Raw genomic sequence first — 57671 nt, forward strand, 5'->3', positions numbered from 1 at the left:
GGAAATATTGTTAGTTTAAGTAAAATTTATAATAATCTATTTCTGAGATGTAAGAATTCAAAACTTTTGTTAGTCTTTAAATTAAAGGATTAGAATAAAGAATCAAACAAACTTCTGACATTGAACTTATTTCTGAATACAAGGGAAGAAGTTTGTTTTATTGAATAGTATTGAGCTGAAGGGGAGACAAACAAGGCTGAAAGCAAGGCAGTGTAAAGAATATGACGATTTATGGTAGAAAAAGATAGGTCAAGTATTGTCAATAAGACCTATCTAATGAAAATGATACCAACATTTTATCAAAACCATCTCAGAAGTCAATTAAGAGACTGTTTGTAAAGATATGCGAAGGAGGAAAAAGGGGTAGCTAGGATCGAGATGGCGGAGAAAAAATGGGGGATGGAAAGATGAAGCGCAAGACATATCCATCAGATATCAGCGATGCGGAATGGGAAATCATCAAACCATTATTACCAGAACCAGAGCATATAGGACGACCGCGAAAAGTAGAGATACGGGAAATCATTAATGCGATTTTTTACATATTACATGAAGGATGTACTTGGAGAGGATTGCCACATGATTTTCCACCATGGCAAACAGTTTATACCTATTTTCGCCATTGGCAGCGTCTAGGAATTTGGAAAGAAATTCATCATCAGTTGCGGACACAGGTACGAAAATCCGTAAATAAAAACGAGAAAGCGGCAGCAGGTATTATCGATAGCCAAACAGTGAAAACAGCAGAGCAATCGGGAGAAGTGAATGGTTATGATGGTGGGAAGCAAATTAAAGGCAGAAAGCGGTTTATTCTTGTTGACACACTAGGATTACTAGTTTCCGTCATCGTTACAGAAGCCAATTTTGCTGAGAGATTAGGAGGGGTAGCTTTGATGATGGAAGCTGTGGAAAATAATGAAAATATCGTCATTGTCTGGGTAGATCAAGGGTATAGTGGTGCAAATTTTCAACGAGTGATTGAGCAATTATCCAAAACAGAAGTGGATGTAGTACGACGTACAGAGAAAGGGTTTAAAGTATTACCCAAACGCTGGATTGTAGAACGTACATTTGCGTGGTGGAATAAATATCGTCGCCTGAGTAAGGATTATGAATTGTTACCAGAAATCAGTGAATCTATAATCTACACAGTCATGATTCGACTTATGTTAAGAAGGTTAACAAAATCTCAATTTATTGCTTCTTAATCCTTTACAAACAGTCTCTAAGTCTAGGAGAATACCTGTTGCTAAAAATCCTGCTCCAGATTTTACAATCAATCAAACAGGTGAGTTTAGAAAGTTTAGCGAATGGGCTACCAATACCCATAAAATTTGAGAGCAGACGCAAAAAAATACAAAGATTTTTATCATCACCAAAATTAACAATAAAGAAAATATGGTTGCCAATAATTGAAGTTTGGTTAGAGACATACTTTGAAGAGAAAGAAACAATATATCTAGTAATAGACCGTACTAAATGGTCATGTATAAATTTATTAATGATAAGCATAGTGTGGGAGAAACGAGCAATACCGATATATTTTGAATTATTGAAGCAAAAAGGAAATAGTAATCTCAAACAACAAACAGAAGCTTTGACCGATATTTTGGCGATAGTAAAAAAATATAAAATATGTGTGTTAGGAGATAGAGAATTTTGTTCGGTCAAATTAGCAAACTGGTTGAAGCAGCAAGGTTTAAGCTTTTGTTTAAGGTTAAGAAAAAATGAATTTGTCAAAAAAGAATCGGAGATTTGGTTAGAGTTGAAAGATTTGGGGTTAGCGCCAGGATTATCATTATTTTTACCAGGAGTTAAAGTCACAAAAATTAAAGGTTTTGGATATTTTAATTTAGCCTGTAAATGGAAACGTAAGCTCAAGGGTATAGCACCAAAAGAAGGATGGTTTATTCTCACAGATTTACCAGAGTTAGGAGCAGCCATTACAGCTTATAAACAACGCTTTGATATTGAAGAAATGTTTAGAGATTTTAAAACAGGAGGCTATAATTTAGAAGATACAAAAGTCCCGGGAGAACGGTTGATTTCACTAATTTTGTTAATAGCTATTGCCTACACATCAGCAACGATTCAAGGACAACAGATTAAACGCAAGGGTGTACAAGAATATGTCGGAAGAGTTAAAGAAAAGAGCCGTAGTACCAGACGACATAGCAGTTTTTATATTGGTTTATATGGTTATACTTGGGTCAGTTTTATGGATAATTGTCAATCTTTGGTAGCCCAATTAATGAGACTTAATCCTAATAAGCGTAAGTATTATCAACAAGGTGTAAGAGCTATGAACCTTATACAGTCAGTCTTTTAGTTGATTTTGTCCCCCCTTCAGAGTATTGAGTTTAAATATTTACACAAAATATAGCTACACTTATAGGTGTTTCTGCATTGCTGATAACAAGATAAATCCCCATCACATTTTCTGTTCATACCCTCAATTCAATTGATTTAAACCACATTTTCTTGAGCAAGCGGACAAGGAAAACTTGGATCGCCTATTTCTATCTGAATTGTAGTGTGTTCGATACCAAAATGGTCGTGAAGTTGTTGATTTACCTGAACTAAAAAAGCATCACTAGGATTTCCAGAAGGCATAATTAAGTGAGCAGTGAGAGCTGTTTCTGTGGTACTCATCGCCCAGATGTGCAAGTCATGAACACTAGATACACCAGGAAGTTCAGCTAAGAATGTACGGACTGCAAGTGGTTCAATACCTGCTGGTACTGCATCTGTGACTAAGTTCAAAGATTCTTGGAACAATTGCCAAGTACTCACAATAATCACGACAACGATCATCAAACTTACAACTGGGTCAAACCATAGCCAACCAGTGGTAACAATCGCAATACCAGCCAGGACTGCACCCAAAGACACCGCCGCGTCAGCAACTAAGTGAATAAAAGCTCCCCTAATATTCAAGTCTCTTTCACGACCAGATAAGAACATTAAGGCACTTCCCATATTAATGGCAATACCTACCGCAGCCACGCCGATAATTGTACTACCTGATACTGGACTAGGTTGAGCAAAACGCTGTATGGCTTCCCAGGCAACTGCGCCAGAAGCTACGAGTACGAGGACAGCGTTCAAAAGAGCTGCCAAAATAGAGGAGCGACGTAACCCGTAAGTGCGGCGTGGTGTTGGTTGGCGACGACCGAGGAAGCTTGCTCCCCAGGCAAGTAACAAACCTAGAACATCACTCAAATTGTGACCAGCATCGGCAAGTAGAGCAAGGGAATTGGCAGCTAACCCATAAACTACTTCAATGACAACAAAACCAGTGTTGAGAGCAACGCTAATAATGAAGGCACGGTTGTAATTAGTCGGTTCGTGGCTGTGTCCGTGACTGTGATTGTGAGACATGAATACTGCCCTTAAGGTGATTTCTGAAAAGAATTTTACTAATGACAAGGGCGCAAGCTTTGCGCCCCTACGGTGAATTTTTAAACACCTGGTAATTTTAATTCTGGAAATCACCTAAAGCGTTACCAACGGTGACAGAATTTCTAGGTTTTGACAAGTGACAAACTTATCTTTAAGCATATCTTTGACCAAGGAAAAAAATTCGGTTATTGCACTTTCACTATCAATAACTGTAATAACAAGTGGTAGCACAGAAGACTCAATAGATGGATCTAGCTCGTTCATAGTGCGAAAAATACCATGTTTGCCATATCCAGAAATTGCTCGCATCACCGTCATCCCTGTTATTCCCTGTTGTCGAGCGATTCCCAATAGAGTTTGGTGAAGTGGTTGGTGCTGCCAACCATCAGACTCACTGATATAGATTGTTAGCTACTTCCATTTAATTGGTTCGTGATTGTACTGTTGAACCATAACTGTTATCCTGTCGCTACCACTTGCTATTAATTATCGCTTGAAGGTAAAGCGTCCATTAAATTTTTCACCATTGACATCAGAAAGAATAGCAACTTTATACTCACCTGCTGCTTTTTCAGAAAATACAGCATGGTAATGTTGTTCTTTAGCTTCATAAGTGAGGGGAAGCGATTTTTGACTACCATCAGGTAGCTGAACTTGAGCAGTTACTTTTGCATCCGACACTGTAGTATGTTTTTCTCCTTTCTTTAAATAGAAATCTAAATGAGTTTCATTATCCTTTGCTTCAGTAACAAACTCCAAATGATACTGCCCAGACTCTATAACTTGACCGCCATGTGAATGTTCACCTTTACCGTCTTCGGAATGCTCTTGAGCATTATTTTTATTATGAGAATGACCATCATTTTCCGAGTGATTATCTTTCGCTGCGGTTTCAATTTTGGCAGCCGTCTCTGTTGTTGATGCCGATTTATTCTCTGAATTTACAGCTTGATTACTGCCACTACAAGCACCTAAGAAAAGCAAGCTTACACTACCTAAAACTACGAAGCTGGTCTTCAGAAATTTCATTGATTTACACTCCTCAATATTTGGTCAATTAACAACTAAAAACTTGCCTCTCCTGCAATTTCTGTCTGAACAATTGGTTCAGCCTTTCTCGGCACTAAAAATCTACCAAACTGTACATACAAAGCCGGAAGTACTAACAGGGTTAAAGCAGTTGAGGTAAACAATCCCCCTAACACCACAACAGCTAGTGGCTGGAGGATTTCTTTTCCGGCTCCACTACCAATTACCAAGGGTGCCATACCCAAAGCTGATGATAATGCCGTCATTAAGATAGCAGCCAACCTTTCTACCGACCCTTCCATCAAAGCCTGCCGCAGAGGTTGTCCTTCTGCCATCCTAGAATTGTAGTTCTCAACTAGTAATAGTCCATTACGTGTAGCAACGCCGAATAAGGTAATAAATCCTACCATTGAAGCTACAGAGAGAATACCACCAGTCAAGGCTATGGAAATGACTCCACCCACTAACGCCAAGGGCAAGTTTATCAAGATCATGATGGTGGCAGGAATCGACTTGACAGCAAAGTAAATCAGAACTGCGATCGCAACAAGTGCTAATCCCCCAGCCGAAAGTAAAGTTTTCGTCGCTCCTTCTTGGGCTTCAAATTGACCACCGTATTCAATAAAATATCCAGCGGGTAATTGCACCTGTTGCTTAACTCTGTCCCGAATATCCTTAATTACAGAACTTAAATCTCGTCCACCCACGTTGCTGGATACGACAATATAGCGGGAGACGTTTTCGCGGTTGATGGTATTGGGGCCTGTACCATAGTTGATTTTTGCGACTTGGGCTAAGGGAATTTTTTGTCCGTTGGGTGTATCAACTAACAAATTACCGATAATTTCAATATTGTTACGGTATTTTTCTTGCAACCAAACCACCATATCAAAGGTCTGTTGTTGCTCCAATACTTGGGAAACGACTCGCCCATTCAGTGCAGTTTCTACTATCTCTGATAATTCGCCAATAGTTAAACCATAGCGGGCTGCTGCATTGCGGTCGAATTGAATTTGTACCTGTTTAATCGGTACTTGCGGTTCTAGTTGCAAATCTACTAGACCCGAAACCCCGCCCATAGCTGATTGTACTTGTTGACCAAGGGTGCGGAGTTCTTCCAAATCGGGGCCAAAAATTTTCACAGCGATCGCACTTCGTACCCCAGAAAGCACTTCATCCATCCGGTGCGAAATAAAACCACCGATATTGGGAACGACTCCGGGAATTTTATCAAATTCTTTACGAATCATTTCAATTGTTTTTTCTCGGTCTTTTGCCCCCTCGTCGCTGAGTTGGACATCTATTTCCGCCCCATTTACACCAGCTACCTCAGTATCCCCCTGAGCGCGTCCAGAGCGCAATTGAGCCGTTTCAACCCCAGGATTTTTTTTCAGGGCTTCTTCGATTGCTATCCCTACTTGATTAGTCGCATTCAGAGATTGGCCAGGCATTAAAACTGCGGCGATTACCAAAGAGCGGTCTTGGAATTCTGGTAAAAAAACTTGCCCTAACGAGAGTAGAATCATCGTTGAAGCCACAAAGGCAGCGATCGCACCTGTCAAAATAATCTTGGGGCGACGAATAGAAAATTTCAAAAGTGGACGATACAAACGATGGGAAAATCGTTCAACCCAAGTTTCTGTACTTGGTAAACGCCGATTTACTAGCAAAAGGGCGCACAGTGCTGGAGTCAATGTCAGTGCTACTAAGGTAGAAGCGCCAATTGACAGCAAATAAGCTACAGCCATCGGTGTAAAAATCCGACCTTCTACACCAGAAAGAGCAAAAATTGGTGCAAAGACGACTGCAATAATGATTGTCGAGAACAGTACGCTTACCCGCACCTCCACTGAGCCATTAAAAACAACTTGCAGTGGTGGTACAGGATTGCCTGCTATTTGGTTTTCTCGCAAACGGCGGTAGACATTCTCCATATCGACAATTGCATCATCCACCACCGAACCAATCGCAACAACAAGTCCGCCCAAAGTCATTGTATTGATACCTTGTCCCGTCCAATTCAGGATCATCATTCCCAACAACAAAGACACGGGAATCGCACTCAAACTAATAATCACCGTGCGCCAGTTCATCAGAAATAAAATCAAGATGACACAAACGATGATTGTGCCATCGCGCAAAGCTTCTTCAACGTTTTTGAGCGAGGCTTCGATAAAATCTTCCTGACGGAAAGTAGTTGTAATTTTGACATCTTTGGGCAGACCGGCTTGAATTTCCTCCATTGCTTTTTCAGCTGCCTTCGTTACTTTTGGCGTATCTGCTGCTGGCTGTTTGTTGACTGTCAAAATTACCGCTTTTTTACCCGCAAAACTGCCATCACCGCGTTTGAGTGCTGCACCAATTTGTACATCCGCCACTTGTTCCAACAGGATTGGCGTGCCATTTTTGGCTTTAATTACTGATTTCTTTAGCTGTTCAATAGATTCAATCCGTCCAACCCCTCGCACCAATGTCTCTTGGTCAGGAGTAATTAAAAATCCCCCTGGTGCATTAGCGTTGGCTGCTTGTGCTGCTTTGGTGACATCATCAAGGGAAACATTAAACGCTTTCAGCTTATCGGGGTTAACCAACACTTGATACTGACGCTCATCCCCACCAAATATGACGACATTACTTACGCCAGGGACAGCAAGCAGGCGGTTTTTCACTTGCCAGTTGACAATCCGCCAGACCTCCATCATCGGAGTGGTTTCAGAAGTAAAGGCATATTTGACAGTCCATCCCAAGGGTGAACTAACAGGCAGAACCTCTGGGTTTTCCACACCTTGCGGTAGTTGACTGCGTGCTTGTTGCAACCGTTCCGTTACCAATTGGCGGGCGCGATAAATTTCTGTATCCAAGCTAAAAGTCGCTCTCACAGACGAAAGACCGACAGCTGAGGCAGAACGCAATGTTTCTAGTCCGGGAGTGCCGTTAATCACACTTTCTATCGGCCGAGTCACTAGGGATTCAACCTCCTCTGGTGCAAGTCCTGGGGCTTCGGTCATAATTTCCACTTGCGGTGGAGCAAAGTTGGGAAATACATCCAGTGGCATTTGCGTCAGGACGAGAAACCCCCAAACAGATATGAGAATGGAAGCAATAACTACTAGCCAGCGTTGAGCGATCGACCATTTAACAATAGAATTAAGCATTAGTGAGAAAGATAAAGTTTTACTGAGGATGAGTCAGCATTAACTTTCTCTAGGATGACAGACTAGAATGAAATTCAGGTGAAATTTGTACAAGGAAGAGTGTGAGCGATGAGATACGCTCCATCGTAGGCGCGATTCCTTTACTCCTTTTTTAAAATCCATAACTAATTATCATTGGGCTATTGAACATCAATGAGTTGCTGTAAATGAGTCAGCTAAACGTTAAAATAATGAGGCTATTTGTGTAATTCTCATATTTTTTGGATTAGGTTGAGCAGCAGAGGTAAGTAATGGCAAAAGCAAAACGTAGCGGGGGAAAAGGGTTTGGTAAACCACCTAAGCCACCATATCTCAATAGCTCATTAGATTTTGAAGAATTAGTTAATGGCAATCAAATTTTGTTAGTGAACATAATCACCGACGATACTAAAGGGATTGGAGATGCCTTTACATTTATAAAATATAACGATCTTGCTAAAGAGTCATCAGATTTTAGGTCAGCTATTGCCACCGCATTTGACTCCTCATTGATTAGACTGGCGAAGCGGCGACGAAATGAAGAGGGTAAGGGTTTACTAACTCTAACTCCAAAACATTATCGTCAAGAATGGGGACTTAGTGATAGCTCTGACGGTGAAATAGTTTTTAATTGGTGGACTTTACCAGAGTTGAAAGTTGCTCAAGAACGAAGCTACATATTAATTCTTGCCAGATTAATAGAACCTCTAATTATGTATTCTCAAGAAAGGTTTCCGGTTATCTATCATGCTGTTCCATATACAAGTGGAAATGACCAAGTAAATTATGTGCATCTCATGTTTACTGTTTCACTCAATTCGAGCAAAGCACAGGAAATTCTTAGTATCAACATAATTGAACGTGAAACCACACCTTTAACAGAACTTTTACCTCCTAGTTCCTAAAAAGTCATTTAAAAACAAAAACACTATGTCTAAAATCCGCATTGGCAATACTGTAGTTAAAAGTAATGAAAAATTAAGACAAATACAATCACAAGTTTTTACTAGTTATGGCTATCAAAAAGTAAACGATTTTTTGCTCAATGATAGCAGAGATTTTAGAGTTGTATTTGATATGTTATGGGAAAAATATCAGAATCAGCCCCCAAAATTTTATGATTCTACTCTGATAAAGGTACTAGAGAAATCGAAATCATTTAAAAAGTTTATATTAGCTGTTAATATGCAAACAATTTCTCAGATGAAAATCCCTTTTGATAAATTTTATATACCGTGTTTAAAACAATGTTATCAAGATTATGAAACTCATAAAGAAACGGGTGCGAGGGGTTGGGTAGTCGGTGTTATTCCTTTTCTCGGTGCTACTTACCCTGAACATCGAAAATTTTTATCAAATTTGATTGACTCTTTAGATATTACAGAAAATATTAATTCAGGAAGAATTATCTATTTAGATAAGCATCTAGCTCTAACTTATAAACAAGATGATGCGAAAAACCAAGCATTAGGAGAACTGTTGTTTGCGGCAAGACATTCCGAAGATTTATGGTCTTTTAACCAAACAGATGTTTTTGTACCCGTAAGATCCTTTCGTCAAGCTAAAATTGCTTTAGCTAATTACCACGGTAAGCCCCGAAAAGGACAATTAGTAGGAAACGACTCTGCACGTTTTTCTAGATTTTTAGGCTTAGATATTAAAGATAATTATGCCTATATGTCTGGATATGAAGAATTAGTTAATTATAGAGGAAAAGGATTCCAAAAATGATAATCGGCGTTCTTGAATCAAGAGTCATGTAGGTAGAGTGGGTATCCTGAAGCCTGGAAATAAAACACGTTATCAGAGTACATCAAAATATTACAAACTAAAACCACCTAATTAATAAGTGTTGGGTTGAGCATAGCTCAACCCAAAATTCTATTTTAGAAAGTGAAAGTTGTTCTCAATGTACCAATCACAGCATCATTGTTATTGTTAGCAGATTGACCAGGATTAGTTAACCAAATTACACCAGGAGTAATAGAAATGTTGTCACTAATGCGATATCTATAAAAGCCTTCAATGTGATAGGGTTTATCTCCGTTGTTACTACCTAAATATGGTTGCGCTCCTGCAAAAATCCCTAAAAGATTGCCCTTCTTGCCAAAGTCGGGTAAAGCTACACCCAATCCATAGCTCCAAACTTCATCGTTATCGTTAGCTCCAAAGCCTGTAATATTACTGTGGAGTGCAAACCCACTAATTGACAGTTTATCGCTAGGTCTGAAAGCTGCTTCAAAGCCATAAGAATTACTTACAAATGGATTGCCACCACCGACAAAATTAGCTTGTGAAGTCCCAACTACAGCAGCACTTACCGAACCAGCATCAAATAAAGCACTATTTGCACCATGATAACCGTGAACGTAGGTTGCAGCCAAGGTCAGGCGATCGCCAACGTTAAGATTCAACTGTGCTAAAGCTGCATAGTTACCGTCTAATAAACCTGAGCCTGGACTGGGATTATTTGCTTCAGATCCTAAATAACCCAAAGTTAATGAAGGTTTGAAGTTACCACTACCAAATGGGACATTAACACCAATTCCTGCACCGCCACCGATGCGATAGATAGGACTTTCGGAAGCAAAGGTAGATAAAGCACCGTTACCACCATCAAAGTCTTCAAAATAAGGGTTAACGGTGGGAACATAATCGCTTTGAATACCTCCAGTAGCAGCTACATAAACTTGAGAGTTGCCAACAGGGAAGTAATACGCTAACCAATCTATAAAAGCACTATTATTACTACCAAGAAACAAGTTAAAAGTTTGAGTGCCTTCAGCAGTGCCATTGGGTAAAGATAATGGAGTAGCATTACCGGCTGCAATCCGAGTGTGCAGGGTATCTTTACCCGTAAAACTAGTTTGCAAGTCTAAACGCACCCGGTTTTGGAAAACGGTATTGTTATTATCATTGTTGCCAAAACTATCCGTAACCGCAAAAACCGCTTCACCTACTAGCTTTGTGGTGGTCGAAAACTGATTAGCTTCCAACTCAGCCGTGCGTGCTTCCAACGCATCTACTCGACCTCTGAGTGTTGCAAGTTCCGCAGAAAATTCTTCTTGTAAACGCTGTAGGGTAGCTAAATCCTCTTTCGTCACCAAATCAGTAGTTGCTGTAGCAATCAGTTCATTAACTCTATCCAAACAAGCATTCAAACCTGCCGCAAATTCATAACGAGTTAAGGCACGATTACCCCGGTAAGTACCGTTGGGATAACCTGCAATACAACCATATCGCTCAACAAGAGATTGCAAGGCTTGAAAAGCCCAGTCTGTTGGTTGTACATCCGAAAATTGGGAAACTGATGTAACTTGAGATAGTGAAGTTTGATTATTGGCTTCAAGATTGTATTGGTTTATTTGTGAAAAAACGTTTTCGTCAGCGTTTGTTTGAGCAAGTAACGGCTGATGAGTTTGTGATGGCTGTTGTTGGCTGTCAGCAGCAATGGCACTAGCTGAGATAGCAAAAGTTACTCCCAAAAATGCTGGGCTGAATATCAGTGTTTTCCACAATAGATTCGACATATTATTTTTCCTCACACCCTCTTGTAATGATGACGTGAATGCTAATACCAAAACGTATTATTTGCTACTTTAACGCCATTTTAATTTTATAATCAATACCTTCACCAATTTGCAAAATATAGGGCTGAAAGCCAATAAAATCGTTACGAGATGAATAGGGTTTCAGGATTTTGGCACAGGTATTGATAATGTATCGTGTCAATCTAGCTTAGAAGTAAGTTATTTTGCTGATAAATTCTAATTTAGTTCACTAACTTAAAAATTTGTAACTATTTATCTGGGTTTACCAGCACTTGATACTGACGCTCATCCTCACCAAATATGGCAATATTACTTACACTAGGAACAGCCAACAGGTGGTTTCTCACTTGCCAGTTGACACTACAAGCTTTCAAAATTAAGGAGTATCAGTCAGCTAGATAGCTGCGTGAGTTAAACCCATATCTTCGTAGAAGCGTGAGAGCTTGTTTTTCCAGTTGTCGCACTCGTTCTCGACAAATACCTATCCGTTGACTAATCTGTACTAGGGTCAGTTCGCATCCACCTGCTAAACCAAAGCGCAAGATTAATACTTCCTTTTGCTGGGGAGTCAGCTTTGCTAATAGTTTGTGAACATCTTGATAGAGCAATTCTCGCTCCGTGTAGCGTTCGGGAGACATTCCATCATCCTTCAGCATATCCTGCAATTGAGTACCCTGCTCAGATCCAATTCCCATATCTAAGGAAACAGGTTGACGAGCAAACTGCAAACATTCTCGAATCTGTCTGGGTTCTAGATTAAGCGCTTGGGCAATTTCAGTCACGTCGGCAGTGTGACCAAGCTTTTGAGATAACTCTCGCTGAACACGTTTAATTTTGTTCAGCTTATCAGCCATGTGAATGGGTAAACGAATAGTGCGGGATTGTTGTGCGATCGCTCGTGTAATTCCCTGACGAATCCACCAGTAAGCATAAGTAGAAAACTTGTATCCAAGAGTTGGATCAAATTTCTCTACCCCTCGTTCTAGCCCCAATGCACCTTCTTGAATTAAGTCTAGAAACTCAATATTGCGTTTCTGGTATTTTTTAGCAATAGACACCACTAACCGCAGATTAGCCTGAATCATCTTCTGCTTGGCAATTTGTCCTTGACTTAGTTGTTGCAGCAGCATATCTTCTTCCAACTGCATCTTGTCAGCCCATTCTTGCCGAGTGGGTTCACGCTGTAATTTTTCAGATAGTTCTTCCTTCGCAGTTAGCATCACCATCATTTGCTGAACTTGTTTAGCAAAAAAAATTTCTTGCTCATGAGTTAAAAGAGGTATACGTCCAATTTTATGAAGATAGATACGGACTGCATCTGCTGTAGATGAAAATTCGTTATTCTTGCTCTTCACTTTAGTTGGTTGGGATGCTGAATTAGGCATGAATAGATTATCCTCCATTGAATAAATTTAAATGTTTATAAAATCATAAATAAACACAGATTAATCGAGATGATAAATTTCTACATTTTGGTAAATTCAGGTAATTTACTAATGAAATTTTCAGCGCAAATTCAAATCTCTGAATTGTTTTTATGGCAACTTTGGTTTTGTTTTTTTATTAATGCTATTTTTGTGATTAATTCTGCATCTAACAACTGAGTAAAATTTGTAAAATACTCAATTAATAGGCTCAAAACGTCCTAAAAAAGTAGGTCGGGGACGGGTAATGTCAACTTCCCACAAAGCCTTGACATTCGCTAACATTTCCCTCACTAAATCGGGAATCATTCCTCGTAATCCATAAATTTCTATATCTGGAGTTCCTAAACCAACTGTCTTTAGTCCTAATTGACGACAGGTGTAAACAGTGCGGGGAAGATGATAATTTTGAGTTATGACAACAGCTTTATGTACACCAAAAACCTTATGAGCGCGATAACAACTCTCATAAGTGCTGAAACCTGCATAGTCTAAGGTAATGTTCTTCATCGGTACACCCAATTCATGGGCATATTTTTGCATAGACCTGACTTCATTATAGGAAACTTTGCTGTTATCTCCTGTCATCAAAAGTTTACTAATCTTTCCCATTTTATAAAGTTTGACAGCAGCTTCTACACGGTCTGACAACATGGGTGTGGGATTACCATTGGGAAGAATTCCTGCACCGAATACTATTGCAACCTGTTCTTTTGGGACTGATTCTGGTTGAATGTAGCGGGAGCCATTCGTCATTAAACCTATATAAGTTGTTGCTATTAAAGGTTTTGCTAATACACTAATTACTAAACCTAACAAAATCCATCGCAGGTGATGGAACAACTTGAAATATTTTTTCCCTACAATTTTTTCAAAAAATCTCATATAAGTGATGTTTTACAGAGTATTTCTTTTGAGCAGCAACACACACTGTCGAAAGTTTATGTGTATCCTAAATTACTTCTTGTAGAGGAGTCTACTTTGATTTATAAACTTATTTGCGTAGGTAAGTTACAGGTGACAGGAAACAGGGAAAAAACGATGACAAGTATACTGATTTATTTTAAATCAAATACGAGTCTTATACTATCAGCCAGTAAAACAAATCACTGGCTGTACTTTAGCAAAATTACTGTCACATCTGTGCTTAACTTAGTGATGCTAATTAATTCTCCAACACCACCCCAGCTACCTTTCCATTTTCTACAACAACCGCACTTCTCTTAGGTAACAAATACTTACCAAACTTAGAATATAAAGCAGGTAAAACTAGCAAAGTTAACGCGGTAGAAGTAAATAAACCACCCAAAACCACTATCGAAAGTGGTTGTAAAACTTCCTTACCTGGACCCACTGCAATTACTAACGGTACTAATCCCAAAGCTGATGTAAAGGATGTCATCAAAATAGCATTGAGTCGTTCCATTGACCCGGTTATAATAATTTCTTGTAACGACATTCCGCTAGAAAATTTAGTAGTGTAATTGTCTACTAAAAGTAGTCCGTTGCGAGTAGCTACACCAAATAAAGTCACAAAACCTACCAAAGAAGCGACTGAAACAACGCCCCCTGTTAGTGCCACAGCAATTACACCTCCGACTAAAGCGATGGGCAAGTTAATCATAATCATTGCTGTAGAAGCAATGGATTTGACAGAAAGATACATTAATACCGTAATCACTACGAAGGAAATAGCACTGAAAATTAAAATATTTTGTGAGGCTCTTTCTTCGGCTTCAAATTGACCGCCATACTGAATAAAGTATCCAGAGGGCAATTGCACTTGTGCCTTGACTTTGTTTTTAATTTCATTGACTACTGATCGCAAATCTTTGCCTTTAGCATTAGCAGATACTACAATTAGACGGGAGACATTTTCCCTGTTAATAGTATTTGGTCCAGTGCCATAGACAACTTTAGCCACGTTAGCTAAAGGAATTTTATTTTCCCCTTCATTTCCACCTTGGGAAGAGGTATCAACTAACAAATTTTCAATCGTTTGTAAATTATTACGGTATTCTGGCTGTAACCAGACAATTAAATCAAAACTTTGTTGCTTATCCAAAACTTGCGATACTACTTTACCATTGAGCGCAGTTTCGACAAGTTCAGATAGTTGCCCAACTGTTAAACCATAACGTGATGCGGCAACACGGTCAAATTTTATTTGAATTTGTTCGATAGGAACTTGCGGTTCTAATTGTAAATCTACAAGCCCAGACACAGATGACATTGCACTTTCAACTTGTTGACCAATTTGGCGGAGTTCTTCTAAATCTGCTCCAAATATTTTCACAGCAATTTGACTTCTGACTCCAGATAATATTTCATCAATTCTGTGAGAAATAAATCCACCAATATTTGCAGCAGCACCAGGTACTTTATTAAATTCTTCCCGCAACCATTCTACTGTTTCTTTACGCTTTTCCATTCCTTTGTCACTCAGACCAATATCAAGATGACCAAGATTTACGGGTGCTGCATCTGGATCACTAGGGGCGCGTCCTGCCCGTAACTGCACATATTTTAACCTGGGATCATCTTTGAGTTTATTCTCCAGCACAAAGGCAGCACTGTTAGTAGCTTCTAAAGATGAACCTGGATAAAGAGCTAAAGTATTGACCAAAGTTGATTCTTGAAATTCTGGTAAAAAAGCCCGTCCCAAAGCTGGAAAAATCACCATTGCCGCTATCATCCCCGCCACAGCCACGGAGATAATGATCATGGGACTGTGGATAGCAAAATTTAAACAAGGATAATACAACCGCTTGAAAATTCGGGGTATTAATGGTTCCTTTAAGGGCATTTTTCCGTGTGGAAGTAAGATTGCACACAAAGCCGGACTCAATAGTAATGATTCTAAACTAGAAACCATAACCACCACTAAATAAGTCATTCCCATTGGTCCAAAAATTCGGCCTTCTACACCTGCGAGGGCAAATATTGGAGAAAAGACGACAATAGTAATTAAAGTTGCACCAAGGAGAGATTCTCGGACTTCTTGTCCCCCTTCAAAAATGACTTCTAGTACCGGACGCGGATTGGCAGAATGTTTATTTTGGCGGAGGTTGCGATAAGTATTTTCTGCATAGACAATGGCATCATCAATTGCTGTCCCAATGGCGATCGCTAATCCGCCTAAAGTCATAGTGTTTAGCCCCAAGCCTAGCCAGGATAATATTTGTAAGGAGAACACAAAAGTCAAAACAAAATCTAACAAGCAAAGTGATAGAGTCCGCCAATTCATCAAAAAGGGAATGAGGATAAGTGCGGCAATAATACTACCTTCCACCAAAGCTGATCTAACATTTTCTACTGAAGCATCAATATAATCAGCTTGACGGAAGGTTGCATTTACTTTAATTCCTTTCGGTAAACCTGCTTCTAGCTCAGATATTGCGGCTTCAATCGCACGGGTGACGGTGGGAGTATCAGCTAGAGGTTGCTTATTCACCATCACTACTACAGCATCTTTGCCATTTAAGCTGCCATCGCCTATCTTAATCGCACCGCCAATTTGAATTTCGGCAACATCTCCCAAGCGCACAGGCGTTCCTTGACGGGCAAAAATTACAGATTGTTTTAAATCATCCAAGGATTCAATTCGGCCAATTCCCCGAATCAGAGTTTGCTTGTCAGGGCTGATTAAAAAGCCACCAGGAGCATTGACATTTGCTCCCTGTACTGCCTCAGATACTTGCTGTAAGGATACATTAAAAGCTCTAAGTTTATTCGGATCTACTAATACTTGATACTGACGTACATCACCGCCATACACTAGCACTTGACTAACGCCAGGAACTGCTAAAAGGCGATTTGTAACTTGCCAATCAACGATTCGGCGTACTTCCATCAAGTCGATTTTGGATGTTGGGTTTTGGGTGGATGTTTCTCCTTTCTGCCCCTCCTCTTCCACTGTGAAAGCATATTTTAATACAGTGCCGATAGGTGAACTGATAGGAGCGAGTTTTGGTGTTTCAATTCCTTGAGGTAGCTTACTCACTACTTGTTGCAGTCGTTCTTGTACTAACTGGCGGGCTTGATAGATATCTGTTCCCCAGCCAAAAACGACTCTGACTACAGAAAGTCCTGCTGAGGAGGAAGAACGAACTGCGCTGATTCCTGGGGTGCCGTTGATTGAGCTTTCAATTGGTAATGTCACCAGAGACTCTATTTCTTCAGGAGCGAGTCCGGGAGCTTCTGTTTCAATTTCGACTTGGGGAGGTGCAAAGTTGGGGAAAACATCCAACGGCATTTGCGGGATGGTATTAAATAATATGATTATTGTGGAAATAAGTGCCGCAATTACTACTAACCAGCGTCGAGAAATTACCCATTTAGCAACTGTACTAATCATTATCTATTTAGTTGTTAATTGTTATTGGTTGGTTATTAGTTGTTAATTATTTCAAATCCCCAAGTTTAGGAGGGATAATTTCAAATTCCGCATTACTAATTTTTTTGGCGTTGCTGATAGCTTGCGTGGCGTAGCCATATTGAAGTATGAAGTAATTAGGACTTACGCAAAAAAACCTCAAACTATTATTTCTCTGTGTCCTCTGCGGTATGCCTTACGGGAGCCGTAAGGCATACGATATTCCATGACTTGTGCGTAAGTCCTGATAATAAAAGAATCAAGGATTTCAAACTCCTACTCTCTGCGCCTCTGCGTGTTAGCGTTAGGGGGGCGTAGCCCGATGAATTCATATTTTTAATCAGCACCGCAAATTTTTTATTATTAATTAGAATGAGGATGCTTGTCATTTTCCTCAACAGAAGTGGTGGGGGTTGGTTGTTTGTGGTTGTCGATATAAACCTCGGTTTCATAATTAAAACCGTCACTTACTGGTATTAGACGGGAACGGTTACGACGGTTAGACCAGAAACTACCTGCTACAAAAGCCAAAGTAGCAAGGGTCACTCCTCCTGCTCCAAATAACCACAGAGGTACTGGTAAGCTGTTAGTCTTAGTGTCCTCTGAATGTGCTTGTTCTTGTTCTTTTCCTTCTGGTTCGTTGGATTCACCACCACCCTTCAATGATTGTGCATAAAGTTGTGGCGCACGTTGGGTAACGACTGAATCTCCCTCGAATAAACCACTTTTAATCTCAATTAAATCTCCAGAGGTTTGTCCTAACTCAACTTCAACAGATTGGAAGGCATTGCCGTTTTGGACATAGATCAATTTCTTATTATTTGCATCCACTACAGCAGACTGGGGAATTGCCAAAGTAGCTGTAGATGTCTGGTCGGTTACAACTTCAAATTCGGCAAACATTCCAGGTTTAAGCTGCCCTCTAGCATTATTGACTTCGGCTTGTACTGGTACTACTCGCGTTTCTCCTTCTACCACTGAGCCAATTCGTGTAATCCTTCCTGTAAAGGTTTGATTAGGTACACTAGCAACTTTCATCCTGACCTGTTGACCTGTCCTCACTTTATCTAAATCTTTTTCATAAATATTTGCTGTGGCAAAAACCCGACTATCATTCACAATCGTCATTAATTTACCACCCGCGTCCTGAAATGATTGACCGATAGTAACTTCCCTGTCAGTAACCTTACCGGAAATTGGAGCAGTTACTATTATTAGTCCCTTAGCATTAGCGCGGTTTCCTAGTTGTAGCAGCCGCGTTTCATAAATAGCGCTGCTGCGATTAATATTGGATTTTGCTAGTTGAACTGATACTTGAGCGCGTTTGAGTTGATTTTCAGCCTGGATAACATCGCGGTGACTATTAGCTGTGGTTAGTTTAGCTTTAGCTTCTGCAAGTTGGGTTTGAGATTCAAGGGCGTTACGACGTGCCAAAGCACCTTCAGTTGCTAACACTTGATCTTTCTGATACTTTTCTTGAGCAAATGCTACTTGGCTTTGGGCTTGGGCGATTTCGGCGGCGGCTATTTGTTGATAGCGATCATAATTTTGTTGAGCCAGCCTCAAGTCAGCTTGAGCTTGTTGTAAATCAGCTTGACCTTGTGCTAATTTGTCCTGAGATTCCACGCGCAATGTCACTAAACCTGGACTGGTTACAACGGCGACAGGTTGACCTTTCTTTACTGATGCACCGGGTTCCACCAATAGTTCAACTACTTTTACCCCTTCAATTGGGGTTGTGACTTCCACTTTCTGGCTAGGTAAGATTTCAATTTGTCCAGTGGTTTTAATGCCGACGGCTAATCGTTGGCGCTGCACTGGTTCGACCTTAACTCCTAGCAGTTTTGCGGTTTCGGTATCAACTTCGACAGAACCAGTTGTTTTGCTTTCACCACCCTGAAATGAACTTGCACCAGTATGGTCGTGTCCAGCACCAGCCAAAACAGTAGTAGGAGTATTTAGTAGTAACAAACTCAACATTGTCAACGAAATATAACGCAGTGGCGCAGAACATTGAAACAAATTAGAGATTCCCATCGCTTGTTGTATCCTAAGTTAGTGAGAAAGCAGAATCGCCTTTGGATGTTGGCATTTAATGTGCAAATTTGGACTAAAGCTTTTTTTAGCTAGTTACATTGCTTTCGTGAGAAGTTTAAGGAGTTTTAATAGTACTCTTCTTCTAGTGTTTCATATCAACATGAAATTTGGGTGAAATTTTTAGTGGCGATTGTTATTAGGAACAACTATTGTATTTAGGCTATATTCATGGTTTTCACAAAATTTAGTTACTTTGCTCAAACTAGGCTTCTAATCACCTAGTTTAAAGTAATCTAGTAATCTATCTCTTGAATCTTCCCTTACTAGGGCTACCACTATACAGTTTTTGAGTTTGTTTATTTTTCATTGATTTTCACATCTTTATCCTTACTAATAATCATTGAAGTGATGCTGCGGTATGATTACAATAGGTAACTGTGGTTAATTTGTAGAGTTAGATACAGTTATCAAACTAATTTTTTATAATCTTAATCAATCTTTCCAAGTTCTTGACTTTTTATATTTAAAGTAAAACTGTAGCAACTCAAAAACAGGTGTGAATAACACAAATAATCATAATTATTTTGGATTGCTCAACAAACAAAAATTATGGAGATTGACACACATGAAAACTTCAACAAAAATCGCTTTAACAACTGCTTTAATGAGTATTTTAGGTGTTGGTGCAGTGGTAAAAACCGTAAGTGCCTCCCCTTTTCAAAACAGTATACAAGTAGCTCAGACTAGTGACGGAGATGGCGAAGCTAATGACGCTACAGAAGCTCCTGAAATTAAGAATAATGGTGTTCATAACACTAAAATAGCTCAAGCAAGTGACGGTGAAACTAATGATGATCAACAAGAACAGCAAGAGGACAAAAAATTACAAGCTTTAGCTAAAATTACAGCAGAACAAGCTAAACAAGCTGCTGAAACCTCTGTCGGTACTAAAGCTAGTAGTGTAAAACTCGAAAATGAGGATGGTAACTTAGTTTATGCTGTAGAAATTGCTCAGAAAGAAGTGAAAGTTGACGCTGGTAATGGTAAGGTTCTCTACACTGAGAATGCTAACCAGGAAAGTGATGAAAATGAAGCTTCTCGTCCCAAGAGTAGCATTCAAGTTACAGAGAATAATAACGAACAGGAAACAAATGAAGGCAGTAAATAGAGCAATTTATCACTAGTTTTAAGTGATGTTTAGATATAAATAACTAAATTCGAGATTGTTGAATGATCTATTTTCAACAATCTCCTTTATTTATATTCCTCAAACGATGGAGTAACAAGTAAGGAAAGTTAAATGATTAAGAAGCATCCTCCAGGATTAATAGCAATTGTTATTTATAAAGGCTTTGTTGCTTTACTGCTTACAGCTACATCTATTGTTCTACTGTTAGCTTTAAAAAAACATGATACTCTTGTGGTCTTTTCCGAATCTTACATACTGGAAGGGAAACGCGAAGTTATTGAGTGGTTACTGGAAAAAATTATTAATATCAAACCACAAACTTTAAAATTTAGTGGAATTGCCACTGCAATATATGCAGTTGTCACAGCTATTGAAGCTATCGGTTTATGGTATGAAAAAACTTGGGCAAAGATATTAGTGATTGGATTAGTTGGTATTAGTATACCTCCCGAAATCTATGAGTTAATTAAAGGGGTAACGATTTTCAAATTTTTAGTCTTTATGGTTAATCTAGCTGTACTATCGTACTTGGTTAAACACTTTTATAAACATTAATTAAGAGAACTTGCTGGTAAACGCACTGTAAAACAACTTCCAATTCCCAATTGACTTGTGACGGTAATTAATCCACCGTGATTTTGAGCAATAGCTTGAGCAATAGCCAATCCTAAACCAGAACCACCAGAATTATAAGAACGTGATTTATCTGCTCGCCAAAAACGTTCAAAAATATTTCCTAAATCTTTTGGTGCAATTCCTACACCTGTATCTTGAACATTAACTACTATGTCTGAAGCAGAACGATTAGCCGTGATTTCTACTATCCCTTCTGACGGTGTGTAATGTATAGCATTTTGAATTAAATTAGTAAATAATCGTGTTATTTGATTTGTATCACCTAATAGATAAAGCTTTTCCGTTAATTGGCTTTTCAGATTAATTTGTTTAGCGATCGCTTGCGGTTGATACAGTTGTACTAAGTTATTTAAAATTGAACTGACATTAACAGTTTCTTTACTGCGGTTAGGAATATTATCATGACGAGCTAAAAATAGTAAATCTTCAGTGAGGCGAGTCATTTGGTTCGTAGCACTAGAAATAGCCTGAAATTTTTCTGCATCAGTTTCTCGCATTCCTTCTGGATACTTTAGTGCTACCCCTGCATTACTTTTAATCGCCGTTAAAGGACTGCGGAGTTCATGGGAAGCATCAGCAGTAAACTGTTTTAACCGTTCAAAGCTTTCTTCAATTGGTTGCATCGCTTGACGAGTCAGCCAAACTCCACCAACACTACTAAAAATCAAAGCTACAACTATTCCACCACCTAATCCCAAATCTAATTTATTTAAAGTTTCATCAAATTCTTCTAAAGATTGACTGGCTCTTACATACCCAATGAATTGTTTATCGTCACTACTAATAATTGGTAAAGTGACAGACTGGACACGATTTCTACCAACTGTATTAATTTGTTCTCCTTCTGTTACATGAACAGGTAAACTTAAAATATCTCGTCCCTGTTTTTCGATTAGATTACCTTTAGTATCAAACCAGTTTAATCCTTGATGATTTTCAAATAATTTATCTTGAGGTAAGTCATTTTCAATTTTAATTCTCCCGTTATCAAACTCTGCATTAGCAGCAGCAACTTGTGCTAATGCAGCAAGTTTCTCTGTTTGTTGTTTATGGAGGCTATGGGTAAAGACAATCCGAACAGCAACGGCAAATCCACCTAAGATTAGTGACAATACGATTAAATAAGACAACAGTAAACGACGGCGAATTTTTTCAAACATAAGTTAAATTTGCCTTCACTTAGGACACAGACGATAACCAACACCGTAGACAGTTTCGATAAAATCTTCTGAACTTCCTATCGCTCTGAGTTTCTTTCTTAAATTTGTAATGTGAGTTTTAACGGTTTCCTCTCCAGATAATTTATCAAACTCCCACAATTTATCTAAAATTGCCGAGCGAGTCAAAATTTGAGTAGGATTTTTCAAAAAACATTCCAATATCATGTATTCTTTATGTGTTAATGATAAAGGCTTATCTGCATAGGTGACATGACAATTACTAGGATCTAGTTGTAGCTCACCATGAATTAAAATTAATTGGCGAGTTTCTGGACTCCTTCGAGATAAAGCTCGAATTCGTGCTGCTAATTCTTCTAGTTCAAATGGTTTAACTAAATAATCATCTGCACCAGCATCAAGTCCAATTATTTTATCTGGGGTTGTATCTCGTGCTGTCAACATCAAAATAAAAGCGTTGCAATTAGAAGCACGTAGCCGTTTACAGAGAGTGATTCCATCTAAGCGCGGCAACATTAAATCTAATAAAATTAAATCATAATTACCTGCTTGGGCGTATTCCCAACCTTCAATTCCATCACCAGCAATATCAACAGCATGATGCTGATGTTTTAAATCTTCGGCTAAGGGTTTAGCAATGCGATCGTCATCTTCAACTATTAAAATTCTCATATTTCTGTACTATTTATTTTGTATTTAACAAAAAATAGTCATCTATCTGCTTAAACGCATCACTCAATTGGGTAACGCACTTTTTTCTCCTTTCGCACGGAAAAGAATAGGACAATCGCCAGCAGGATAAAGGCGATCGCTGAAGCATAGCCCCTTGGCAGTGATAAACCGCCATTTTTTATCGGTTTGGTAAGAAAATCCCCGAAGGTAGCTCCAAAAGGTCGCGTGAAGATGAACGCGAGCCAGAATAGGAGAACATCGTTCAACTTTGTTACGTAGTGAAGGGCAATGACAACACCAATGACGCTGGCTGTTACCAATGCGCCCTGGATATAGCTCAGTCCTAAGTTGCTTGTCAGAAAATCACCAAAGGCCGTTCCCAAACTGTTGGAGAACACAATCGCCAGCCAATACGTTGTCTCTGCGTCTTTCCTCACGATTGGATAAACGCTCAAATCTCGATCCCGGTAATACCAGATGGCAAGAACGCTCAACAGACAGGCTACCAGGATAAGCGATCCCATTGCGTAGCCCAGCCCCAAAGATCGATCCATCAGGTCTGAAACTTCAGTTCCGGCTGTGGTTGTTGCAATGATGGCCAACCAGTAAAGGGCTGGACGATATCTGTCGGATTGAATTTGAAAAAACAGGAGAATAGCCAGAATGGCAAAAGTTATGGCAAAGGCTACGTAATACCCCAGCCCAAGAGACATTGAGATGAAGTCACCTGCCGTCTCGCCGAGCGTCGTGGCAATGATCTTCATAATCCAAAAGAAAATTGTGACTTTTGCAACTTTGTTCATTATTGCTCCTATTTGCTGCTGGACTACCAACACGTTATCTGAACTTGCAGGTTCATCGTAGAGAGAAAAAGTCAAGAACTTGGAAAGAGATAGCTGGCAATGAAGATTTTTACTCTTTACCTACTGATTTTCGTCTTCCGGCCTCAAATACCAGCAGTAATATGATCGCACTCAAAGCGAAAATACTTCCAGTGATGAAAGTTGCTTTTGGACTGATTGTTTGCCACAAAACACCTCCCAACAAACTAGCTGGTAAGAGTGCTACACCAGTAGCTAAATTAATTAACCCAAAAGCAGTACCCCGCAGATGGGACGGAACTCTATCTGCTACCAGTGCTAATAATATGCCCTGACTCATCCCCTGATGCAGCCCATACAGCGCAAATAGTCCCCACACCTGCCAAGGAGCATTAACAAATGCAAAACCTAAATATGCCAACGCATATACACAAAATCCACCCACTAGTAGCCCCAATCTACCAATGCGGTCAGATAGCAATCCTACTGGATAGGCACTGAGGGAGTAAGCTATATTCATTACAACTAGAGTAAGTGGTACTAGTGAGGCGGATACTCCAGCTTGCTGCGCTTGCAGCAATAAAAAAGCATCGCTAGAGTTACCGAGATTAAATAGTAGTGCAACCGCAACTAGCACCCAGTAGCTTTTACCCAAACTTTGCAAAGCAGACCAATGTAAAGGATTATTCTGCCTTCGATTATTTCTATTGTCAGGTTCGCGCACGCCAGTTGCCAAAAGGGCTACTGCTAAAATACCGGGAAGCACCGCTAACCAGAAAACTAGACGAAAGTTCTGTCCTGAAAAAGACATCAAGATGAATGCAACTAGTGGCCCAGTGAATGCGCCGATGGTGTCTAAAGATTGCCGCAAACCATAGGCAGCTCCACGATTAACGCTATCGGTAACATCTGCTACGATTGCATCGCGGGGAGCTACACGAATTCCCTTACCAACGCGATCGCCAAAACGAGCCATCAATACCCAAGCAGGACTAGTTGCCAATGCGAACAGAGGTTTAACTAAGGTAGATAATCCATAACCAACAACAGCTAATTTCTTACGCTGTCCTAAATAATCACTTAAGGCTCCTGAAAAAACTTTCAGTACAGAAGCAGTTGATTCTGCAATTCCCTCAATCCACCCAACTGTTAGCAAATTTGCTCCTAATGCCGAAATTAAAAATAACGGCAACACCGAATGAATCATCTCGGAACTAATATCAGTTAACAAGCTGACAAATCCCAAAACCCAGACATTACGGGGGATGGTTTGAAAAGTTTTTGTTGTCACTGCTGTTACCTTTGAGTTGATGACTGGCAATTCGGTGCTAAGAGAAAGCTGTAATTGTCAAATCACATTTAATTGCATTTATCATCATCACACTTGACGATGAAATTGGAATGAAATTCTATCGACCCCAAGAAATCTCAATTTGGAGCAATTTTTACGGTTGGCGTAGTGCTTGTAGTTGTTCTAATTGTTGTGTTTGTTCTTGCAGCCGAATAGCAAGGCGATACCTTTGGTGGGCTATGCCTACGCACACTGTTAAAAAATTGCTAAACAGACAATATGCCAATGCGTTAAGCTATTATGCCTTTTTAGCTTCAGGGTTTCTTTCGCAAGCATGAAGACAAATATCGCACATAGCTTTATTTTTAAGCAATAACAGTAATTTATTAATCTTATCAATAGGCAAATCAAAAATTTTGATTTGTGGCTAAGTGGATGTTTGCGAGGGTAATTTAATTGTGAGGCTAAGAACCAGGACAGTAATCACAAATCGCTTGAGCAAACTAGCACAGACTCGCACAATTTGGGTATTTTTACTCACCATTTTGGTTGTGATATCAATAACTATACCCAATTCAGTGAGAGCGCAAGATGAACGAGTAACAGTACGTCTAGATGGTCGTGCATTGTTCCGAGTAAGTGCAGTGGATAACACCAAGGCATCAGATCGAGCAAGGCAAATCGAACGACGCATGAATCGGTTATTAGAAAATCCAACAGCAATTTCTCCACCTCAGATTGAAACTTCCCAAGATAAGCAAAAGCGTGTTATTACTAGTGCGGGAGTACCAATTGTTACTCTAACTACAACAGATGCTCAAGACAATTTAACAACCGTTGACGCGCTAGCTATCCAATGGTCACAGGCAATTGATGCTGCTCTTAAACGAGCAAGTCAACGCCGCCTTTCGCCTTGGGGGCGATTTGTAGCAGAAGTACAAGCATCAGTAGAGACTGCTTTTGGGCGACTGATAGAATCTGCCATCACAATTATTCCGCGTGCGATCGCTGCTATTTTAGTAATTGGTCTTTTCTGGGCAATAGCCACATTCATACGCTGGCTGATGCGAGTTATCTTCCGCCACATCGTTGAAGATTTGACTGTTGAAAATCTAATTAAGCAGGTTGCATATTACGCCGTTTGGACACTCGGCTTGATAGTTGCCCTCGATGCTTTTGGTTTTGATCCCCAGGCTGTGGCTACTGGATTAGGATTAACTAGCCTTGCCTTGGGATTTGCCCTCAAGGATATCATCTCCAACTTTATTAGTGGTATGCTAATTCTTGTCTTACGTCCTTTTGAGTTAGGCGATCAAATTGTTGTTGGCGAAACCGAAGGTAACGTTGAACGTATAGAATTGCGTGCTACCCAACTTCGTACATACGATGGTCGCGTGGTACTAATTCCTAATGCTGAAGTGTTTACTTCTCGGATCATTAACAACACAGCTGCACCTATCCGTCGTAGCAGTGTCGAACTATTCATTGGTTACGATAGCGACCTGCAACAAGTGGTTACTATTTTAAAAAATGCAGCCCAGGCAACACAAGAGGTACTTGATGAGCCGGGGGTTTCTGTGCGGATACGAGATTTAGGACAAGATGACGTTGTAGTTGAAACCCGCTTTTGGACAGATTCGCGGCGTTCTGATTTTGTAGCTACGACATCAGCAGTTAGACAGGCGATAGTTGCTGCGTTGAAAGAAGCGAATATTGGATTACCAGACCCCGATGTAAGAATTTTAGTGCCGCGTCATCCGCAAAGGTGGCAAGCAGCATTGGGTTTAAAGGATAGTGACAGTGCTTCATCTTAACATCTTAACCCTCTGATAAGTTTTAACCAATATCCGATCGCAATATTATCAACAACAGTTCAATGACTGTGGCGATGGTGAATGTCCCTCTTGTGAGGATGGTTGTGATAGATAATCATCGTGTGTTCGTGAAGATGTTTGTGAGGTTCGGCTACAGCCATCCCCTGATTATGCTCATGCTGATGGTGTTCATCGTGGATGTGTTTGTGTTCATGCTCACTGAGATAGTGAAGATGTTCGTGTTCATGCGGTTGAGGTGAGAGGGTAATTTGCACTACAACCAGCAGCATGAAGCCAATTAAACTACCGTAAAGAAACTCACGTTCAGCAAAGTTACTTCCCAACCAACCGGCAAGAGGGTAGGAGATTGCCCACCAAAGATGACTCCAGGCAAAGTGTGCGCCATAAACTCGTCCTTGTACACCAGCTGGGATGCGGTCTGCAATTAATGTCTGGGTGGGTAAGTTCACTAAACTTTGCCCTGCACCCGCCACAAACCATAACAGCATCAGTGGTGCTAAATTTGCGTAGTTAGCGGGCAACAAAGCCAATGTGATCAAAATTGCACCAATCAAAACAAACGTTGTACGTGGCAAACTTCTATTGAACGTACCAAAAATCACTGCACAGAGAGTTGCACCAATCCCAAAAGCCGCCATCACCCATCCATACTGCACTTCTCCCAATTTGAGTGTACCTTGAACATATCCAACAGTATTTACTAAGATTTGCGCTCCGGCAATTGATGCGACTAACTGCATCGCTAGCGCGTAACGGATAGGTGCATCTGTAAGCAGGCGAGTTGTACCGTCTTTAATGTCTCCCCATGTTCGGCGTGTTGTCCTGGAAGGCTGTTGATTTTGTGCAACGACGAGCTGACCTGGTAGGGTGAAGATTAGGATTGCCGCGATCGCAAAGCTGAGAGCATCCAAAAAGAAAACTTGTCTCGCACCAATGAAGGCGGCGACACTCCCAGCGATACCAGGGCCAAGTACACCAAGTAATTGAAAAGTAGCAGCCGAAAGAGCGATCGCGCCTGCATAGTCATTCTCACTCGTGACTAATGGAATCGTGGCTTGGTAAGTTGGGGTGAAGAAAGCATTAAAGACGTTCAGCGCAAATATTAATACGTAAACTTGCCAAATCTGCGTCACAAAAGGCAACATACCCACAATTAGCATTCTGAATATATGGGTAACAACCATGATTTTCTTACGATCAAGGCGGTCTGCGATCGCACCTGCAAGGGGAGACAGCAACACAAAAGCAGTGACACGCAGAGTCAAAGCTACTGAAAGCACAACCGCAGCATTTTTTCCAGCTAACTCAAAGGCCAGAAGGGCTAAACCCACCCAAGTAAGTGCATCGCCCAATAAACTAGTGGTCTGAGCAGTGTACAGCCTTGCAAATACCGGATTTCTCAAGCTGCGGAAAAATGTCAAGGTATTCATTTATCAGGGGGGCATAGTTACACAAGTCTTTTATATCAAGATTTTAACAGAAATGGGGGGAGGGGGCATATTTACAAAACTTAGAAAATTGCCTTGCCAAGACAATTTTCACCACTCTGCTGTTTTCTCGAAGGAGTGTAGTGTTTTTTAGTTATAGCTGTGATGTTCCTGTAGCAACCATCATTGCTCAAAAACTGCTTTTGGTACTTTGCTATTTAAAACTGAGAAACTAGCTTTCTTTGACATCCAGAATTCTCAATTGCATCGGCAAACTTTGCACCCATTTCTCAATATACATTGAAACTTTAAACTACTACTTGTTATACCAAGCTTTGCGCCACTGTTTCATTTGATTAATCTCTAATTCTTGGGCTTTGATAATTTCTTGAGCCAAGTTTTTGATTTCAGGACGCTGAGACTTTTGCAAGGCATCTTTCGCCATAACTACAGCTGATTCATGGTGAGGAATCATCGCGTTAATAAAACGCAGGTCAAATTCTGCATCAGCTGCACCCAAGTCCATGTTCATCATCATGGCTTGCATTTGATCAGGTGACATTTCCATCATGTGACCCATTTTGGTATCATAAGCCATTGGTTTATCTCCTGCTTTGGGATACCAGGTTGTACGCCACTGTTTCATCTGCGTAATTTCTTGGTTTTGTGCTTTGATAATTTCGTCTGCTAGCTTTTTGATCTGTGGGCGTTTCGATTTTTGCTGTGCAACATTCGCCATTACCGTTGCTCCCTGATGGTGCGGAATCATCGCATCAATAAAGCGCAAATCATAGTTAGCATCGGCTGGGCCCAAATCCATTGCCATGCTGTGGTTCATCATGCCACTACCCTGATTCATCATGCCGTCATGGTTCATCGGTTGCTTATCGCTAGTATCGATAGCAGTGTTAGTAGGGTTTGGTGCTTGGCTTTGGTTTTGGGAAGTGGGTGTAGAACAGGCTGTCAAAACGCTGCTGGAAAAAGAAGCGATCGCTACTAAAGCAAATGTCAAAAAGCTGTTTTTCAGAGTAAGGAGTTGCATAGGGATGATCTAAGATAATTTCCTGATTCCATTCTAAAATCTCTAGTTAGCTGGAGAGTCAATCATTTAGGTGATCTATCTTTTGCTTGGGTAATAAAGTCGCCCAGATAACTGGTTATTCACAAAGCGACTGTTGCACTTACTAGATAGTTTGACAGCCAAAAATGAAATCAGGATGAAATCAAGGGTTGGTGCTAGTCGTACAGATATACGAATGCACATAAATATGAAATCTGCATGAAATCTTTATGTCTCAGTAGGTAGAAATTTTTATTACCTCATTGGGATGACGCGATACCTTCTCTACGAGAGGCTCCGCCAACGGTGAGCTTCTCTACGAGACGCTCCGCGAACGCTAACGCACCCGCAAATCTTTAAGGTGAGTCCAAAGGCAATCACGCCTTTAGTAAACCTAAAAAATTTTAAGAGGGTGAAAAAATGTAGTATTTGCCTTTATTTCGCTGCTGGTATTGATAGCAATTTGAGCCACATATTCGACCATCTACCTCCCTAAGTGTAAGCACTACTATCGCTGTATCTAATATGCGCTTGAAAAGATTTTCACAATGACCCTTGACTCTCCAGTGTACTGGAGCATTCAAGATGAAATTAGTTAGGTATTAGTTAGCGCCATTTAGTCATTGGAGTAGTCAGATGGAAAATACCACACTCAAACTGCGCGGCATGAGTTGTGCCTCTTGTGCCAGCAGCATTGAAGACGCGATTAATTCTGTCCCCGGTGTCAATGAATGTATCGTGAATTTTGGAGCAGAACAGGCAACAGTTAAATATCCCTCTTCTGTCACTTTCCGAGAATAAAGAATATAATGGTTAGAAGAAAAAACTCTACAAGGTAGGTAGAGCAATGGATGTAGAATTACAAATCCTCAAACATTTACGTCGAGATGCCCACCCGACAGTGGGAGTCATAGATGAATATTGTGAGGAGTACAGAGACATATTCAAAGAAGTAAGAAATTATGAGTGCTTCAAATATTTACATTTAGGAATAATCTCAACACTCAAAAGAAAATCATTACCAGAGATAGCAAGAGTAGTAAGCATAAACTCAGCCCAATCATTACACCATTTTATCGCCAATTCAGAGTGGTCAGTAGAGAAATTCAGAAGTCGAAGATTAAAGAAAATCAAAAGAGCATTAGATGGAAAAGCAATTACCGTAGTCATTGATGAAACAGGAGATAGGAAAAAAGGTAAAAAAACTGATTATGTAGCCAGACAATATTTAGGAAGTGTGGGGAAAATAGATAACGGGATAGTTTCAGTCAATGCCTACGGAGTTTACGATAACATAACATTTCCGCTACTATTCAAAGTATTCAAACCGCAAGGAACGCTAAAAGCAGAGGACAAATATAAGACCAAGATAGAATTAGCGACAGAAATAATTACAGAATTAATGGAGTTGGGCTTGAATATTGAATTAGTATTGGCAGACAGTTTATATGGCGAGAGTAGTCAATTTATAAGAAAATTAGCAGCATATAACTTAGCTTATGTGGTAGCGATTAGAAGTAATCATGCAGTCTGGTTGCCAGACAATCAGAGGGTTAGGGCGAATAAGTGGTGTAAATTTACCAGAACATTTAGCAACCAAAAATCAGAGACTAGATATATCCGCGAAATAGTTTATGGTAAGAGAAGGGATATAACTTATTGGGAATTAACCACAGACCCAGACACAATGCCGGAAAATTCTACTTCCTTTGTCATGACCAATCTCAAAGGTAAGCTCAAGAAAACTGTGGGTGACCTCTATGGCTTGAGAACATGGGTAGAATATGGTTTTCGTCAGTGTAAACAGGAATTAGGTTGGACAGATTATCGATTTACCAGTTTCCAGCATATTGAGAGATGGTGGGAAATTATTTTTTGTGTTTACACCATGATTAGTTTACACTCTCCAACCTTTTTATCCGTCAATCAATCTCATCAACTTCCACCTGACATATCAGAAAACAGTTCAGTTGATTTCACTGTGCATCAACAATGGAATCATCAAACTGGATGGAAGAATACTCTCAATAATTTGCGCTTAATTGTCCAACCACTTTTACTCTTTTGGTTGATTTATCCCTGGCTTGATGTTTTTCCCAATTCCAATTTGTTGTTCGGATTTAACCAACTTATTAGCGCTATGAATGGCTTCAAACCCTTTTATTCCTCTGCATAATTTACTATATTTACTGCTTGTTTATTTCGGAAAGTGACAGAAGAGGGATATAGCTATAGCCATAAAGATTAGGACGTAAACTATAAGAGTTACCAGATAGCATCTACCTCATTTAAATGGCTAAACCCTATAGTGATGATTTCCGGAAAAAGGTAATGCAAGCGATAGAGTTGGACGGTCTCAAGAAGTGTGAGGCAAGCCTTCTGTTCAATATTAGTCGCAACACAATTAACTTGTGGTGTCAGCGCAAAGCCGAAACGGGAGATGTCAAACCCAAACAGAGGAAAGCATCGCCGCAGAAGGGAAAAATCAGGGATTGGGAGAAGTTTCGCACCTTTGTCAAAGAGCAAGGGGATAAAACCCAAAGTGAAATGGCACAGCTATGGGACGGACAGATTAGCCAACGCACAATTTCCAGGGCATTGAAAAACATAGAACATACTCGTAAAAAAAAACATACGGATATAGTCAACGAGATGAAGCCAAGCGGGCAGCATTCTTAATGCAACTGGAAAACCCCAAAGCGCCTCACCTAGTATATGTTGATGAGTCTGGCATGGATGAACGCGATAATTACGGTTACGGATACTCAAGAGCTGGAGAACGCTTTTACGACCTCAAATCAGGTTGTCGCAAGGGTCGCATCAATATGATTGCTGGCTATCGAGATGGGCAACTAATTGCGCCATTTACGATTGAGGGGGCGTGTAACCGTACCGTGTTTGAGACCTGGTTAGAAACTTGCTTGATTCCGATGCTACGTCCCGGTGAGTGGGTGATTCTTGATAATGCTACCTTTCATCGTGGCGGTCGGATTGCTCAATTAATTGAAGACGCAGGGTGTCAGTTAGTTTACCTACCGCCTTATTCACCTGATCTCAATCGGATTGAAAAGTGTTGGGCAACTTTAAAAAGCAGGGTTCGTAAACTTTTTTCCACATCGGATAATTTACGTGATGTAATGGAAATCGTTCTCAAGCAAGCAGCGTCCTAATTAATCTGGCTACGGCTATATCCCTCTTCTGTCACTTTCCGAAATAAACAAGCAGTAAATATAGTAAATTATGCAGAGGAATAAAAGGGTTTGAAGCCATTCATAGCGCTAATAAGTTGGTTAAATCCGAACAACAAATTGGAATTGGGAAAAACATCAAGCCAGGGATAAATCAACCAAAAGAGTAAAAGTGGTTGGACAATTAAGCGCAAATTATTGAGAGTATTCTTCCATCCAGTTTGATGATTCCATTGTTGATGCACAGTGAAATCAACTGAACTGTTTTCTGATATGTCAGGTGGAAGTTGATGAGATTGATTGACGGATAAAAAGGTTGGAGAGTGTAAACTAATCATGGTGTAAACACAAAAAATAATTTCCCACCATCTCTCAATATGCTGGAAACTGGTAAATCGATAATCTGTCCAACCTAATTCCTGTTTACACTGACGAAAACCATATTCTACCCATGTTCTCAAGCCATAGAGGTCACCCACAGTTTTCTTGAGCTTACCTTTGAGATTGGTCATGACAAAGGAAGTAGAATTTTCCGGCATTGTGTCTGGGTCTGTGGTTAATTCCCAATAAGTTATATCCCTTCTCTTACCATAAACTATTTCGCGGATATATCTAGTCTCTGATTTTTGGTTGCTAAATGTTCTGGTAAATTTACACCACTTATTCGCCCTAACCCTCTGATTGTCTGGCAACCAGACTGCATGATTACTTCTAATCGCTACCACATAAGCTAAGTTATATGCTGCTAATTTTCTTATAAATTGACTACTCTCGCCATATAAACTGTCTGCCAATACTAATTCAATATTCAAGCCCAACTCCATTAATTCTGTAATTATTTCTGTCGCTAATTCTATCTTGGTCTTATATTTGTCCTCTGCTTTTAGCGTTCCTTGCGGTTTGAATACTTTGAATAGTAGCGGAAATGTTATGTTATCGTAAACTCCGTAGGCATTGACTGAAACTATCCCGTTATCTATTTTCCCCACACTTCCTAAATATTGTCTGGCTACATAATCAGTTTTTTTACCTTTTTTCCTATCTCCTGTTTCATCAATGACTACGGTAATTGCTTTTCCATCTAATGCTCTTTTGATTTTCTTTAATCTTCGACTTCTGAATTTCTCTACTGACCACTCTGAATTGGCGATAAAATGGTGTAATGATTGGGCTGAGTTTATGCTTACTACTCTTGCTATCTCTGGTAATGATTTTCTTTTGAGTGTTGAGATTATTCCTAAATGTAAATATTTGAAGCACTCATAATTTCTTACTTCTTTGAATATGTCTCTGTACTCCTCACAATATTCATCTATGACTCCCACTGTCGGGTGGGCATCTCGACGTAAATGTTTGAGGATTTGTAATTCTACATCCATTGCTCTACCTACCTTGTAGAGTTTTTTCTTCTAACCATTATATTCTTTATTCTCGGAAAGTGACAGAAGAGGGATATGACCCTAGAAGAACTGATTTAGAAGCCATTCAAGAAGCGGTAGATGCAGCAGGTTATTCTGCCTACCCACTCCAAAAACAAAACCTGATGACGGGAGAAGATGATGTGGAGAAAAGACATCGCTTAAGAGAATCCCGCGATTTAATGCGAAAGGTGGCGGTGGGAGGCATCATTAGCACTGTGTTGGTTATAGGTTCACTGCCTATGATGACAGGATTGCACTTACCCTTTATCCCAGTATGGCTACATAATCCTTGGGTACAGTTGATACTTACTACCCCAGTACAATTCTGGTGTGGTTACTCCTTCTACACTAATGGATGGAAAGCTTTAAAACGTTATGCTGCCACAATGGATACCCTAATCGCTTTGGGTACAAGTGCAGCATATTTTTATTCGCTATTTCCCACATTATTTCCTAGCTTTTTCATCAATCAGGGGTTAACACCAGATGTATATTATGAAACTGCTGCTGTTGTCATTACCCTGATTTTACTAGGCAGACTATTTGAAAATCGCGCTAAAGGACAAACTTCAGAAGCTATCCGTAAGTTGATTGGTTTGCAAGCGAAAACTGCAAGGTTAATTCGGAATGGACGAGAAATAGATGTACCGATTGAAGAAGTACAGATTGGAGATGTGATACTGGTTCGTCCTGGCGAGAAAATTCCCGTTGATGGCGAAGTAGTTGACGGGACATCCACAATTGATTCTACAGCCACAGTGCAAGCTGAGCCAAAAACAAAATTTGTCAGTATAGAAACTCAATTATCTAAAACTGAGAACTCAGTAGCTCTACGTAGCAGGACTCCAATTCCATACTCTGGGCTTTCTCCTGTTCTTGTCGGACGTTATAAACCGATACTTCATAATTAGGACAAGTCAGTTCTTACATGGATGCTACTCGAACGCCTGTGATTACAATTAAAAATATATCAAAATGTGTATTATCTTACATCAAATAATGGTTTGTTGTTTGAAGGATGAGATGTAAGAATAGAACATAGAAAATAAATAGGATAACAAAAACAGAGTTTGATGGATTTGATGAGGATTTAAAGTAGACAAATAGTAAATCTTGTTATTTAATTATATGCTATTTGCTTTTTTCTATAGCTGACTTCAATTCATGGTTTATGACTAAGAAAAGGAATAAAAAGACAATGAGTGAGAATAAGCAGGTCGAAATAGATGAACAAACAGTAGAAAATACCACTCAGAAAACAGGAAGAATAGTAATTATCACCGGTGATAAAGGAGGTGTAGGTAAATCCACATTTGCAAGAGGACTACTACATTTATATATCAACAAACAGCTAAAATATTTGGCTTATGATTCAGATCATCGCAATGCCCAATTATATAGACACTACGACTCCGCACAACCTGGAGTCAAGCTACTTGATATTTTTACAAGAGGTGGTGCAGATGACTTACTAATAGATTTAGAAAAAGAACTTCCCCCATTGGTATTAGTAGATTTACCTGCTCAGTCAGGTCTGTTTTTTGAGAATTTTGAGAAAGACTTGGGTGTATTTGATGCTGTCAAAGGCTTAGGATACAAAGTCACTATGGTAAGTGTACTATCAAGGGTAAAAGACTCAGTGAATATATTACGAATTCTTCACAAATACTGTGGCGATCGCGTTGATTATGTAGTTGTAAAAAATCTGTTTCACGGTGAAGCTGATAAGTTTGAACGCTATGACAATTCCGATACTCGCACCACACTTTTGGCAGATGGTGCGGTAGAAATTAAAATGCCAGATTTGTTTTTCAAACCCTATGACTATATTGATGAAAAAAACTTGACTTTTAGTGAAGTCTTAGAAGATAAACAAGCCAACATTGTCATTAAATCTCGTGTTTCAGCTTGGTTGAAAGAATTTGAGCAAAGCGTGTTGAATGCTAATGAATTATTGGGGATAAAAGAAAATGCAGTCATCACAGATCAAGCCGCATAGCCAAAATAATCCAGGAATTATCCCTAATCCTAAACGACTAGTAATGACAGTTGGTGATGCTAGGGTAGGTAAGTCAACTATAGCACGATTGTTGATTGAACTTTATCTAGAATCAAAACTAAATTTCAGAGTTTACTACAGTGGTAATCGCAATAAATTGTATGCTTATCAGCTGTTATTACCTATTGCTCAATTGCCCTTAACTCAAGGTGGTGCAGACCAATTATTAATTGATTTAGAGACTTTTTCTGATGTGCAAGTAGCTCTGAGTGATTTACCTGGACAAAGTTTTGAAGAATTCCGACAATTTGCGGAAGAAGTCATGCTGTGGGATGCAATTGCTCAATTAGGTTATCGTATCACCTTTGTACATCCAATTTCTTATCGGAGAGATTGTACAGATTATCTACAAGAACTTTTTAATTGTTATGAAAATAAAGCAGACTACATCATTATCAAAAATCTGTATTTTGGTGACGAATTTCCTTACTATGATGGTTCTAATATTCAACAGGGTATCCAAGCAAGTGGAAACAATGAATTATATTTGGGAAAGTTATGGAGAGATACTTATGAATTATTAGAATCTCTGGATTCACCTTATAACTATGCCATCCAAAACTCTGAAATAGATTTTATGAACCGTTCTCGTGTCTTTAACTGGATGGAAGAATTTAGTGAACAAATTAAGAATAATAAACATATTAGGGAATTATTGGGTTTATTGAACATTACATCAACAGTAGATTTACAAAATCAATTAAATAGCGATTTTTAAGTTTTGTTCTAAATACAGCACTTTTCTTTTTAAAGTACCACACCTAAATCACCAAAAACTTATGGACAAAGGGTTATAGAATTTATTTGTGATTTATTTGTGTACGAGATAGTTGAGAAAATTACTGTATTCAAAATCGGGGATAATTGGGAATAAGATTATGCGTATAAAAATCATAATTTAGAACGATTTTAGGATTTCTACCCAATTAATATGAAGCTGAATAGAACAAAAATTCAAGAATAACTGGCCACCGATAAACACAGATAAAGATCAATGAATTAATGTATTTCCCATTGTGTTCAACCTCGCCCAAAATTGGTATTAGAGTTATCTTTCATTTTTTTTGAAAAAACCAACTTTTCTATATTAGTGACTTATTACTTTTCAAAAGTTCTAGTTTCTAACTCCTGAATTCTTACTTTTTAATTAAAACTCAGAATGAAATCATGTTAGAAAATTCCAGCACAATAAAAAACTGACATATAGGAATCAGGTTTGATTACTATATCATCTCCATCAAGAAACATAAAAAAAGGAACATGAACTTATGAACACCCCTGTAGAAGCTTCTTTAGATACAACATTAGCAGGACAATCAGATCATTTTAAACAGAAAGTTCTCGATGTAGTGAGACGTTCTGGTATCAATCCTAAAGACCCATTGTTTTTGGTATTAAGTTCCCTGGGTAAATTTGAGGTCTTAATGGAAGACATTCCCGGTAAACTTAATACAGTAGTCGAAGGTTGGACAACGGAAATAGATGACAAACTTGATAAAGCATCAAGTGTAGCCATTGTTCAACAAAAAAGTGCGATCGCCAAAGCAGCATCAACCTTGTTGAGTAAAACCGAGCAAAAAAAATCTAGATCCGTCTTTAGTCCTTTAATAGCCACTGGTCTGGTATTATTTGGTATGTTTGGTGTTGTTATGCTGGCTGGTAATATATTTTTTATTTGGAGAGGTAAAGGGTTAACAGAACCAGTTCGCTTAACTGGAGAAGAACAAGAAACTTTGAATTGGGCTAAGTCAAAAGACGGAGAATTTGCTCGTCAAATTATGAAATGGAACGATTTTGATTTGAGTGTTTGTCGAGCCAAAAAAGCTCAATTAAAAGGCAGATGTATGATTTGGGTTGTGAATAATGACGAGCGACAACGTTATCTAGATCAATTAAATCAAAAATCAAAATCAAGCCGTTAAACTGATTTGATTTGTTTCTGGACTATCTATCAGTCCCTCTACAATTGCTTTTGTAGCAGCTTGAGCGCGGTTTTGACAATCGAGTTTAGTTAGAATGCGATGGACATGAGACCTCACAGTACCTACACTCAAAAAAAGTTTGTTGGCAATTTGATTATTTCTATCACCAATAGCAATCATTTGCAAAATCTCTAATTCCCTAGAACTAAGCGAATATTGCCGGCACACTCGTTTTATTTTCAGACTGGGAGTAACTACTAATTGTTGAAGTTGCAAATTTTGAATTAATATTTTAGCGATCGCAGAATCTAACCAATTTCCTCCTTTGTGTGTCACATAAATAGCTTCTGCTAACTTTTCTTTAGCTATCGTCCTTGTGCAATATGAATCTGTACCTGCTGCGAAAGCTTCTCTAACAGAGTCTTCCATAGCTTGAGCATTAAAAATCACTATTTTAGTGATTGATGATACTTGTTTAATTCGTTTTACGACTTCAATACCACTATCATCTTGAAGATGCAGATTAACAAGAGCTATGTGTGGAGTATAAGTTTTTATTAGTTTGAGTCCTTCTGATGCTGTTTCAGCTTCCCCACAAATCTCGATATCATGAGCAGCCGTAAGTAACACATTGATACCATATCTACTCAACTCATGGTCATCGATAATTACTGTTTTTATCATGTTGTTCACCTACTATGTTTGCGGTTTCTTCTGATTTGGCAGTATTAATGATGATATTTAGAAATGCTAACTTATCTATTAAGTTAGATAGATGACAAATATATTAATTTAATATTTTCTTAAGATTTACCCATAGAGTAAACTCTATGGTGTATTTAATAATTATCAGAAAGAAAAAATTTAAATAATTTCCATATCAAAATAAAGATAGAAAAACAACATCCAAAAGATTGAATTTTATTAAATTTCTCTAGGTAAGGGCTAGATTAGCCCTCTATATCTTGGGTGCTATTTTTTTGAATGGCATTTATATAAAGATTAGAGAGAAATTACCTAATAAAAATCAATCTTTGTACCTTTACCTGGGCAGAACAGGATAAAATACAGCCAAGTTATTTTGGGTATTTTACAATACTGGACATACCAATATAAAACCACAACTTAGCAAATGGAACTTGACATCAAATTCCGGGTTATAAAATTTTTATACCTTTTTTATATCTTTTGGTAGTGGTACAATTAACAGCACAAGCTATACTATTAATAATTAGCTTATGCTCTTATAGCTGGTTTGCTACTTTCTGCTAAAAATTTTACACTTGTGTTGATTATATCAGCAATATCTACTGGATCTAGGGTATAAATTCGTGCCATGACTTCCTTCTTAATTTGTTCAACAGGATATTTATTGCTGGTTGTAACAGTATTTAATGAGTTTTTGTCCAAATCAAAATTTTGAAGGTAAGTAGATAGAGATATATAACCTTCTAAGTATTGTTCCAGAGTTTCACTATCACCACCACTCAATTTTGCTAAACGCAAGAAATTTTTAGAGTCAGTTTCGGGAATAGCTTTACCTTTCAACCATCTATATACAGTTGAAAAATCAACACCGATTTCTACAGATAAAGTTGTTTGAGTCCAGCCTTCTTTTAATAAATGTTCAATTAACTCGACTAATCGTTTATGACGTTTTTGCATAGTAGAAAACCTGGTTCTACCAGTTATAAAATTTACTTTTGCTTTTTCAACAAGTACAACAGTTTATTTTTATCGCACGTTTTACTTAATTGATAGGATTGGTGAAGACAAATAATGTTCTAATCAAACAGGTAACAGGTAAATCATTATAAGAACACGATATGTTTCTTTCATCCCTAACAGGTGTTGTAAGTAAATAAGCGATAAAAAATATGACAAACCTAACCCTCCGACTCCTTGAAAAGGAAGTGAAAGCTCCTTATATCACAAGATAAAGGTTTGAAGAGAGGTTTTTTATTAAATTGTGCCTAACTACTCAATTCTAGTTGGGCTGTTCCTAAGAAATACATTTTATCACCCTTATTAGGTAAGAAGTTAAAATTTTGTATTAGCTCAATAATTAGGGAAGAACTACCGTATCGGTAACGATTTTGCGTCTTTTGAGGTTTTTCTTGAGCTATTTACCCATTAGCTCGCTCTCTTCACCTATCTTCAACAATAAATCAAGGGGTTCAACAATTTTAGAGGGGGGAGTGAACAATCATTTTTGCCCTAAATTATTGAGCAATTACGAAATTTTCCATACTTTACGTACTTATCCCTCTTCGGTCAAAGTAGGGTAAAACCTTAATTCTTCGTTGGCTAAAATAACGCAACTTCATTAATTTATCTAATGTTGATAAAAGAGGATTATGGCAGTGTGCGATTGAGTGAATAAAGACAAAGCCTTTCTCAGTAAATATTATAGTATATATAAGCATATTTTATAAAACTCCAGTCCGCTATATGAAAACTTGAACTGCATCGACTAGAAATGGTTATTGCATCTGTTTTAGTGGGAGACCTAGTGCCATCTTAGTCAACATCAATTGTTAAGAAATTATAAATTTAGATGCAACTTATATTGCGCTGTGCAAGATTATTAATATTGCAGGGGGCAAGTAACAAAATCTACTTGAGAAAGCATCTATCAATAAACAAAGTGTCATCACTCTCAAATCTAAAGTTATGACGTACACAACAGACTTAAATCGAGTCTCTATGAATGGAGGAGAGAACCAAGCAGGGTTATCTTCTAATTCTACCACTTTTTTGGATACACAAAATCTTACTGTTGCCGAAGATATTGAGCCAATAGGGTTAGAGACGAACTCTGAACAAAATCAGGCAGCTAATCAATACCTATCAAACAGCGCGGATCATCTAAATGAAGGTGATAGCCTGCGTGGCGAAGCCATAACAGTCGAACTAGGTAGATTAGAGGACAGAATTGAAAAGGGTTTAAGAGCTTTTTGGGACATCGGACAATCTTTGGGTCAAATTCGAGATAAACAGCTTTATCGGCAAAGTTACAAAACCTTTGATGAATATTGCCTGAACCGTTGGGAAATGTCCCGACGGTCTGCTTATCGCTTGATACAAGCTGCATTGGTTTATGAAAATGTGACCCGTGGATCACAAAGTTTTGTAAATGTGATCCATGGATCACAAAATCCTGAAACTCTAACTTGTGGATCACGAAGTTTTGTAAATGTGACCCATGGATCACAAAATCAAATTCTGCCTACGAACGAACGCCAAATCAGACCCTTAGTAACACTACCCCCAGAAAAACAACGCGAAGCTTGGGCTAAAGCAGTTTCTACAGCCCCCAATAGTAAAGTCACAGCTGCTCACGTTGCCCAAGTAGCAAGAGAGTACCACCGAGAGAACTCAGCAAATAAATCTAGGCAAAAGCATTCTTTTGAACAACAACACCAATCAACTGATAATTCTGAGCAATCATTAAACCGTAGTTGCTGGAATTGCCGTCATTCTAGTCAAGAGTTGATAAAAGATGATCACCAAAGTTTTTATTGCGATCGCCTGGGTAAATTAAGCTTTGTTGAGAAAGACGGCAACCAACGGGGTGCAGAATGCGAATACTGGACTTACCGTTTTGGAGAATCTTCTCAAGTCAGAAAAAATGTAATCCCATTACGAGAAACTTTTAACCTGACTTTACAACTTCCAGCACAGTTACAACCTATGCTCCAAGATGCTGCTAAAGATTCAGGTTTAACTATTATGGACTGGTTGACAAAACTGGTAGAAGAAAAGCTTTCACACGAGAATAAAAAGCAAAATACAGATATTGATGAAAATTTCGTAGGTACTGGAGTTTCAGAAGTTGCTTAATATTCAGGGTTTTAAGCCAAGAGACAATATCTGAGGCAGATAGCAGTAGAAAATCAAAATAAAAACTCTTGATAGCTTGAATAGTGTAGCCATAGCTTAACCAAGATCAATCAACATTAGTTGTTGCAAAAGGCTTTTAAGTATCACTTTTTAAAAAGTAGCCATTTATTAATAAATAACAAATTTAAAGGTATATAGGTTTACTTTATATGCCTATAAATCTTGTGCTTATGAAAATCAACATTTCTGAGTTTTAACAGTATCTACAGCGAAATGAAACTTCTAATCAGGTCAACATTTGGTAATTTGGGGGAGGACAGTTTTGGTGTCAGTAAGAGAGAATAATAGAAGATATCCAAAACCTGAATTATCAGGCTATCAATTAGCAATACCTTACCCAGCAGATGCTACACGCAAAACTGGAACTGGCACTATTGCTAATCCACAAATACCAACAACTACTAAGCAACTCAGAAAACCTAAAAACCTTCCTTTCACAGAACAACCGCTATTTATAAACAACAACTACGAGATGACAGCAACAAGTGCGCCAATTATTAGTGCTACCCAAGCATACCTTAAACAACCTGATTGGAATAAGTATACTGATGGCAAGCTTTACTTCTCAAAAGAATTTGGTAAAGGTCGTTATATTGAGTTCTACATACTTCACCAACAAGCACATCAACCACAATATATCTTGGATGGTGCGGAACATCAAATTCTGGAAAAGTACGGTGTAATGGCTGCTAGATTACACGCAGTATTTGCTACTTATGCCACACAACAAAAAGAACCTTGGAAACAGCCTTTTATCCTGCGTGGTTCAGAACTAATTAAGACACTGCAAATATATAAAAGTAAAAAACTCAGTAAATCACAAAAACTCAAAGCTATAGCAGATTTGGCTATGGTAGTTGGTACTTTAGGAGCGGTAATTCAATGGTACGAAGGCGATTTAAATCTTAGTATTAAAGAACGTTGTTTACTGTGGATGGTCAGTGTACAGGAATATAGTCAACCGAATTTATTTCAAGAACCAGAAGATTTATTAGAAGTTATCATTCGTGTACAGCCTGGACTTTGGACTTATAATTTTCTCAATGCTGAAGGAGAAAAATCAAAAACTGCACTCTATCAATGTGGGTTTATGCCTAAGCAAGTCTTTGATTTAGATGCACATAAACATAAACTAGCTTTTGAACTTGCTTTATATATTATTCAAAATAATCGCGCTCATAAAAATGGTACTTACACAATTCATAATTTATTGAGTAATATCTTACCAGGTTCTCAAATTGAAAAAGCAGTCAGTGATTATCGGTATGGTTGGCGATTGAGAGAAGATTTAGAAGAAGCTTTTCTGCTATTAAAAGATAAAGTTAATATGATGATTGAGTTTGATGATCAAACCTACCCAATGTGGTTAAGACCTTTGTGGGCAATACCAGAAGAACTAGCTCATTTATCGCCTCAAGAAAGAAATCAAAAGTTACTGGGAAAGAAAAAGTTACCAGATAATTATATTCAAAATATTTTATTACCTGCTAAGTTAAGTTTTAAGTTACCTTCTTCACAGATAAATAATAATAAATCAGTAAAAAATCAAAAAAATACAAAATTTTACACAAAATCTAATAAAGCTGGTGTAAAAACACAAAGTCAGGTTGATGTTGTCATAAATAATTCTAGCATAGCTAAAACTTCGGGAGTAAGTAATGGTAAAGTAACAATTAGGAATATACCTGTTATCAAGGAAATAACTGGCAACTTGGTTAAACAAATGAGAACAGCTAAAAAAATGAGTCAAAGAGATTTTGCTAATGCTGTAGGTATGAGTCAAAGCTGGGTCAGGGATATTGAGACCAAGGGTAAAGATGCACCTATTCCTGAAAAGTATACTGCTATAATTAAAGAGGTTTTAAATTTTAGATAAGCTGTTGAGAATCATGAGGTAATAGCAATGGCTTATAGCGATTTTAGCTTAACTAAGTTTAGGAATAATTTTCATATTACAATTAAGGAAGAAATTGATTTATTTGCTGCTGTAGAACCTATAGAACTCAGTGAAAAGTTAACCAGCACTTTGGAAGAAACTACAGAACTCGCATTAGCAATAAATACGGAAAAAGCACGCTCAGAAATGATTATTGCGCCAATTTTGTTAGAAGTTAGGCGTAAAGCTAATTATCAAATTAGTTTATTTTCTGGTACAGATTTTAATGTTGATATTGAGAAGGGTTTAAATGGTTATTGTGATTTTGTTATCAGTCGTTCTAAGGAACAGTTAACAATTAATGCTCCTATAGTAATTATTGTAGAAGCTAAAAATGAAAATATTAAGGGTAGTTTGGGTCAATGTGCAGCAGCAATGTTAGCAGCACAGTTGTTTAATGAACAGGAAGGTAATGAAATTAAAACTGTTTATGGTGCTGTGACAACTGGAGATATTTGGAAGTTTTTAAAGTTGGTAGGGGCAGAAATATTTATTGATTTGAACAATTATTATCAGAAATGTTGAATGTTGTTACAAAACTTTACATATTCAAGTATAGTAGTCTTATCAAGGGTGAGAATGTCAACATTTCATAATATCTTCCATCCAATGAACATAACTGATTTGTTGACACATACAAGCCTGAAGATAGCGGAATTTATCTAACATCTTTTCACCCCATTCTTTCGGAACAGATACAAGTTGTAAAATCAGATAAGCGATGAGACTAGCATAGATTTGAATAGCAATACCATTAACATTTTTGGTAATTAATCTATCCAGTTTTAAGTGCATCTTTAAAAATTTCCATAACAGTTCAACTCCCCACCGTAAACGATAAATATCTCTGATTTCATCATCTGTAACTGCTGCCTCTCCATCGGCAGGTAAATTCGTGACTAAGCGAAATTCAGTTTTCGTTTCTAAATCACAAAAATTAATTACCCTGTAAGCGGGAGCATCGGTCGATGAACCGATTTTGACTAATCCAGTTTCTGATTTAAATTCTAGTTTCCAATTATTCTTAATTCGCACTACAAAATATTTGTCTTTTTGCACTAACTCTTGCATAAAATTTAGCCCTGCAAATCCTCTATCCATTACCCCAACTGCATCTGGTGGTAAATTAGACATCATTGATGAACCGAATTTATAATCATGGTCATGACCAAAATTTATCAAATTATCTTCTGGACTGCCTGTTGACAGATTGAGGGAACTAAACAGTTTTACTTGATGATGACCTAGCACCCATAGTAACTTACTTGTCAATGTAATAATTGTTGAATCAATTGGACATATTGCATATTTATTATGTAACTTTTTGTGGACTTTATTCTGGACTAATTGATTTAATTGATGATAAATTTTCTGGAATACTTCTTGACTTCGATGAGTGTTGGCTTTGGAAAATGTGGAAATATCTACATCAAATCCTGTATTATTTAATCGTTTAAATAAATCCCGCATACTCGTTAAGCTATTATCCAGAGCATAAGCCAACCAACACTCAACAAAAAGACGGCTGTTCAAAACAGGATAATCATTTTTGGGTAGCCCTCCCAGGATATTTTTGACAATCTTGGGAAATGAGTTTATGATCATGGTTAATCAAAATATTTTAATCCTTCGCCCAAAATTTAACATATTTTGGGCTATTTTTATCAGGTTTTTCTTAACATTCAACACTTCTGAATTATTATATTAAGGAGTTAAACAAGATTTTAGGTATTTTGTGTCAAGGTGTTGAGGGTTGACAATAACACAGCCCAAAACAGTTGATATTACGTTTAAGAAAAATAACACTTCCCGCTTACTGAGAATAAAAAAGGGTAATTTTCGACTACTCACTAACTCCCCCTCAAGGAATTACCACTAACACCACATTGAAAGGCGATTTCGCGGAGCGCAGTGCTGATAGCGCAGCGTGGCGTAAGCCATAGGCGATCGCTAAATCCTTCACTTACGATGTCACGCTCGCCACTTTCTCCCCAAGGTGAGGGGATAAACCTTACTGTTAGCACTTTGTTAGTTAAATCACTTTACCAATGGTTATATATCGGTTATGATAATAACCAAAGCTCAAGAGGATACTTGGGATGTCATCGAATTATCACCTGAAACCAGAGGAAGTGAGACGTATCCGACGTTCACTTGGAGAGACTCAGGCGCAGTTTGCATCTCGATTAGAAGTGGATGCAGTAACTGTTGCTAGATGGGAGACCGGACAGAGAAAGTGTACTGGTCTGTATGCAAAAACGATATTGGCTTTAGATACTATGTCAACTAGAAAGGGATTACAAATGGAAGAGGACAATCAAGAGAATCTTATTAGGTCTGTAGAATTAGGTGAATTGTACAGTTTCTGTAGTAATACAGCTCCCCTACTCCAGTTCCTTTATAAAGAAGTCCCATTAGACTATCGTGAAGGGATTTTAAGAAAGTACCAAGAATGGTTTGAGGTGTGGGCATATAACAGCAGCTTTCTGGATGAAATTTGCAATAGGCGGTTAATTAGGGAGATTGGTTACTTTTTGCGCCCAGTTACTTCTGGCCCTATTAATCCAAATGCAACTGAATACTATGCAGTTCAAAAACTCGCTAACTCGTGCCAATCCATTTATGAGATAGCGCAAAATTTAGTTCCTAGTTATGAATTACTTCAAGCTAAAATCCCCATTGAGAGTCAAATTATCACTACAAGAGAGATGTTGCTTTTTATTAAACAGATTTTAGATGACCTACTCAAGCAACCTCTTTTAGATATTCAAAACAAAGGAGATGTTGTGCTTCTCAAGTTTTACAGATCTCTATTACAGTTTGTATGGGATGAAATGCACCAAGGTAAATGTTTACCAATACCCGCAACAGTATCCTCTGGCTTTGCCTCTATTTTATCAATTACACTTCGTGGCCCACTAACTATCTCAGTACCAGATATTTATGACCATAACGAACTAGAAGACATTAACAAAGTCACGAAGGATTCAATAAAAGGTCTGGAGAAGTCAATGTTATCCAAAGCTTTTGGTATCTCATTTCATTAATAATTATTAACTCACAGGTGAGATATTAGGGCAAAAGTATCAAAATTTGCACTCATGGAATTGAGTAAAGAATCATGTACAATTCTGCCCTAAAGAAATTATTTCTTCCCTACATCAGCCGGAATACTGCAATTTCCCTTCATCAATTGAAATTCTAAAGGGATTAGCTTAAAGTTAACTGACCCTCCGCAACTGGATGCTGCAATTACCCATATTGCGAATAGAGCTACGATTCCTCCAGTAGCAATGATAGGTAAAGCTTGAGCGTAAGTTTTACCCAAAATGCTGTAGGCATTTGCAACAGGTTTGTTCATTACCTTATCATGAGACTGAATGTTAACAATCGAATTGGCTTTATCTGTCATATTGTTACTTCATAATTTATGTAGAAATAGAGAGCGAGTCTATCCGTTTTTCAGGCTCCCCGACTTGCTCTAATTATTTATGTACCGTTGACATCTGCTAGAGGAACGGGAATCAACTAATTCACTGTTCCAGAAGACAATCAAACCGTTAAACATATATAATTCACTCAAAAATTGTGAATTATTGAGTTGGAAGCAATTTAGTCACTTTAAATAGATATACATCTATTTATCACCAACTTTTTTGGTTGTATTACCATCCCTGTAATCTTCCCACCTAATTCTTAATTTAGCCCAACCCATTCCTAGCAAACACCGAGTGGTTCTGAGATGAAAAACTAATCCTGAACATCCAGATTTTATCCAATTTCTCTGTAACTCTTCTAGGTCACTGCGCCAGTCTTCTGGAAGTTTTTTTCCAATCCAAACAGGTAATTTAAGTTTTCTTGTAGATGATTGATTCTCGCTAAAAAAATCCTTGATTGCTTCATCAAATTCAACGTTGGCATTTTGTAAACTTTCTCTTGAATCCTGGAAAATTTTGATAGCTTTTTTTATATCCTGCTGAGTTTGTAAAAGAATGCTGCCATCAATATCTTTACAATCATTATTGAACGCAACCTGAAGTTGTATCTCATAGATTTTTTCTATCTTGTTTAAAGCTTGATTAATACCTTGGTTTTTCTGCTCTACAAATCTTTCTATAAAAGGTTTGATTTGTTGTTTGCAACACAATCCAATTACAAACAAGATTATTAGTAATAATCTTGGAAAGACCCATAGTATGAGCCACAGTATGAATAATACTGGTAACAGCACTATTTGAAATATTATTGGGAGTTTGGGGACTTGTTTCAAAAAATTATTCAAGTATTCCATACTACACCCCCTCTACTCCCAATTGATTAGGTAGTAGTTGTACAAAATTCAATTGTTCAATAAAAACTGGTTTCCATCCAGCAAGATGGGCGCGGTATTCCTGAGTTTCTCTAAGTACCTGTTCCCCTAAACCAGTAATTTCGTAATATTTGCGTCGCGCACCACCTGATTCTGGGTCTGTTTCTTCACCCCAACGAGATTTAACTAAACCTTTTTTTTCCATCCGATGGAGTGTGGGGTACAGGCTACCAAATCCTATCTGGCGCTTACCATCACTAGCTTCGTTAATGGCGTTCATAACTTGCAGTCCGTATAGTTCTTTGCCACGCAACACTGTCAGCAGGTCTTCTTCAAGAGCTGACAGGGTGATTAACTCTTCATTTTTTTTAGCCATGAATTATTTGCTAGTGGATGATATATGTAATAACGATGTATTTTACAAATTTGATATACCGGATGTCAAGTGCTGGTAAAAAATTATTTGGATAGAGGGACTTAGGCTTAGGCATCCACCTAATGTCTGCGACGCTATATTTACATAGAATGAGGTGCGATTCGTTGGTAGCCGAATCACGGTGCGACTTAAAGGATAAGCTTTCCGAACCCAAAGCCTAACTAGCTTCTGTCTTTTTCATAGCGCGATAGCTAAAGGCTTAAGCTTCTCTAAGAGACGCTACGCGAACGCTTATCGCAAAGCTCAAAACTCTTATTTAGTCATGGACTCACGGCAACTTTATCCTTTAATTTTCGGTTAACCTAAGCAGGCAAGTCACCCTCCTGACCCGGCTACCTCAACGAGCCGCACGCAATCTTTTCCTTTAAGTCACAGTCCCCCTCAAGTGATCGCCTCCGGCGGGCGGGCGTTCTGCCATCGCCCCCAACACCACCATAAGGAGCGATCGCTAAATCCCCCACTCGTGATAAACATCCAGCTTACTGACAACAATAAAGCTCACAACTATTAATATTACGTTCAAAAATAAAAACCACTCACCCTTATTGAGAATAAAAAAGGGCAATTTTCGACTACTCATTATCTCCCCCACTTGTGATAATTAACTCCCCCCCTTGTGATAATTGATTTTCATGAAACCCTTACTCAATAAAGCTTTAACCCCCTAACCACCAAAATCACCTAAAAATTGCACATTATATAGATATGGCCGAAAAAAAACTACTCAAAACGGGGTTGTATGCTAGTCAGAACATCTATTCCAGCCCTGCGGGGACTACTCACCTGGTTTTGAGTGCGCTGCCATGAAACGTCAATACACCACCAAACGCAATCCTTGTCCTATCTGTGGCAACCATCACGGTTGCGCTATTCGCCCAGATAACTTAATTGAGTGCCTACGGAGTTTCAGCCAACATGATGCCCCGGCTGGTTATCGCTTTATCAAGCCCCTGCGTAACGATATGGGCGGTTTATTTGTTCTAGATAACCAAAATGCTCAAAACCAGGATAAGCCTCTGTATTCGCCTCAAAAACGGGCTGATAGTAGACAAACAAACAAGGGGTTGAGTATTGAGGAACGCGATTGCATTCTGCACTGCGCGGAGCGCAATCGCCAAAACCGATTACTTTTAAACTCCACAGTGAGTAGTTTGGGTACTCAACATTTCTCCCATCTCCAAGAACAACGACAGTTGACTACTCAAGAAATTAACTGGCTCAAAGACTTAGGCTGGGTGAGAAGCTGGGAACCTGGAGCTTATTCCCCTGCGGGTGTAACGTCGGCTCTTACGGGTATTTCACCTGAAGGTAAACTATTGGGGAGAGAAGGAATAGCGATCGCAGCCCTTGACCCCAATTTTCAAATCACCGGCTTTCAAATTGCCACCTTGCGAACTCAACCCAAATACATTTGGTTGAGTAGTGCCTACCAAGGAGGAAGCGGACCCCAATTACCAAATGGCGAACTACCTCTGTTTTGCTGGAAACATCCAAACGCCAAAAAGGTGAAAGTAGTAATTCTCTGCGAAGGCGCACTCAAATCTCTACTCACCGCCGTGTTTTTGTGGCGTTCTGGGCAAACTGACATTGCCGTCATTGGTACAGCAGTTGCAGCACGCTATGGTCACAAAACTCTGAAAGATTACCTCAAGCGGTTACGTCCCCAAGAAATTCGGCTGATGCCTGATGCTGGTGCAATACTCAATCCCCACATTGCTCAAGCTAATGAAGATACTCTACAACAGTGCCGTAAATGGAGATATTCTCTATCTGTGGGTGACTGGGGACAACTGGAAACCAAAGAGCAATTAGACATTGACGAATTACTGGCCGTAGGTCGGCAAGATGAGATTAAACTAATTAGCACTGCTGCTTACCTGAATCGCCATCATATCCATCAGCAAATCAGAAAACTACTCAAACAAGGTTCATTCCAGTTGGTGCAGGATAAGTTGATTACCCTAAAACCCGCTACCAACTCTACAGAGAATCTAGATTTAATTCAGCAGTATGCAAAAGGCGTTGAATACTGCCGTAAAGGTGGATATCAGGTAGTGGTGAGTTGGCATAATGAAACAATTTCACCAGAAGAGTTTTTTGCTGGATGTTCAGAACAAGTACAAAAATCCCTTGCTCAAATAGACCGAGAATGGGGAATGCTCTACAACCTCAAGCTCTGGTTTGGACGGATTATGGAGCGTTATCGTCCCAAGAAAGGTTTTGGTCAACAAAATTCGGGAGTATCCGGTGGGTTAAATGAACCACAGAGACACAGAGAACACGGAGAGAAAAAAGATAAGGTTGAGAGGTTTGACGCAGCCTCACAAGGTGATGGTGTTGTCAAGAGTGATTTTTCTGTCTCATCCCGTGGGTTAAATACTGATCATGATGGTTTGGGTGGGAGAACCACAAATAGGGGAATAGAGAATAGGGAAGACGGAAAAACAAAACTTTCCACAGATGGGGAAGTTATCAAAAATCAACTAAACCCAATATCACAACCTGATGAAAAACAACTGCTTTCAGAAGATGAGCAAGGTTTATCCTCACCCATTGCACCATGCAAGGTGATTGAGTACAAACCTGGGAAGTTCCCCAAATATGGCAATTTACAACAGCCACCAAAAATTATCTTCAAAAAAGGCCAGCGTTTGCAAGTGTACGCTGAAGCTATTGCAGCCGGTTGGAAACACATTTTAGATAAAAGTCCCACTGGTACATTTAAAAGCCATGATGCAGGAACAGCTTTACCAAAAGCATTGGGAGTAGAAAAGTTATGGTACTTTACCAGTCATGCTCGCAATGTCAGTACAGAAACAATTGAGCGCAATTATGAATATCTGGATGTACGTAATTCAGGTATGGTTTGGGATACTACCCCAAATGGTAAACGTTACCTAAGATGGCCTAAGCAGGGAGAAACACCAGATACAAAAGGTAATTGTCATCGCAGTCAAATTTTTAATGTTTTACGCAGCAAGAATTTAGACTCTATTGAAGGTGCAGAAAATCCTATCTGCGCTACTTGTCACTTATTAGAAGCTTGTCGTGGTGTTGCTGGAGCAGGTTTTGGACATCGGTATTTGAGAAAAGAGACTTTCAAGAGCGATCGCATTCGTTGTCATCCCGACAGCGCACCCCAACCAGAAGATTTCGACTGGTCAACTAGCGGTATTTTCTGGGATGAAGTTATGCAGACGGTACAACCAGTTAATACTATCACTGCCAATTTACGGGACATTGATCAAGTAATGGCAGAGTTAATGACTAATTCTCCTGAAATCAGTCTGCAATTACAACCAATGTGGGCAGTTTTAAGAGAATGTATAACAGGAGATGTTCAACAACCTTACTACGGTTGGAATGATTCTGGTGTCCGAGGAATGTTGGGTAAACCACCAGAAAATTTAGATGAAATCATTACAGAAGTAATGCAGATTTTACAACCAGATTTATTACCGATTTTTAACTCTACCAGTAGGTATGGAGTAGATTTAAGTGATTTACCCAAAAAAGTGCGAAAACAGTTTGGTAATCCTATTTCTGAATTAGTGGATAAAATTCAAACAGAGATAGTAGTTAACTGGTTTGTACCATTTTTACAAGTTTGGGGTAGAATAATTCCCGGTGCAATTCGGATTGATAATGGTAAGCTCAGTGTGACAACTCGTAACCCACGTCATAGTGCGATTGCCTCCGGCACGTCTTTAACGAACGCCAAATCAACAAAATGGAATGTTTACTTAGATGCTACTACCAAACCTGAGTATGTAGCTTGGTGGTTTGATATTGAACCAGAAGCAATTTTAACTGTAGAGCAAGAAATAAGCAAACCCAATAATTTACAAATTATCCAAATTACTGGATTAGGACAAGTTTCTAAAAATCGTTCTTCCTACTGTCAAGAAAGAGTCAGCGCACTGCGAGAAGAATTATTGTCTCGTCATAGTGATATTAAATTTATTGACTTTGTAAAATGCTGTGAAAATGAAGATGGTGGTTGGTTTAGAGACAGTCGCGGTTCTAACGATTTCCAAGAAATTACAGCTTTAGCTACTTTTGGGATTCCCTATCAGAATATCGGGCATTTAGAAACCTTATATCTGACTTTAAAACCTAGAAAAGATAATAAGTTAGTTAGTTCAACAATAAATCAAGATTTACAAAAATTTATTGATTGGGTTACGCAATCTGAAATTATCCAAGCTATTGGCCGATTAAGAGTAAATAATCGTTGGGAATCAGAGCTTTATTTTTATTTTTGTGCTGATTACGATTTGAGCTTTTTAGAACATGAAATCAAATATACACAAGCAGCAGAGATGACAATTGAAGCTGGTTGTAAAGATGAGAAATCTTGGTGGAAAATTGAAAACGCAGTTAAAGACCTTTGGTTACAGGGACAAAAGATTACTCAACCAGTTGTAGCAGCAGTTTCTGGTATGAGTCAGGGTTATATTTCCAAATTAGTAACTGAGTTTGGAGGAGGTTGGAAACAATGGTTAAAAATATTCCTTTCTCTATTAAATAGTAATAATAGCAAAAGGAATAATTTGGATGATATGAGCGATGTTTTAAAAGAGGAATTGGAAATGACAGATATAGATTTTAGTCTGCAAGATTTAGAGATGAAATCTCATCAGGAAATAGTTAAAAAAGTGTTTGCAATAGATAAACATTTAGATGATGTTGATTGGCAGTATTTTTTAGATGAAATGCCAATTAAATCGCAGTCGAAGATTATCGCTGCTTTACTTTCAATATTGCCTAAATGTTGGTTTCAGGAATTGATAAAAGTTGATTCTCTGTTTCCTGGGTAGCATCCGAAATATGTAAGTTTATTTTTATCGTAAGTATTCAACCGTCAGCCAATCGCTACGCCACTTACTGATAGCTGATACTTACATATAATTGAACTGCAAAGGACGCACGTGCGTATTGCTAAAGCGTTTACGTAGTGTGCCGTAGGCATAAGCTCCGCTTTTCTTCTATGCTGGAGGCTTTTGCCCGTTGTTCCAAGCCTCCCGTTATAAGGGTGTAGTAAACTAAGGCAAGAGAGTTTTTGGTGTGGCTACGTTTATTTTTTTCAAAATTGGGATGCTCCCATTTTCTGTTTCCTAACCCAACAGATATAATAAGTGTATCTCTAACGAGTAGTGAAACTCACAAATAGGAATGATATGAGTCATTTTTTTAATGAACTGTTAACAGTTAAATATTTATAGGAATTCAGTTTGATTCCTATAGTGTTCACGTTCGTGAAGTGTGGTGTAAGCCATAATTTTCGTGAAGACAGGAAAGAAGGAATCAAGATGTACCTGGTTTCGCCAAAATTAAATAGGAGTCCTATATGTTAAATTACAATACATTACATTGTTTACCTTCTTCAGCAGAATTACCAGATTCAGACGATACCCCAGTGGATAACGAACTACAAATTTTAATTCCCAACTTATTATTAGCCATCCTAGTCAATATTTGGCAAAAGCGCGATGACTGGTTTTTTGGTATTAATATGGGAGTTTATTATGCAGGAAGTAAACCTGCCATAGTCCCAGATGCTTTTTTAAGTTTGGGAGTGGAACGCTTTGTTGGTGAAAATGGGCGTTCTAGTTATGTACTTTGGGAAGAAGATGGTATTCCCCCAATTTTAGCCTTAGAAATTGTTTCTCAAACTTACAATTACGAATATGAGCAAAAGAAATTAGACTATGCAGAATTAGGCATTTTATATTATGTCATTTATGCCCCTACACGCCTACGTCGAAAACGTCAACGTTTAGAAGTTTACCGCTTAGTCAATGGTGAATACATCCTTCAACCAGGGGATAAAATTTGGATGCCAGAGGTAGGTTTAGGTATTGGTAGGGAACAGGGAACTTATCAAGGTAGAACCAGGGAATGGTTATATTGGTATGACGAAAATGGTAACAGATATTCTACCCAAGAGGAAGAATTGCAAGCTCTTTTAGCTAGATTACAAGCAAGGGGAATTGACCCAAATACATTGTAAATTTTTGAATTATGACTGTTAATTGATAACCGTCAGTTTTGGAAACTTTTTATTAATCAATGTTTTGGATTTATTGATTAAGTCCTAAATTCTTTTAATCTCCTAACTCTTGTTCCTTTTTAAGTAATTGATTACTTTGATTATACTCCATTAACGCTATCAGTTTAAACTTTTCTATTTCTCCTTCTGTTAATTGATTTGTGGTAACTTGAAACTGAGCATAATTTGTTTTTCTAATAGCATTTAAAGCAACCTCGGTTTCAGAATATAAATGTTGCTTTCTTTTCAGTATTAAAATTTGCTCCTCTGTTGCTGTAACTTGTAGTGAAGCAGTAAATTCATCTGATTGATAAACCCTAATCTCTCCATCTTCACTATTTTCTATTAAACTTCCTTCGCTTATTAACCTTGCCATTATGAGAGGAATAACATATAATATAATGTCTTCTTCATATATTTCTGTTTTGTTTTCTTCTTGTTCATCTTCCAAAACTATAATCGAATCATAATTGATTTGAGTGAAATTATCTTGTCCATATTCCGTTGTTTTATTTCCAGTTAAATCATCTACGAACATTACTGCTGATTCAGGAACAAACTCTGGATTTCCTAACTGTATATCGTCTGGTTCAAATTCTATTAAAATAGATTCTTCCACAGTCCTTCCAGAGTTAAGACTAGCAATAATAGATGCCAGGGTTTTGATAGCATCGTTTTGTTCTTCAATGCTTACAGTTTCTGTGGCTGGAATTGATTCTAATTCATTGTAATCAACATATTCGAGAAGTTGGCTTAACATATAAGCAGTTTTAGCAGGGGAAATATCAGGTGATATTTTACTTGATTCTTCAGTGAGTATAGTTAAAGGATTAGTTGTCATAAATTTATGCCAATCAATTGAATAAAAACTAAATTGATTAAATATTAAACTTGAAGATACTGATTTTTGACAGATGCTAAAGATTGATTGATATTATTGTTGATTTTCTCAAATACATCAATAACTTCAGCCGATATTCGACTCTGATTAATTTGTCCTAATTTAATATCGAGTAAAACAGTTCCATTTTTTTTTATAATCGTTAAATCTTTATGAGAGTTATTGATTGAAATCAAGTATTCTTTACCTTGTACTATAACGTCTCCATTATCTTGAGAAATGCCAAATACATCCCCCATTCGTTGAGCAATTTGGGTAAGACGATTGATAGAATGTAGTTCTTGAAAATCATTATTCATTGCTAAGACTGCTTTTTCTGTTAATCCTGCACCTGATTTAAATTCATTACCAACCTCTACAATTCGCTCAATATATTCTGCTGACTTACCTAACTTTTGTGCAGTCAAATACCAAGTTCTTAATTTTTCTAATGTTGTTTCTTGATCGTGAATACTTTTATCAGCAACTACCTCCTTTTGAACAATGTTGGATGAGGAAACGGGTGTAGAGTTAGGCAACTTTAGCCCATGAGATGACATCACAGATGATGGCTGTGTAGGTATTGCGGAAGATACTTCTGAAGCCGTTGGTGTAATAGATTGTGGTTGTTGATTGGTAAGCGTAGTATCTTGTTCTAGCTTGACTGCGCGTGTGTACCCATCGTTGACAGCTTCCAGCTTATATCCCTGTACTTCTAAATATTGTTTTACCAGTTGGTCAGTACCAGCAGCATTACCCACTATAAAAGAACTTTTGGAAGAGATCGCCTGATCAATCAGTGGTACATAATGTTTATTAAAAGTTTCCAAAATTTGTTGTTGAGTAACACCCCTCCAAGGACCAGAACCTGAAACCATAATCGTGTCATTAGCTGAGTACACACCTGTGTTTGCCCTTTCCCCCCAAGCTTGTTGATAATTACGGGTGCTAGAGGGTGTTTCAGGTGGTGCAGATGATATACCAATGAATTGAGTAGCTACTTTAGCCATTGCCACATCTTTTTGCATATGCGTTGCTACAGCAGCATTTAGGGGTTGAAGATTAGCAAGTGGGTTGGAAGTTTTGGGGGAAGTAGCAATTTCTTGGACAGAATCTTGAGGTTGAGGTGTAGTAACTGATTTTACATCTTCCTTGAATGGCAATTCTGAGGATGCTTGAATAGTCTGAGAATTTTCCAACACTTTAGAATATCCCTCAATCAAAGCGCGAATAAATGGAGATTCTTTACCCTTCCCTTCCCAGTAGTTATCTCTGCTGGAGGTGACATAGTGAGTACAGTTTTCCAGCCATTCCACACCTCCCCTTTGGGTAATAGCTGCAAACAACTTGGGGTGTTGTTCTAACTTGGCTTGGATGATTTCTGCCATTAGCTGTATTCGTGGTTCTCCCAAAGGTACTGTAGTTTTGTAGTGTTGGTAAGCTTGTTCAGCAGAGACAAAAGGCACTCCAGCAGGTTTATCTTGGGTGTAAGTTTCTAGTCCATATTTGCCGGCGGGTACTGCGGCGTTATCACGGAAAGATACAGGATATTCTCCTTGGATTTTGCCTAATTCCTTGGCTTTAACAGTAGGATTAGTCATAGCCGCACCTAGAGGGTCAGAACTTCTCGAACCGATATTCACCGGAGAAGTAATAACAGTAGCTGGGGGTGTAGCTGTAGATAAAGGTGGTATGGCAGGTGTAATTAATGACTGTTCAAGGTCTGCGCTGGGAAAAGGCACAATTTTTCCGTTGACATAATCTCCCAGTGGTTCTGTATGCAGTCCCCATACTTCAGGTTTATCCCTAAAAGTGGCCAGTTCTCGACTGCTGTGTTTTTCCATTGCTGTCCATTGTTGCTGGTATGCTGGATCTGCAATCATTTCTGGGGTGATGCGGTATTGCTTGCCTACTCGAAAGGCAACTTGTTGGGAAGTAGATATTGCGATCGCGCTTCGCGCACTGCCGGAGGCGATGGCGGAACGCCCGTTTTCAGCGATCATCAAAGACGTGCCGGAGGCAATCGCAATATCTCCCTCTTTAAACCCATAAGCTTTGTACGGTTCATAAGTCCTGGTTGTATGACATCTACCATATCCGCGCATAGCATCAATAGTAGTGCTGACAGGTAAAGCGTTGGGTTCACCGTGCATTTTCAGAGGAAACACCATTTGCACAGGTTTACCCGAAATCACAACATCCTTTTCTTCAGGTTGGGAGACAGTAGTGCTATTAGCAGGTAATACCTCAGCTACTGCTGTAGGTTGCAGATTTTCAGGAACTACAATTATTTGCTGCGGTGGATTGTTATTTAATAAATTGGGTGTAACTGTAACAGGTATTGTAGTTGTAGCTAATTCCTGAACTTTATCGAGTTTTTCCCCTATTATATGTGGTCTATTGGGAAGGGAATTAAGATATTGATTGTAAGCACTATTTTTTCCGTCAGCACTTAATGGTTCTCC

The 57671-nt window shown here is 38.6% G+C and carries 42 protein-coding genes and 2 pseudogenes (1 of these 44 running past the window's edge); 20 read left to right on the forward strand and 24 right to left on the reverse strand.

Annotated elements, in window-relative coordinates:
• Positions 1 to 407 precede the first annotated feature (407 nt).
• Both ACSQ6I_RS26330 and ACSQ6I_RS26335 read left to right on the forward strand, forming a co-directional pair.
• Positions 408 to 1208: an IS5 family transposase gene (locus ACSQ6I_RS26330; RefSeq protein WP_438893184.1), complete on the forward strand. Its 801-nt coding sequence runs from the start codon at positions 408 to 410 to the stop codon at positions 1206 to 1208.
• Positions 1187 to 2329, forward strand: coding sequence for an IS4 family transposase (locus tag ACSQ6I_RS26335; protein ID WP_438893237.1), 1143 nt, complete (start codon positions 1187 to 1189; stop codon positions 2327 to 2329). The genes ACSQ6I_RS26330 and ACSQ6I_RS26335 overlap by 22 nt, the downstream gene beginning before the upstream one ends.
• A gap of 137 nt (positions 2330 to 2466) precedes the next feature.
• On the opposite strand, the gene ACSQ6I_RS26340 is transcribed toward ACSQ6I_RS26335, so the two are convergent.
• From ACSQ6I_RS26340 to ACSQ6I_RS26355, 4 genes are all read right to left on the reverse strand, one after another.
• Positions 2467 to 3381, reverse strand: coding sequence for a cation diffusion facilitator family transporter (locus tag ACSQ6I_RS26340; protein ID WP_127055579.1), 915 nt, complete (start codon positions 3379 to 3381; stop codon positions 2467 to 2469).
• Positions 3382 to 3495: 114 nt separating this feature from the next.
• Positions 3496 to 3807 carry a DUF190 domain-containing protein gene (locus ACSQ6I_RS26345; RefSeq protein WP_309296889.1) on the reverse strand — a complete coding sequence of 104 codons (312 nt, stop codon included), beginning with the start codon at positions 3805 to 3807 and terminating at the stop codon, positions 3496 to 3498.
• 81 nt (positions 3808 to 3888) lie between these two features.
• A complete protein-coding gene (locus ACSQ6I_RS26350; protein ID WP_127055578.1) occupies positions 3889 to 4431 on the reverse strand; it encodes a hypothetical protein in 543 nt (180 codons plus the stop codon).
• 35 nt (positions 4432 to 4466) lie between these two features.
• On the reverse strand, positions 4467 to 7586 hold the full coding sequence (locus tag ACSQ6I_RS26355) for an efflux RND transporter permease subunit (protein WP_438893185.1): 3120 nt from the start codon (positions 7584 to 7586) through the stop codon (positions 4467 to 4469).
• 290 nt (positions 7587 to 7876) lie between these two features.
• On the opposite strand from ACSQ6I_RS26355, the gene ACSQ6I_RS26360 reads away from it, so the two are divergent.
• Positions 7877 to 8509, forward strand: coding sequence for a hypothetical protein (locus tag ACSQ6I_RS26360; RefSeq protein ID WP_438893186.1), 633 nt, complete (start codon positions 7877 to 7879; stop codon positions 8507 to 8509).
• 25 nt (positions 8510 to 8534) lie between these two features.
• Positions 8535 to 9335: a hypothetical protein gene (locus ACSQ6I_RS26365; protein WP_015364262.1), complete on the forward strand. Its 801-nt coding sequence runs from the start codon at positions 8535 to 8537 to the stop codon at positions 9333 to 9335.
• Positions 9336 to 9490: 155 nt separating this feature from the next.
• Here the strand turns inward: ACSQ6I_RS26365 and ACSQ6I_RS26370 are convergent, their stop codons facing one another.
• From ACSQ6I_RS26370 to ACSQ6I_RS26390, 5 genes are all read right to left on the reverse strand, one after another.
• Complete coding sequence (locus ACSQ6I_RS26370) at positions 9491 to 11134, reverse strand: iron uptake porin (protein ID WP_015364263.1); 1644 nt, start codon at positions 11132 to 11134, stop codon at positions 9491 to 9493.
• A 407-nt stretch (positions 11135 to 11541) separates the two neighbouring features.
• Positions 11542 to 12540: a sigma-70 family RNA polymerase sigma factor SigB gene (sigB, locus tag ACSQ6I_RS26375; protein WP_015364264.1), complete on the reverse strand. Its 999-nt coding sequence runs from the start codon at positions 12538 to 12540 to the stop codon at positions 11542 to 11544.
• Between the two features lie 237 nt (positions 12541 to 12777).
• Positions 12778 to 13464: a SanA/YdcF family protein gene (locus tag ACSQ6I_RS26380; RefSeq protein ID WP_015364265.1), complete on the reverse strand. Its 687-nt coding sequence runs from the start codon at positions 13462 to 13464 to the stop codon at positions 12778 to 12780.
• A 280-nt stretch (positions 13465 to 13744) separates the two neighbouring features.
• Positions 13745 to 16936, reverse strand: coding sequence for an efflux RND transporter permease subunit (locus tag ACSQ6I_RS26385; RefSeq protein ID WP_015364266.1), 3192 nt, complete (start codon positions 16934 to 16936; stop codon positions 13745 to 13747).
• A 381-nt stretch (positions 16937 to 17317) separates the two neighbouring features.
• Entirely contained in the window at positions 17318 to 18991 is a 1674-nt protein-coding gene (locus ACSQ6I_RS26390; protein WP_015364267.1) for an efflux RND transporter periplasmic adaptor subunit, read from the reverse strand.
• A 625-nt stretch (positions 18992 to 19616) separates the two neighbouring features.
• On the opposite strand from ACSQ6I_RS26390, the gene ACSQ6I_RS26395 reads away from it, so the two are divergent.
• Together ACSQ6I_RS26395 and ACSQ6I_RS26400 are read left to right on the forward strand one after the other, a co-directional pair.
• The gene (locus ACSQ6I_RS26395) at positions 19617 to 20159 is read left to right on the forward strand and encodes a PepSY domain-containing protein (protein WP_438893187.1); all 543 of its coding nucleotides are present in this window, start codon (positions 19617 to 19619) and stop codon (positions 20157 to 20159) included.
• A 132-nt stretch (positions 20160 to 20291) separates the two neighbouring features.
• Positions 20292 to 20735 carry a DUF2127 domain-containing protein gene (locus ACSQ6I_RS26400; protein ID WP_438893188.1) on the forward strand — a complete coding sequence of 148 codons (444 nt, stop codon included), beginning with the start codon at positions 20292 to 20294 and terminating at the stop codon, positions 20733 to 20735.
• Here the strand turns inward: ACSQ6I_RS26400 and ACSQ6I_RS26405 are convergent.
• The 4 genes from ACSQ6I_RS26405 to ACSQ6I_RS26420 form a co-directional block, all read right to left on the reverse strand.
• A complete protein-coding gene (locus ACSQ6I_RS26405; RefSeq protein WP_438893189.1) occupies positions 20732 to 21976 on the reverse strand; it encodes an ATP-binding protein in 1245 nt (414 codons plus the stop codon). The two genes, ACSQ6I_RS26400 and ACSQ6I_RS26405, sit on opposite strands and share 4 nt — an antisense overlap.
• 15 nt (positions 21977 to 21991) lie before the next feature.
• Entirely contained in the window at positions 21992 to 22666 is a 675-nt protein-coding gene (locus ACSQ6I_RS26410; RefSeq protein ID WP_029631080.1) for a response regulator transcription factor, read from the reverse strand.
• A 59-nt stretch (positions 22667 to 22725) separates the two neighbouring features.
• The gene (locus tag ACSQ6I_RS26415) at positions 22726 to 23469 is read right to left on the reverse strand and encodes a COG4705 family protein (protein WP_438893190.1); all 744 of its coding nucleotides are present in this window, start codon (positions 23467 to 23469) and stop codon (positions 22726 to 22728) included.
• Positions 23470 to 23578: 109 nt separating this feature from the next.
• Positions 23579 to 24778: an MFS transporter gene (locus ACSQ6I_RS26420; protein WP_438893191.1), complete on the reverse strand. Its 1200-nt coding sequence runs from the start codon at positions 24776 to 24778 to the stop codon at positions 23579 to 23581.
• Positions 24779 to 25236: 458 nt separating this feature from the next.
• On the opposite strand from ACSQ6I_RS26420, the gene ACSQ6I_RS26425 reads away from it, so the two are divergent.
• Positions 25237 to 26592: a mechanosensitive ion channel family protein gene (locus ACSQ6I_RS26425; protein ID WP_438893192.1), complete on the forward strand. Its 1356-nt coding sequence runs from the start codon at positions 25237 to 25239 to the stop codon at positions 26590 to 26592.
• Between the two features lie 59 nt (positions 26593 to 26651).
• Here the strand turns inward: ACSQ6I_RS26425 and ACSQ6I_RS26430 are convergent, their stop codons facing one another.
• Together ACSQ6I_RS26430 and ACSQ6I_RS26435 are read right to left on the reverse strand one after the other, a co-directional pair.
• On the reverse strand, positions 26652 to 28043 hold the full coding sequence (locus tag ACSQ6I_RS26430) for an MFS transporter (RefSeq protein ID WP_438893193.1): 1392 nt from the start codon (positions 28041 to 28043) through the stop codon (positions 26652 to 26654).
• Between the two features lie 313 nt (positions 28044 to 28356).
• Positions 28357 to 29082 carry a DUF305 domain-containing protein gene (locus ACSQ6I_RS26435; RefSeq protein WP_438893194.1) on the reverse strand — a complete coding sequence of 242 codons (726 nt, stop codon included), beginning with the start codon at positions 29080 to 29082 and terminating at the stop codon, positions 28357 to 28359.
• 654 nt (positions 29083 to 29736) lie between these two features.
• Between ACSQ6I_RS26435 and ACSQ6I_RS26440 the strand changes: the two are divergent.
• From ACSQ6I_RS26440 to ACSQ6I_RS26450, 3 genes and pseudogenes are all read left to right on the forward strand, one after another.
• Positions 29737 to 29874 (forward strand): annotated as a pseudogene (locus ACSQ6I_RS26440) (heavy-metal-associated domain-containing protein); the annotation flags it as partial.
• A 73-nt stretch (positions 29875 to 29947) separates the two neighbouring features.
• Positions 29948 to 31276, forward strand: a complete 1329-nt coding sequence (locus ACSQ6I_RS26445; protein WP_438893195.1) for an IS701 family transposase — start codon at positions 29948 to 29950, stop codon at positions 31274 to 31276.
• 116 nt (positions 31277 to 31392) lie between these two features.
• Positions 31393 to 32270 (forward strand): IS630 family transposase gene (locus tag ACSQ6I_RS26450; protein WP_438893196.1). Its coding sequence is split into 2 segments (ribosomal slippage): positions 31393 to 31722 and positions 31725 to 32270, totalling 876 coding nucleotides; the frame shifts between segments, so codons are not numbered across the junction.
• A 68-nt stretch (positions 32271 to 32338) separates the two neighbouring features.
• Here the strand turns inward: ACSQ6I_RS26450 and ACSQ6I_RS26455 are convergent.
• Positions 32339 to 33667 (reverse strand): IS701 family transposase, encoded by a 1329-nt coding sequence (locus tag ACSQ6I_RS26455; RefSeq protein ID WP_438893195.1) that lies wholly within the window; start codon positions 33665 to 33667, stop codon positions 32339 to 32341.
• A gap of 74 nt (positions 33668 to 33741) precedes the next feature.
• On the opposite strand from ACSQ6I_RS26455, the pseudogene ACSQ6I_RS26460 reads away from it, so the two are divergent.
• From ACSQ6I_RS26460 to ACSQ6I_RS26475, 4 genes and pseudogenes are all read left to right on the forward strand, one after another.
• Positions 33742 to 34455: pseudogene (locus tag ACSQ6I_RS26460) on the forward strand (P-type ATPase); the annotation flags it as partial.
• 452 nt (positions 34456 to 34907) lie between these two features.
• Positions 34908 to 35708, forward strand: coding sequence for a nucleotide-binding protein (locus ACSQ6I_RS26465; RefSeq protein WP_015364278.1), 801 nt, complete (start codon positions 34908 to 34910; stop codon positions 35706 to 35708).
• The gene (locus tag ACSQ6I_RS26470) at positions 35680 to 36486 is read left to right on the forward strand and encodes a hypothetical protein (protein WP_015364279.1); all 807 of its coding nucleotides are present in this window, start codon (positions 35680 to 35682) and stop codon (positions 36484 to 36486) included. The genes ACSQ6I_RS26465 and ACSQ6I_RS26470 overlap by 29 nt, the downstream gene beginning before the upstream one ends.
• Positions 36487 to 37036: 550 nt before the next feature.
• A complete protein-coding gene (locus tag ACSQ6I_RS26475) occupies positions 37037 to 37690 on the forward strand; it encodes a DUF6753 family protein (RefSeq protein WP_015364280.1) in 654 nt (217 codons plus the stop codon).
• On the opposite strand, the gene ACSQ6I_RS26480 is transcribed toward ACSQ6I_RS26475, so the two are convergent.
• Complete coding sequence (locus ACSQ6I_RS26480; RefSeq protein ID WP_015364281.1) at positions 37679 to 38374, reverse strand: response regulator transcription factor; 696 nt, start codon at positions 38372 to 38374, stop codon at positions 37679 to 37681. The genes ACSQ6I_RS26475 and ACSQ6I_RS26480 overlap by 12 nt on opposite strands.
• Positions 38375 to 38926: 552 nt before the next feature.
• On the reverse strand, positions 38927 to 39355 hold the full coding sequence (locus ACSQ6I_RS26485; protein ID WP_015364282.1) for a helix-turn-helix domain-containing protein: 429 nt from the start codon (positions 39353 to 39355) through the stop codon (positions 38927 to 38929).
• Between the two features lie 1008 nt (positions 39356 to 40363).
• On the opposite strand from ACSQ6I_RS26485, the gene ACSQ6I_RS26490 reads away from it, so the two are divergent.
• The 3 genes from ACSQ6I_RS26490 (at position 40364) to ACSQ6I_RS26500 (ending at position 44054) form a co-directional block, all read left to right on the forward strand.
• Positions 40364 to 41533, forward strand: coding sequence for a hypothetical protein (locus ACSQ6I_RS26490; RefSeq protein ID WP_015364283.1), 1170 nt, complete (start codon positions 40364 to 40366; stop codon positions 41531 to 41533).
• Between the two features lie 325 nt (positions 41534 to 41858).
• Positions 41859 to 43469: a helix-turn-helix domain-containing protein gene (locus ACSQ6I_RS26495; RefSeq protein ID WP_015364284.1), complete on the forward strand. Its 1611-nt coding sequence runs from the start codon at positions 41859 to 41861 to the stop codon at positions 43467 to 43469.
• A gap of 27 nt (positions 43470 to 43496) precedes the next feature.
• On the forward strand, positions 43497 to 44054 hold the full coding sequence (locus tag ACSQ6I_RS26500) for a hypothetical protein (protein WP_438893197.1): 558 nt from the start codon (positions 43497 to 43499) through the stop codon (positions 44052 to 44054).
• A gap of 57 nt (positions 44055 to 44111) precedes the next feature.
• On the opposite strand, the gene ACSQ6I_RS26505 is transcribed toward ACSQ6I_RS26500, so the two are convergent.
• Positions 44112 to 45134, reverse strand: coding sequence for an IS4 family transposase (locus tag ACSQ6I_RS26505; RefSeq protein WP_438893198.1), 1023 nt, complete (start codon positions 45132 to 45134; stop codon positions 44112 to 44114).
• A 494-nt stretch (positions 45135 to 45628) separates the two neighbouring features.
• Between ACSQ6I_RS26505 and ACSQ6I_RS26510 the strand changes: the two genes are divergently transcribed.
• On the forward strand, positions 45629 to 46576 hold the full coding sequence (locus tag ACSQ6I_RS26510) for a helix-turn-helix domain-containing protein (protein WP_015364286.1): 948 nt from the start codon (positions 45629 to 45631) through the stop codon (positions 46574 to 46576).
• Between the two features lie 98 nt (positions 46577 to 46674).
• On the opposite strand, the gene ACSQ6I_RS26515 is transcribed toward ACSQ6I_RS26510, so the two are convergent.
• From ACSQ6I_RS26515 to ACSQ6I_RS26525, 3 genes are all read right to left on the reverse strand, one after another.
• On the reverse strand, positions 46675 to 46941 hold the full coding sequence (locus ACSQ6I_RS26515; protein WP_015364287.1) for a hypothetical protein: 267 nt from the start codon (positions 46939 to 46941) through the stop codon (positions 46675 to 46677).
• Between the two features lie 225 nt (positions 46942 to 47166).
• The gene (locus ACSQ6I_RS26520; RefSeq protein ID WP_015364288.1) at positions 47167 to 47820 is read right to left on the reverse strand and encodes a hypothetical protein; all 654 of its coding nucleotides are present in this window, start codon (positions 47818 to 47820) and stop codon (positions 47167 to 47169) included.
• 1 nt (position 47821) lies between these two features.
• A complete protein-coding gene (locus ACSQ6I_RS26525; RefSeq protein ID WP_015364289.1) occupies positions 47822 to 48214 on the reverse strand; it encodes a PadR family transcriptional regulator in 393 nt (130 codons plus the stop codon).
• A gap of 863 nt (positions 48215 to 49077) precedes the next feature.
• Between ACSQ6I_RS26525 and ACSQ6I_RS26530 the strand changes: the two genes are divergently transcribed.
• Positions 49078 to 53094, forward strand: a complete 4017-nt coding sequence (locus ACSQ6I_RS26530; RefSeq protein WP_438893199.1) for a hypothetical protein — start codon at positions 49078 to 49080, stop codon at positions 53092 to 53094.
• A gap of 530 nt (positions 53095 to 53624) precedes the next feature.
• A complete protein-coding gene (locus tag ACSQ6I_RS26535) occupies positions 53625 to 54287 on the forward strand; it encodes a Uma2 family endonuclease (protein ID WP_438893200.1) in 663 nt (220 codons plus the stop codon).
• A 94-nt stretch (positions 54288 to 54381) separates the two neighbouring features.
• Here the strand turns inward: ACSQ6I_RS26535 and ACSQ6I_RS26540 are convergent, their stop codons facing one another.
• Positions 54382 to 55167, reverse strand: coding sequence for a hypothetical protein (locus tag ACSQ6I_RS26540; protein ID WP_438893201.1), 786 nt, complete (start codon positions 55165 to 55167; stop codon positions 54382 to 54384).
• 44 nt (positions 55168 to 55211) lie between these two features.
• On the reverse strand, positions 55212 to 57671 hold the 3' end of the coding sequence (locus tag ACSQ6I_RS26545; protein WP_438893202.1) for a hypothetical protein. 4122 nt of this gene lie beyond the right edge of the window; only the last 2460 of its 6582 coding nucleotides appear in the window; the start codon falls outside the window, past its right edge; its stop codon occupies positions 55212 to 55214.

This window comes from Anabaena sp. WFMT, from assembly GCF_051781005.1.
Classification (GTDB): Bacteria; Cyanobacteriota; Cyanobacteriia; order Cyanobacteriales; family Nostocaceae; genus Anabaena.

Excerpts from the sequence above, each read along its gene's own strand:
- ACSQ6I_RS26385 (WP_015364266.1), bottom strand. The coding sequence starts at position 16,936 with ATGATTAGTACAGTTGCTAAATGGGTAATTTCTCGACGCTGGTTAGTA.
- ACSQ6I_RS26445 (WP_438893195.1), top strand. The coding sequence starts at position 29,948 with ATGGATGTAGAATTACAAATCCTCAAACATTTACGTCGAGATGCCCAC.
- ACSQ6I_RS26405 (WP_438893189.1), bottom strand. The coding sequence starts at position 21,976 with ATGTTTGAAAAAATTCGCCGTCGTTTACTGTTGTCTTATTTAATCGTA.
- ACSQ6I_RS26435 (WP_438893194.1), bottom strand. The coding sequence starts at position 29,082 with ATGCAACTCCTTACTCTGAAAAACAGCTTTTTGACATTTGCTTTAGTA.
- ACSQ6I_RS26505 (WP_438893198.1), bottom strand. The coding sequence starts at position 45,134 with ATGATCATAAACTCATTTCCCAAGATTGTCAAAAATATCCTGGGAGGG.
- ACSQ6I_RS26330 (WP_438893184.1), top strand. The coding sequence starts at position 408 with ATGAAGCGCAAGACATATCCATCAGATATCAGCGATGCGGAATGGGAA.
- ACSQ6I_RS26475 (WP_015364280.1), top strand. The coding sequence starts at position 37,037 with ATGAACACCCCTGTAGAAGCTTCTTTAGATACAACATTAGCAGGACAA.
- ACSQ6I_RS26540 (WP_438893201.1), bottom strand. The coding sequence starts at position 55,167 with ATGACAACTAATCCTTTAACTATACTCACTGAAGAATCAAGTAAAATA.
- ACSQ6I_RS26515 (WP_015364287.1), bottom strand. The coding sequence starts at position 46,941 with ATGACAGATAAAGCCAATTCGATTGTTAACATTCAGTCTCATGATAAG.
- ACSQ6I_RS26535 (WP_438893200.1), top strand. The coding sequence starts at position 53,625 with ATGTTAAATTACAATACATTACATTGTTTACCTTCTTCAGCAGAATTA.
- ACSQ6I_RS26400 (WP_438893188.1), top strand. The coding sequence starts at position 20,292 with ATGATTAAGAAGCATCCTCCAGGATTAATAGCAATTGTTATTTATAAA.
- ACSQ6I_RS26525 (WP_015364289.1), bottom strand. The coding sequence starts at position 48,214 with ATGGCTAAAAAAAATGAAGAGTTAATCACCCTGTCAGCTCTTGAAGAA.
- ACSQ6I_RS26530 (WP_438893199.1), top strand. The coding sequence starts at position 49,078 with ATGAAACGTCAATACACCACCAAACGCAATCCTTGTCCTATCTGTGGC.
- sigB (WP_015364264.1), bottom strand. The coding sequence starts at position 12,540 with ATGCCTAATTCAGCATCCCAACCAACTAAAGTGAAGAGCAAGAATAAC.
- ACSQ6I_RS26390 (WP_015364267.1), bottom strand. The coding sequence starts at position 18,991 with ATGGGAATCTCTAATTTGTTTCAATGTTCTGCGCCACTGCGTTATATT.
- ACSQ6I_RS26340 (WP_127055579.1), bottom strand. The coding sequence starts at position 3,381 with ATGTCTCACAATCACAGTCACGGACACAGCCACGAACCGACTAATTAC.
- ACSQ6I_RS26365 (WP_015364262.1), top strand. The coding sequence starts at position 8,535 with ATGTCTAAAATCCGCATTGGCAATACTGTAGTTAAAAGTAATGAAAAA.
- ACSQ6I_RS26490 (WP_015364283.1), top strand. The coding sequence starts at position 40,364 with ATGACGTACACAACAGACTTAAATCGAGTCTCTATGAATGGAGGAGAG.
- ACSQ6I_RS26410 (WP_029631080.1), bottom strand. The coding sequence starts at position 22,666 with ATGAGAATTTTAATAGTTGAAGATGACGATCGCATTGCTAAACCCTTA.
- ACSQ6I_RS26470 (WP_015364279.1), top strand. The coding sequence starts at position 35,680 with ATGCAGTCATCACAGATCAAGCCGCATAGCCAAAATAATCCAGGAATT.
- ACSQ6I_RS26360 (WP_438893186.1), top strand. The coding sequence starts at position 7,877 with ATGGCAAAAGCAAAACGTAGCGGGGGAAAAGGGTTTGGTAAACCACCT.
- ACSQ6I_RS26415 (WP_438893190.1), bottom strand. The coding sequence starts at position 23,469 with ATGAACAAAGTTGCAAAAGTCACAATTTTCTTTTGGATTATGAAGATC.
- ACSQ6I_RS26380 (WP_015364265.1), bottom strand. The coding sequence starts at position 13,464 with ATGAGATTTTTTGAAAAAATTGTAGGGAAAAAATATTTCAAGTTGTTC.
- ACSQ6I_RS26355 (WP_438893185.1), bottom strand. The coding sequence starts at position 7,586 with ATGCTTAATTCTATTGTTAAATGGTCGATCGCTCAACGCTGGCTAGTA.
- ACSQ6I_RS26350 (WP_127055578.1), bottom strand. The coding sequence starts at position 4,431 with ATGAAATTTCTGAAGACCAGCTTCGTAGTTTTAGGTAGTGTAAGCTTG.
- ACSQ6I_RS26510 (WP_015364286.1), top strand. The coding sequence starts at position 45,629 with ATGTCATCGAATTATCACCTGAAACCAGAGGAAGTGAGACGTATCCGA.
- ACSQ6I_RS26455 (WP_438893195.1), bottom strand. The coding sequence starts at position 33,667 with ATGGATGTAGAATTACAAATCCTCAAACATTTACGTCGAGATGCCCAC.
- ACSQ6I_RS26485 (WP_015364282.1), bottom strand. The coding sequence starts at position 39,355 with ATGCAAAAACGTCATAAACGATTAGTCGAGTTAATTGAACATTTATTA.
- ACSQ6I_RS26395 (WP_438893187.1), top strand. The coding sequence starts at position 19,617 with ATGAAAACTTCAACAAAAATCGCTTTAACAACTGCTTTAATGAGTATT.
- ACSQ6I_RS26370 (WP_015364263.1), bottom strand. The coding sequence starts at position 11,134 with ATGTCGAATCTATTGTGGAAAACACTGATATTCAGCCCAGCATTTTTG.
- ACSQ6I_RS26480 (WP_015364281.1), bottom strand. The coding sequence starts at position 38,374 with ATGATAAAAACAGTAATTATCGATGACCATGAGTTGAGTAGATATGGT.
- ACSQ6I_RS26500 (WP_438893197.1), top strand. The coding sequence starts at position 43,497 with ATGGCTTATAGCGATTTTAGCTTAACTAAGTTTAGGAATAATTTTCAT.
- ACSQ6I_RS26465 (WP_015364278.1), top strand. The coding sequence starts at position 34,908 with ATGAGTGAGAATAAGCAGGTCGAAATAGATGAACAAACAGTAGAAAAT.
- ACSQ6I_RS26430 (WP_438893193.1), bottom strand. The coding sequence starts at position 28,043 with ATGAATACCTTGACATTTTTCCGCAGCTTGAGAAATCCGGTATTTGCA.
- ACSQ6I_RS26520 (WP_015364288.1), bottom strand. The coding sequence starts at position 47,820 with ATGGAATACTTGAATAATTTTTTGAAACAAGTCCCCAAACTCCCAATA.